A 57671-nucleotide genomic window follows, 5' to 3' on the forward strand; every position below is an offset into this window, starting at 1 on the left:
TATGGAGCCGCTCGGCAATATCTGCGACAGTATGTTTTTCCAGCTGTTCCGAGAAAGCGAATCCGGGAAGCGAGGGAACAACAACGTTATACTCCGCCTCAACAAGAGGATGAATCACCGGAATATACCGTAAGAAAGAATCGGGCCAGCCGTGAATCAGCAGAACTGTACCAAGATTTTGTGGACTTTGCTCATGAAGAGCGTGCAGCTCTTTGCCCTGTATTGTATAGATGCCATGACGATACGAGTTCAATATTTTCTGTTGCGCCGCCCAGTTATACTCGGTAAGCCAATAGTCCACGAGATTTTTCATAAACTCGACCGAGATTCCTGCGCTACTTTCCTGTTCATCTAGAACAACAGGAAAACGTGCACCCCGCAAACGGACCTTCAGGTCTTCAAGTACTTCGTGCGATACGTCAATATATAGGTCTCGCATAAGCTTCTTTCCTCCCCCAGCCTTCTCTCTATGAATACTCCTTACCGCATTACATGCCACCATATAACAAATCCCGCAGGGACACAGACGTTTTCGTCATCAGACACGAGAACGTCTACGCGCTGCGGGGTTTTCGGGAATAATAAAGGGTGTTAGCGCACAATCGTAGTGATCATCTGCTGCTCCCCCAGATACCTGGCAAGGTCGTGCACATCGTCAAGGGTAACCGCACGAATTTTTTCCAATAGCTCATCGGTGCTCGTGAATTTCCCTGAGTCCAGCTCGGCACGCCCCAGTCGGGACATCCGAGAACCCGAGTCCTCACTGCCCAAAACAGTTGAACCGGCCAGCTGCCCACGTACTTTACTGAGCTCTTCCTCAGTAATTCCTGCGGACACCAACTTATCAAACTCATACTGCAAGAGTTCACACACCTGCTCGGTTTTAGCGGGCAAGCACCCTGCGTACATGCCGAAATACCCCGCATCGGAGTAGGCGCCCGAGAACGCAAACGTACTGTACGCCAGCCCGCGTTTTTCACGAATCTCTTGGAAAAGCCGCGAAGACATGCCCGACCCAAAAGCACTCGACAGCACACTCATCGCGTAGCGGCGCTCATCCCCAGCGATAATACTCGGGCACCCCATCACAATATTGGTCTGTTCAAAGCCCTTCTGCACCTCGTGCAGTTTGGAAAACGGGACAATACCGCTCTCAGTACGCACACGGCGCGGTACCGGAACCACACCCTCAAGAAGGTTCCAGCCGTAGCGGGTGAGCGCATCCAACACAAGGTTTACGATGTGCGAGTGCTCCAGCGACCCAGCCGCCGAGATGACGAGGCGATCCGGCGTGTAATACTTTTTGTAATGTTCCCACACAGCATCCCGCGGAACCTGCATAATCTCCTGCGGAGTACCACCAATCGGGCGACCCAGCGGGTTCTGGCCCATAAGCTGTTCTACAAAATTCTCGAAGGCAACGTCCGTAGGATCATCCTGGTCCATGGCAATCTCTTCCAGAATCACCCCGCGCTCCTGCTCCAGATGCTCTGGATCGAGCAAAGCGTTACTCACCATATCAGCCAGAACATCAACCGCCATCGGGGTATCATCGTCAAGTACACGCGCATAATAGCAGGTATGTTCCTTCGCAGTGAGGGCGTTTGATTCGCCTCCCACCGCGTCGAATGCCTGGGCAATATCAAAAGCAGTTCGAGACGGAGTTCCTTTAAAGAGCAGGTGCTCCAAAAAGTGGGTAGACCCCAACATACCGGGTGCTTCATCCCGGGAGCCGACCCCCACCCAGAATCCGAGGGAAACGCCGCGGGTGCCAGGCATCCGCTCCGTTATCACCCGAACACCACCGGGCAAAATCGATCGGCGAACTTCATTACCATTTACACCCTCGTAAACCAGGCGACCGCGTTCATAGTCGAGCTCAGCGGTAATCTCATCGCGCGCAACGGGAAGAGCAATAGGCATCAGTGAATAATCCTTAGCAAACCAAATGTATATAGCGAGCCGTATAAGTCAGAGTAAACGCCAGCCCATCATGAGAACAACCCTCAGGAGTCTCAGGACGAGCTGGCGCTGCTTATCCGACAGAAAAACCAGCAAGTTCCTTAGTCAAGGTGCGGTTTATATCGGGGAGAGTTTCTACTAGGCATCCTCAGCATCAATCACCGGGGAGAGCGAAAGCTTGCCGCGATCGTCAATCTTAGTGATCTCAACCTGCACCTTCTGCCCCACCGAAACAACGTCATCGGCATCCACCACACGCTTACCACCGTTGAGCTTGCGCATCTCAGAAATATGAAGCAGACCGTCCTTACCGGGGGTAAGCGAAATGAACGCACCGAAATCGGTCACCTTCACAACGGTACCCAGGTAGCGCTCGCCGATCTCGGGAACCTGCGGGTTCGCGATCGCGTTGATAGCGGTGCGTGCAGCCTCAGCCGAAGGACCGTCGGTTGCACCGATAAAGACAGTACCATCGTCTTCAATCGAAATATCGGCACCGGTATCTTCCTGGATCTGGTTAATCATCTTGCCCTTCGGGCCGATAACCTCGCCAATCTTAGCGACCGGAACCTTCACCGAGATGATGCGCGGCGCAAATTCGCTCATCTCATCGGGGGCATCAATAGCTGCGGTGATCACATCCAGAATGTGCAGACGAGCCTCACGTGCCTGGGTCAGTGCACCCGCCAGCACAGATGCAGGAATGCCGTCGAGCTTGGTGTCCAGCTGAATAGCAGTCACAAATTCGCTGGTACCGGCAACCTTGAAGTCCATATCGCCTAGGGCATCTTCGGCACCCAGAATATCGGTCAGTGCGGCGTAACGGGTTTCGCCATCAACCTCATCAGAGACAAGACCCATTGCGATACCTGCAACGGGCGCGCGCAGAGGCACACCGGCATTGAGCAGCGACAGGGTCGAAGCGCAGACCGAGCCCATCGACGTGGAGCCGTTCGAGCCCAGAGCCTCAGAGACCTGGCGGATCGCGTAGGGGAACTCCTCGCGCGAGGGCAGCACCGGGGTAAGCGCACGTTCCGCAAGTGCACCGTGACCGATTTCGCGGCGCTTGGGCGAACCAACACGGCCGGTCTCGCCGGTAGAGTACGGCGGGAAGTTGTAGTGGTGAATGTAACGCTTGGACGTGACCGGGTACAACGAATCGAGCTGCTGCTCCAGCTTGAGCATATTCAAGGTGGTCACGCCCATAATCTGGGTTTCGCCACGCTCAAAAATCGCCGAACCGTGCACGCGCGGCAGTACTTCAACCTCGGCGGTCAACTGACGAATATCGGTGAGTCCGCGACCATCAATGCGCACCTGTTCAGTGAGGATGCGCTGGCGCACGGTGTGCTTGGTAAGAGCCGCAAACGCCACTGAAACTTCATTAGCGCGCTCCTCAAACTCTTTACCTTCCCCGGTGAGGGCTTCCATCAGCTCGGCTTCAAGCTCAGCGGCAGCAGCTTCACGGTCCTGTTTACCCGCGATGGAGTAAACTTCCACGAGGCGCTCGCCCGCGAAGTCCTTCACGGCGGCGTCAACATCTTCACCATGCCCGCCGAAGTAGGGAAGCTCCAGATCGGGTTTACCGGCACGCTCAACAAGATCAGCCTGCGCCTTGCACAGAGCAGCAATAAAGGGCTTCGCAGCCTCCAAACCTTCAGCCACGATCTCTTCGGTGGGAGCAGCGTGTCCGTCTTCCTTGATGAGCTTCCAAGAATTATCGGTTGCCTCTGCCTCTACCATCATGATCGCAACGTCTTCGCTGCCATCCGCCTTGGTCACGATGCGACCGGCCACAGCCATATCGAATACGGCGTTTTCCAGCTGAGAGTATTTGGGGAAGCACACCCATTGCCCATCGATAAGAGCCATACGCACACCGCCGATAGGCCCGCTAAAGGGCGCACCCGATAGAGCAGTTGATGCGGATGCCGCGTTAATCGCAAAGGTATTGTAAATTTCGTCTGGCTCGATGGTCAGAACGGTTACGACAACCTGCACTTCGTTACGAATGCCCTTGGTAAAAGCGGGGCGCAGCGGACGGTCAATTAGACGTGCCGCAAGAATCGCCTCGGTCGGGGGCCGTCCCTCGCGGCGGAAGAACGAACCGGGAATTTTACCGGCAGCGTACATGCGCTCTTCAACGTCTACGGTCAGCGGGAAGAAGTCAAAGCCCTCGCGGGGAGATTTACCAATTGCGGTTGCTGAAAGCAGCGTTGTTTCGTCATCGATCGTGACGAGCACGGATCCTGCCGCTTGCTTGGCGAGGCGGCCAGTTTCAAAACGTACATGGCGTTTGCCATGAATACCATTGTCAATTTCTACTTCAGAGAATTGGATTTCGGGACCTTCCACGATTCCTTCTTTCTGTGTTCGTGTGCCCGTCGCCGTTTCCACCCAATCTATCGGCCTTCGATAGGAAACCACGGACGTCGTACCCTGAACCTCTGTTGTGCACAGGAGTATTCCGTAATTCGCTACCGAGGACCGCGCCGGGGCGTGTCTGGAACGAGCACTTTTTATAAACTGTTTATCTGAAAAATGGACGGGTTTCCGTACATGATAACGCGGGCGCATCCCCCGCCGTGCGACGGAGGATGCGCCCGCTTAGCGTTACCTGCAAGGTACGAAAACCTTAGCGACGCAGACCAAGACGCTCAATGAGCGAACGGTAGCGTTCAATATCAATATCCTTGAGGTAGCCTAGCATATTGCGACGACGACCCACGAGGATCATCAGACCACGACGGGAGTGGTGATCGTGCTTGTGGAACTTCAAGTGCTCAGTCAGGTCGGAGATTCGACGAGACAGAACTGCAATCTGCACCTCGGGAGAACCAGTGTCACCCTCGTGAGTTGCGTATTCCTTGATGATTTCCTGCTTGATAGCGGGATCCAATGCCACTGTATAACTCCTAGAGTTAGTGCCGCGTAGCTGCCCGCACGACCGTATGTCGCCGGGGTTTTGGGCGTATGCCCCTCACGTCTTCTGCCGCGGACCGCAGACACGCGTTTAACATATTCTACGCTACTTTTACAGGTTTTGAAAGATTACCGCCGCAGCACATTCCGTATTTAGGCATAGTATTTCCGCCCGCAATACCGCATTTATCCATCCTGAGCATCAGGTGCGATCGTCAGTTTTGCGTTCTTTGCCAACCGTGGCGCTACCGCTAGGCGATAGTACGCGAGAAGGAAAACACACCATATAGCGCCAACAACAAGAGCCAAACGAGTGTCATCAAAGAACCCGAAGAGCACGACGATGAACGCCATAAATGCAAGCGTTATATAGCTGACGACAAGAGGAAGCCGCACGGGCTGCACTTCGTCTTCGTATCCCCCACGTTTATAGGCGATGTGCGCCAGCAGAATCATAACCCACACGAAAACGGTCGCGAATGTTGCCAGCGAAGCGACTACTTCAAAAGCATTCTCGAACGCGATATTCACGATCACGCCCACCGCCATAACCACGATCATCAGAAGAGTTGTCATCCAGGGCGCACCGTTTTTTGCAACCTTGCCGAATGATTTCGGGGCCAGCCCCTGCTTTGCCAGCCCGTACATCATACGCCCGGCACCGTAAACATCGGCGTTCATCGCAGACACGGCGGCGGTAATAATAACCACGTTGAGGATTGATCCTGCCGCCGGAATTCCCAGGTTCTCGAAGATCTGCACAAAAGGCGAGTTCTCTTTAGTGACAGAGTACCAAGGGTAGAGCGACATAATGACGGAGAGAGTCAGCACATAGAAGATCAGGATGCGGAACGGCACAGTACGAATAGCCTTAGGAATCGACGTGCGTGGGTTTTCCGCCTCCCCCGCCGCGATACCGATATTCTCAATACCGCCAAAGGCAAACATCACCACGGTAAAACATGCCAGGAAACCGGTAAACCCTTCGGGCATAAAACCGCCATCGAGAGCCCACAAGTTTGTGACGGACGGCTCCACCGAGGTGTGTGCCTGCACGCCGACGAAAAGCAGAATAATTCCGCCCACAATCATGGCGATAATAGCGCTTACCTTGACAATAGTGAACCAAAATTCTGTCTCGCCAAAGGCTTTCACCTTGGCAAGGTTAATGGCGAGCAGAATGAGCAGCACCGATACGATCCAGATCCACGAGGGCGACTGGGGGAACCAGAACTTCATATATACAGCAAATGCTGTCACATCCGCGATGGCAACGAGCGCCATTTCCAGAGCATAGCTCCAGCCGGTGACGAACCCAGCCCAAGGTCCCAGATACCGGGTTGCGTATTCCGAGAACGCGCCAGATACGGGGTGTGCCAGCGCGAGCTCCCCCATAGCACGCATCACCATGAAAACGGCAGCTCCGCCAATCACATAGGCGAGTAGCACAGCGGGGCCTGCCAGCTGGATGGCGGAGGCGGAGCCGTAAAAGAGTCCGGTGCCAATTGCTGAGCCAAGCGCAATGAACATGATGTGACGCAGGGAGAGTCCGCGCGATAGCTGGGGCGCATCCTCGGTGGAGATAGCGCCGTTTGCGGTGGTTGCCGCAGAGTTAGCGTTATTCTTCATTTTTCCTTACCTCGCGGGTTAGCGGTGTAACCTCTTGAAAATCTTATGTTCTGGTTGCTTCTGCGGTGTGGCTTTTGTTGCCGTATGCCGTGCACCTCCCCGTCGAGGTTGTGGGATGCGCCCGGCGTACTCCCCCGTGCATCCTTGCGATTTTTGGTTACGGTGAACCATAACGCAAAAAGACGGCGGGTTTGGCAACGAAGCCAACCCGCCGTCTTGTTGAAGACTATTTCTGTTTACGCTTACGTCCTACGATGAGCGACAACAGAGCGGTTACGCCAGTCACGGTATAGACTGCCGGCCACGCGCCAATTTTCTTGGCGAGTGGATGGGAGTAACCGAAGGCAGAAAGGTAAACGCCGGTGAGGAACGTAGCACGCCCAACTCCAGCTTTACGCTTCCAGTTCTTGAAAGCAATAAAACCCGCAAGACCCAGCACGGCACCACCAAGAGGCCGGTTGCCGGTTGTAGATGCGACCTTGTAACCGCCAAGAAGACCAGCCGCAGAGGCTAAGGTCGGGCAGATTTTCATGGTGCTCTCCTGAGTCACGAGTACGTTATTGCTGTGTTAACCATACGCTATGACGGCTTAAATGTGAATTCTCTCGGAATTTTTCTTGTAATGAGTGTTTCTGTGCAACCGTCTGAACGCTTGGGGCCTGAAGCATCATGGTCTTCTTAAGCAGATCCGTCCACTTAGTCTTCAAGGTTCAACTCAAGAGCGGGTAATTCCTGCTGTGTCCAGAGCTCAGCGGCAATCTGCAGCGCATATCGTGCCGAGCGGGGAGCCACCACATCGACCGAAAGATGAAATTCCTGATCTGCTGCTGGGCCGCATAAATCAGAGATGCAGCGTACCGCCATAAAAGAAACATCATAGTTACCGCAGATCTGCGCGATCGCTGTGGTCTCCATATCGGTGCTGAGTGCCGTATCGAAGGCCTCTCGGGTGTCCTTCACGTTGTGCTCGGTCACGAATGAGTTGCCCGCAAGCATCCGTCCTTGGTGCACCGCCCAGGAACCTTCCTCCTGTGCCGATTTAAGAGCTGAAAGCGCCGCTTCAATCGCCTCTTCCCACTCCGAGTCACGATCGCCATAGGATACGGGCATCCCGGGAATTTGCCCGCGTTCGTATCCAAAAATGGTTGCGTCGGCATCGGTGTACAGGTAATTTGACCCCAGTACTATATCTCCAACATTGATGTGCTGCGCAAGACCGCCGGCGGTTCCTGCACTGATCACCCCTAAACAGTTAGTCGCGTAGTTGATAGCTTCCGTGACGGCGGATGCGGCATTGACTAACCCAATTTTGGAACGAACCAGTAGAAGTGGAACCTGGTCTTCTTCAAGCATGAGATAACGTGGGTAGAATTTTGCTACGCCTTCGGTGAAGGAGGGCTGTGCCTGCTCGGTCGCTGCGAGGAACGGGGCTAGCTCTTCATCCATCGCAACCTGAATGACGATCGCGTTTGAGAAGCTCATCATGAGGTCGTTCAGGTTCTCCAGGTCGGCATACATTTCGTTAAAAATATCCGCCGGCGTAAAGTCTGTGGGGAACATCTGCGCAGCTTCTTCGGAGTGCCCCTGTTCGCCAGAGTGATGCTGTTCGCTCACGCCGCCATCACCTGCTCCCAGTCAGCACGTGCGGCGAGGAATTCACGTGCAGCATTCTGCGCCCCTTCAAGGGTGTGGTTAGCGCCCCAACCGCACTGTATTTCATTCGCGGCGGGTACCTCGGTAGCCGTGAGAATATCGCGTAGAGTCGCTTCCAGGATGGGCAAGAACTCCTGCGGCTCTAGCCCCAGGGTGAGGGCGTAAAACCCAGTCTGGCATCCCATCGGTGAAAAATCGATGAGCTTATCGGTGTGGTTGCGCATGTGCTCTGCGCTCATATGCTCGATCGAATGTACGACGGGCATTTCAAGATGGCTCTTGTTAGGCTGAGTGAAGCGGACATCATATTTGATGAGGGTATCTCCACCGGGCAATTCCTTGCGGTCTGCAATCCGCACATAGGGGGCCACAACGGCACGATGATCAAGGTTGAAAGACTCGACGTTCATTTTTTTCATGCTTATATTCTCTCTTAAGCACCCGCTTCGTCGGAACCCTTCATAAGATGCTCTCCCTAAGAGAGTTCCTGTATTCTCATTTATTCTCATTGCATAAAATGCCGCTGCGCTCGGTCTCATGACGCAAGAATACGGCGGCATCGCGTTATTGCAATACCGCCGTATTCCATGTACAGAATGCACTGCTGCACTAGCCTTCTTCATGTAAGTGCCAAACAGCTTGATGGTGCATAGCTTTGCTGGAGGATATTATTCTCGGGTCCAGTTACCGCCGAAAGCCCAGTATCCGCTGATCGGCACCGCATGCTTATTGGCAGAACTGCTGCACTCTGCAACACGGGGGTCTTTGAGTGCGTACGAGTATGCGCCCACCACGCCAACCTGGTCGTTATCTCCAGCCCAACGTTTGGGTCCACCGTTATAGGTTGAATCACAGTTGTTGTTGTAGTAGCGCTGGTTAATGTACGAGGCGGACATTTCTTGAAGCGAGTACACACGAATAGTTACCGTAATAACCGTTCCTGCACTTACCGGTCCGAAGTCAAGGTACACCTGTCCGCGCCAGCGGCTACCTTCTACTACGGAACGTGCCTGAGAGCGGGAGAAAGGGTAAAACTTGCGGTCCTCATAGCAGCCGTAAGACCCTGTAGTTTTTGACGGCATACCATCAATATTTCTGTAGTTGAAACTTCCCCACCCAAAGGTTCCCTGCTTGATAGGTTCGGCGCCAGTGACTTTATACCCAACACCGTTAAATTGGGTATCGAGTACTGCATTATTCTTTGCATTTTGTTCGCCCACTGGAGTTGCCTGATTAACCCAGGGGGTCGCCTTAAAGCTCCGCAAATCTTCTGTAATGCGGTACGTAAAGGTGAAATCATGGTAAGGGTTTCTCTCAATGGGTGTATTAACAGCATAAGGATTACGACCGTTGTCATATGTATCAGCAAACTTATAAGATACACCAGAACCCCCTTGGTTCCCCCAGTCCGCGACGGTAATATTCGGATTACCGTTGTCCGAGAATTCATTAGAAACACTCGTCTCCACAACATTTTGAGTCGCAAGCCATGAACAATCCGGCACACTGGACGCATATGCGGGTATAGCGGAGGAGGCTAGTACAACAGGGGCAGCCCAGGCTGTGCCTTTTGCCAAGGTACGCCGGGACAGTGTTTTCGAGGTATTCACAATATTCCTTTGTGTTGAGTAGGTGATTGCCATCCCTGATTTACGCAATAAGTCAGGGATATATTCTCCAGGTAGATTACTCTCTAATATATCTTATGTCATCAAAGACCCAAGATATATTGCATGCATCAATAAGCTATCGGGAATTTGTAATTTTTAGTGTATCTCATGCACACATCAGCAAGAGACGAAATTAGATATTTCTCTCGAAGTAAACAAAAATATTACAATTAAATTCTCAGGGTGCGGTTTATCTATACATTTATACAATTAATATAAAAAATATTTTAAACCTTCACGATAAACATGAAAGTTGCAGAATCAGTTATATTTTATTTTGGTCTTCATAAGATTACAGACGGCAGAAAACGCCAGAGTCTTATTACCTAAGCGTAAGACCCTTCGGCAAGCACATCGCGCGCCTGCGCAACGTCCTGATTAATCTGTTCGATCAAAGCATCAATGCCATGATACGCAACCATAGGGCGCAGGTGCTTCACAAATTCCACGACCACATGCTGCCCATACAGGTCAAAGTCCTCAACACGTTCTTGAGGACGGTTAATAACATGCGCCTCAACCTGACGATTTTCAATGCCGTCAAAGGTTGGGTTTGTACCCACGGATATAGCCGCCGGATGCTTTTCACCAGATTCATCGGTCAACCATCCGGCATACACACCATCAACCGGGATAAAGCCGCGCGCCTCCAACTCCAAATTTGCTGTAGGGAACCCCAGTTCACGCCCACGCGCCAAGCCGTGCACGACTTCCCCGTACATCAGGTGCGGACGACCAAGCAGCCGAGCCGCACCTTCCATGTCTCCCGCGTTCAAATATTCGCGGATGCGGGTTGAAGAGCATCGGGTTTTTTCATCGGCCATCAAATCATCAACCACGATGACCTCAAACCCGTATTTCTTGCCCAGTTCGCGCATTGTGTTTAAATCGCCCGAATTCTTGTGCCCAAAACGCACATCATCGCCGATCACAACATAACGTGCACGCAGGGCATCAACAAAGACGGACTTCACAAATTCCTCGGGGCTCTGCTTCGCAAACTCTAAATCGTAATGCAGCAGTAGGTAGTTCTGCAGGCCAAGCTGGCACATGAAATAACGTCTTGACCCCTGACCCATAATTTCCTGATGCTTCAGTTCAGGATGATGCACCTGCATAGGGTGCGGATCAAACGAAACAGCAACCGAAACGAGCCCGTGCTCATTCGCTACCTCGACAACACGTGAAATAACGCGAGCGTGACCAATATGCACGCCATCAAAATTGCCGATAGTCACTACGGACGGACCGAAATCCGCTGGAATATCGCTCAACTCGGTATAGAGGGTCACGGGCTCTCCTGGTAAGAAATAATGTACCTATACATCCTAAACCAGTCTGAAGACGTATGTAGAATTACCACCCCGATAAACCTGAAGGATTTTCGAGACCCAACGCTAACGAGAGGATTTTCCCTGTTGCGAAGCCTGAAGCATATCCTGCCGAATCTTATTGGACTTATTAATCCAGGCGTACCAAATCAACAGGCATGGAGGAATGACCAGCTCAGTCACCATCAGCACGATCAGCGACCAATGCGGGGTACCGTGAGTAGCCCACGACATAATACGTCCCACGCCGCCTAAGAAAACCACCAGACAGGATATTGCCAGCATATTGACCCACTTGAACTTCACAGCGATAACAAGGAATGAGAGCCCCAAGCCGAAGTATATTGCGGCGAAAAACGCATAATTTGATTCCAGAGAAGCATTTGCCGCCAGACCATCATTCTCTGGCACAGCACGGGCGCCTGAGAAGATCTGCCACCCCGCATAGAGCATAACCAAAGCACCGTAAAGTGCGGTCACAGCGCGAAAAACCCCTTGGTTCTGAGGCTTGGCGACGTCCTCCACCGTACGCACGGCCGTCGTTTTCTGCGATCCTGCAGGGGCAGTATTTTTTGATCCGCGAGCAGATTTCTGAGCACTGGATTCAGATCCGATTTTCTGTGCAGGCTGTTGGGCCGACGCAGTGCGCGCTTTCTGCGGATACTCCGACTGCGCTGAAATCACCGGCTGCGGCTGAGTTACCGGTTCAGAGGTTGAATGCGATTTTTTCTCGGCCTTCTGCGAGTTCTTATCACGAGTCATAGTTCTCTCCTTTTAGTTTTCGCTATCCTCACCGAGAATTCTGCGACCTGTTCGTAGTGCGATGCGCTGCCCGGTACAGCCACCACAACCCCACCACCGGCAGTACCAAGGGGATATACCCATATCCTTGCCCGAAATGCGACCACACGGATGCTAAGGGGAAAAACTGCGGAGCGGCATACGAGAAAACTCCTATGCCAAGGACGCCAAGAAGCTCCACTACGATGGTGATAACCGCAAGCTGCCTAGCACGTTCTCCACGCTTTGCTAAAGAAACAGCAGCAATAGCATAAATAATTGCGGAAAGAAGCGAAAGCAGAATCGCCAAGGGCGCCTCATCAAATTTACGAATCAGCTGATAACACGCGCGAGCGCCCGCCGACAGTGTAAAAATCCCGTACACCACAGCGATAACTTTACCCGGACCGGAGGCATGGCCAGCTGAGGAAACAGCATCGGATTTAGAATTGCCTTTTGTAGTGCGGGAACCCCAAGGGTTCAAAGTATTATTCACATCGTGTCCTTCCCAAGGTGTGTGCGCAGAAGGTGTCTCTAGATGCTTGCGTACTTGCTCTATAATTCAGGCTCTGTGCCCCAGCTATGTGGAGTAAAACCTGTGTCTAATAGTAATACCACAGCATATTCATTCGATGAACCATCACGATGAGCACGGGCCCTGGAACCGCCAGTAGCAGAGTCGCCCATCGCGTACGCTCGCTGAGAGAATAGAAGAACGCGCCGGCGGGAATAAGCATGGCAGTAACGAGATACCCGTAATACTCTAGCCAATCACCACGAGGTCCCGGTCCCACGGCCTGCATGATGATCGACCCTACCAGGTATACCACTAAAAATGCTTCAAGAATGAGCATCGGGCCTTGTGAATAGTCATCGGGTTCATAACCACGGAAATACTGTACCAAAGAGGCCAGGCACGATAACGTACCGAGTACCACAGTAATCCAAAACCACCAGTCCAAACCAGCGATCATAACCGCTCCCCCGCTTCCCGCGAGAAGTCAATTCCTGCTTCAAATACGAGCACGGGCGCCGCACATCGGGTTCCCCGAAACTTCACATTCTCTATAAGAGCCACCAGTGTTCCGTCCGGCGCAAATGCGGCAGTTATCCCCTCGGTACTGGCATGCTGAGACTCCGGGCTTTGTGTACCTAAAGCAAAAACATCTGAGCCCTCCTCACCGGCTGTAATGCACCGACCAAATGAAATATCGGTCGCCTCTTGCGTCGAAAGCTGCCGAACGTTGAACAGACGCCGTGCCGCCTCCTCAAGAGAAAGTACGGGTAAGTCTAGCGGCCCATCAGCGTTCTCGCGCTCCTTCATGAGTTCAGCTAAATCAAGCGCCTCACGCTGATACACATTCCCTACACGAATACGGTTCAAAGCACTCAAATGGCCCCCAACGCCCAGGGCTTTACCCACATCACGAGCAAAAGCACGAATATAGGTTCCAGAAGAGCAGGAAACCGTAATATCTACCTCAACAACTGGTACACACGCAGGAATATCAAGCCCCTCGGCAACAGTATATAGTCGAGTATCAAGTTCGCTATCGCGCACCTCATGAACAGCGGCCTCATGAATCGTGACCTTTCGGGCGGCAAGTTCAATATCCTCGCCGTCACGAACCCGAGCATAAGAACGCACACCCTTAACCTTAATCGCCGAAACGGCGGAGGGAACCTGCATAATATTACCCGTCAAAGATCGTACAGCGTTTTCAATCTTCTCCCGAGTCAGAGCCCTCACAGCCTCCGCGCGAGCAATCCCGGTGAGCTCTCCCTCAGCGTCCTCTGTCAGAGTTGCGGCCCCTAACACCAGGCGAGCCTCATAAGTTTTATCCTGACCAACTAAATACGTCAAAAGCTTTGTCGCTTTATTCAAGCCCAAAACCAACACACCGGTCGCCGCCGGATCAAGAGTACCTGCATGACCAACACGCCGCGTACCGGCAATCCAGCGGATCTTCGAGACTACATCATGGCTCGTCATGCCAGCAGGTTTATTCACCACCAGCAAACCTGACGGTCCACGCTCCCGAGCTTTTGCCACTGTATTAGTCTTCCTCTACTTCGGCCTGCTCAGGTTTCTTGTAAGGGTCAGCGTCACCCGCATATTGGGCGCCCGTGGATGCTGCGGCAAGTTCGGCGTCGCGTTCACGGGTTTTCTTCAAGAGGTCTTCGAGATGATACGCATTGACCGGCACTTCGTCTGGCACGAAGGTGAGGGTTGGCGTCAGACGCGCGGTAATATTTTTTCCCACCTCAGAGCGCAAAATGCCCTTAGCGGATTCCAACGCCTTTTTTGTGTTTTCTTGTTCTTCTTCAGAACCGTATACGGTGTAGTACAGGGTTGCGTGCTGCAGGTCATTCGTGACCCGGGCATCGGTAACCGTCACAAAACCGAGGCGGGGGTCTTTGACTCGGCGTTCAAGCGCCTGCGCCACAATCACCTTAATACGATCGGCGAGACGGGCTGCACGTGCTGCATCAGCCATAGTTTTCTCCTTGTGGTCAAGTACAGATAGTGGAAACGCCCGCCCCGCATCCCGCATCTTCCGGTACAAAACCGGAACGAAGCGAGATACGGGGAGCGGGCGCGTTTCTGCGGGTCTTAGACGCGCGGCTTCTCGCGCATCTCCCAGGTTTCGATGACGTCGCCTTCCTTGATGTCGTTGAAGGAACCGAGTCCAATACCGCACTCGAAGCCTTCACGTACTTCGGTAGCATCGTCCTTGAAACGACGCAGCGACTCGATGGTGAGGTCTTCTGACACCACAACACCGTCACGTACCAGGCGTGCCTTGGAATTACGCTTGATAATGCCGTTCTTGACCATCGAACCTGCGATGTTCCCCCACTTGGAGGAACGGAACACTTCGCGGATCTCCGCCGAGCCGAGTTCGACCTCTTCGTATTCAGGTTTAAGCATGCCTTTGACAGCCTGCTCAATTTCCTCAATCGCGCGGTAGATGACCGAGTAGAACTTCATCTCGACGCCCTCGCGGTCTGCAAGCTCAGAGACACGCTCTGCAGGACGAACGTTGAAGCCAATGATCACCGCGTTGTCCACGGTTGCCAAGTTCACATCGTTCTGAGTAATAGCACCCACACCGCGGTGGATTACGCGCAGCTGAACTTCGTCGCCGCCCACATCAATCTTCATGAGCGACTCTTCCAGAGCTTCAACAGCACCGGAGACGTCACCCTTAATAATCAGGTTGAGGGTATCCATCTTGCCCTCAGCCACAGCGGCATCGAAGGATTCAAGGGTTACGCGCTTACGACGCTTCGCGAGCTGTGCGTTACGGTCTGCGGCCTCACGCTTCTCAGCAATCTGGCGTGCGGTGCGCTCTTCTTCGGTCGAGAGGAAGGTATCTCCCGCACGGGGCACGGTCGAAAGACCCAGAACCTGAACGGGACGGGACGGACCGGCTTCTTTCACTGCATGACCGTTCTCGTCGAACATTGCGCGCACGCGACCGTGTGCCACACCGGCGACAATCGCATCACCCACATGCAGAGTACCGGACTGCACCAAGACGGTGGAGACCGCACCGCGACCCTTATCCAGGTTCGCTTCAATAGCAACGCCACGAGCTTCCTTATTCGGGTTAGCACGCAGTTCCAGAACGTCGGCAGTCAAGGTTACGGCTTCAAGCAGTTCGGTAATGTTCGTGCCATTCCGAGCCGAAACGTTCACGAACATGGTGTCTCCACCGTAATCTTCAGGTACCAGACCGTACTCGGTCAGCTGACCCTTGACCTTATCGGGCGACGCGCCTTCCTTATCGATCTTGTTGATAGCCACGACGATCGGCACATCAGCTGCCTGAGCGTGGTTCAGGGCCTCAACGGTCTGCGGCATCACGCCGTCATCCGCAGCGACCACCAGAATGGCAACGTCGGTAACCTTCGCGCCGCGGGCACGCATAGCGGTAAACGCCTCGTGACCGGGGGTATCGATAAAGGTAATCGCACGGTCTTCACCTTCGACGGTAGTGTGTACCTGATACGCACCGATGTGCTGGGTAATACCGCCAGCTTCACCCTCAATGACGTTGGTATTCCGAATAGCGTCCAACAGTCGAGTTTTACCATGGTCAACGTGACCCATCACAGTCACAACCGGAGGACGCACTTCAAGAACGTCATCGCCTTCCGCCTCTGCTTCGGCTTCAAGGTCGATGTCAAAGGATTCCAAGAGCTCGCGTTCTTCGTCCTCGGGAGACACAATCTTTACGACGTACCCCAACTCGGCACCCAATAGCTCGAAGGTTTCTTCATCGAGCGACTGGGTCTGAGTAGCCATTTCGCCCAAGTGGAAGAGCACGGTAATTAGCGAAGCCGGGTTAGCGCCAATCTTCTCGGCAAAATCCATAATGGACGCGCCGCGACGCAGGCGTACCTCGGTCGAACCATCGCCGCGAGGTACTACCACACCACCGGGTGCGGGTGCATTCATCTGCTCGATTTCATTGCGGCGAGCTGCCTTCGACTTACGGTTCTTACGCTTGGATCCGCCGCGGCCGAAAGCGCCCTGTGCATTTCCACGGCCACCGGGCCCCGGACGCGAAGGACCGCGGTTATAGCCGCCTCCGCCACGACGGTTACCGCCTCCGCCACCACCACCGGGTGCTCCGGGACCGGAACCGACGTTCGAGACCTTGGACGGCATAATGGACGGGCTAGGACGGTTGCCGCCGCCGGAACGAGGCGCGTGCGAGCGCGACCCCGATGCGGAACGGGGACCGTTGCCCCCACCGCCGGGACGAGGGGCATTATTGCCTGAACGCTGACCGCGGGGTGGACGAGGACCGCCAGAACGTTGTTCGCCGCGTTCGGGTCGTTTCATTCCCTGCTGTGAGGAGAAGGGGTTGTTGCCCGGACGAGGACCAGGCTTCGGGCCCGGTTTTGGAGCCGATGCACCAGGTTTCGGTGCGGGCTTTGGAGCAGCAGGCTTCGGAGCCTCTGGACGAGCCATTCCCTGCTGTGAGGAGAAGGGGTTGTTGCCCGGACGAGGACCCGAAGAAGATTTAGCGGCGCCCTTGGCACCGGGCTTAGGAGCCGCAGATTTAGCTGCAGGTTTTGCACCCGGTTTAGGGGCAGGTTTCGGTGCCGCAGGTTTAGCGGCAGATTTCGCGTCCGCCGACTTCTTTGGAGCGGCGGGCTTAGCACTAGCAGTTTTAGCTGTGGAAGCTGCAGATTTCCCTGACGCTTTAGTTGGTTTTTCAGGTGCCTGAGCGGGGGCGGGGAACGCTTCACGCAGTTTCTTAACCACGAGCGGGTTAAGGGTCGAGGATGCGCCCTTTACGAATTCGCCTTGTTCGGCTAGTTTTGCAATAACTTCTTTTGACGTTACACCAAGTTCTTTAGCAATCTCGTGTACGCGAGGCTTAGCCAAATTTTCTCCTGTCCTGGCTCGCACCAGGACGGTGCGAACACTAATGATGTGTGTATGCGCGCACTAGGCTCTCGGTTACGCCTAACACACGCGTGGGCATAAACTTGCCGGGGTGTGAGCACAGATGGGTACTCATGTCGCGGCACTCATTAGATATCCATCAGTTTTCTGACTCGCTTTCGTAATCTGCAAGAAGTCGTCAAACTCGTTGACTTATGGGGATGTGAGTTTCACTCATAGCCCGTAGTTTCGGGCTTGCGCTGAGCGAAGTATTCGGTCAAAACCATAAGGTCTGCGCGAGCAATTGAAACTTTAAAGGCGCGGGCGAAAGCATTTTTACGAAAAGCCTGTTGCTGGCAGGATTCACGCATATGTAGCCACGCACCGCGACCGGGCAAGGTGCGGTGCACATCCGGAAGGATGCGCATCCGTTCTCCGTCGCCGCCGAAACGGACGATACGGAGCATATTCCGCGGACTATCGCGGAGGCGACAGCCAATACAGGTACGGAGAGGTTCACTCATTGCTCTCCCCTCTTCCCCATCAAAACTGTCACAGTCGTTTAGGCACACCACTGAGGTGCACGCACCAAACGCACATCTTAAGTGTAGCCCCTCATCTGGGTCACGTCCGTATTCGGTTTCACGAATGCGGAAGACCCTTCAGGGGCTACAGGGTACTCCTACTAGAATACCGGTTACTACTCGTTTTCGTCTAAATCAAGGCTGCGGGCTACTCGCTCAGCCACCTCTTCTTCGGCACGAATCTGAGCATATTTTGACTCTGCCAAAATGTCGATACGCCAGCCGGTTAGTTTCGCGGCAAGGCGCGCGTTCTGGCCTTCCCGCCCGATTGCCAGCGAAAGCTGCTCATCGGGGACAATCGCACGAGCAGAATATTCGCGGGGGTCCGCAATAATAACTTCGGTCACCTTAGCGGGCGAGAGCGCAGCCGTAATAAACTCTGCAGGGTCCGTCGAGTAATCAACAATGTCGATCTTCTCGTCATTAAGTTCAGCGGCAACAGCACGCACGCGAGCGCCCATATCACCGATGCAGGCACCCTTAGCGTTGATACTGGGGTTCGTTGCGCTTACCGCTATCTTCGAGCGATGTCCTGCCTCGCGAGCAATGGAGTTAATCTTGACCGATCCGTCGGCGATCTCTGGAACCTCATGCTCAAATAGGCGAAGCACCAAGTTCGGATGCGACCGCGAGAGCACAATCGAGGGCCCTTTCTGCCCGCGGCGCGCCTCTAAGAGATATGCACGAATACGGGTTCCGTGGGGATATTGTTCTCCGGGAACCTGCTCGTTCGCGGGAAGTACAGCCTCAATAGTTCCCAAATCGACTTGAACCATACGGGGGTTATTCCCCTGCTGAATAACGCCGGATGCTAAGGTTCCTTCTCGGTCTTTAAATTCACCAAGCACGGATGCATCTTCGGCATCGCGCAGACGCTGCGATAAAACCTGACGCACCGTCGCCGCAGCAATGCGCCCAAAGTTATTGGGCGTATCATCGAACTCATCGATTTTCTGGTTGTCATCGTCAAGTTCCGGCGCAAGAATAGCGAAGTCGCCGGTGGTTCGATCGATGACGGCTCGGGAGCCTTTAATGGCGCCGGGCTGCTTCATATAGGCAAGCACCAGAGCATTTTCAACCAGCGAGAACAGTTCCTCCAAAACGAGACCTCGTTGCTTTGCAAGTGCATGCAGAACGCCTAAGTCGATCGTCATATTGTTGTCCACGCTCTTCAGCCTTTCCCTGTAGCACGGCGCCGGGACGCTTTTTCTGCGCCCCGGCTCCCGAACGGTTTGCTTTATGTTTGTTGAGTGTGAAAAAACAAACAGAAAGCCTATTTTGTACCTATTCTACAGTCTCTTGAGTAGAATTGAAATCAATTTCAACATTAGCGTGCCCAATATTTTCCCAGGGCACAATCACAGCGTCATGGTATGTCTGCTTCTGCCCTTTCTTAGTCTGTTTCTTACGCCGAAGTACAGGGCCTTCGTCCGTAATCTCGTCAAGACGAGCCACGTATTCCGTGCCATCTGTCTGTGTCACCGCCACAAGTCGAGTGCGAGCACGTTTCCAATGGCGGCGCTCAGTAAGTTCTCGGGTAGCTCCAGGAGAGGAAACCTCCAACATGTAGGGGAAGAACTCATCATGCTCATCAGCTTTATCCAGAGCCTGTGAGATAGCCCCCGAGATTTCCGCAAGGCTGTCCAGAGAAAGAGAATCTGTCCGATCTTCCATATAGTCCACGGTAATTTCTACCGTTCGGTTAGCTGCCGGACCGCTGATCTTAATCCTTTCAAGCACGAGCGAAAACTCGCTGAGCACAGGTTTGATAGCTTCGCCTACCTCGTCCTCATGTAGAGAGCGTGTCCCAATTTTTGCCGGTACCGATTTTTCTGCCCCTGCGGATTCGAAGGGACGAGTTACACCCCTGGCGGTTCGTGATGCGGCACGCCGAGAGCGAGCATTGGGGGCGCCGTCTTTCTTACCGGACCGTTTAGGTTTATACGCCATATCTTCCTTCTCTTCTCGATAATCTTGTCGAGGATGATGAACGCGTCTATGCCTGGGAATAGGACCTAAGACCGGATCTCGGCGAGGATTTCGCGCACCGCATCCGATACAGCAATATCGCGTGCCTCTCCGTTTCGCCGGTCTTTGAGCTCCAAAGTACCGTCTTTGAACCCGCGACCAATCACTAAGATGGTGGGTACGCCCAGAAGCTCGGCATCGCCGAATTTAACGCCCGGGCTGGTTTTCAGACGGTCGTCCAAAAGCACCTGCACCCCGGCACCTTCAAGTTCGGCGCTCAAGGTTTCTGCGTACTCGTGGGATTGAGCGTCTTTATTCGTGATGACGATGTGCACATCGGCGGGTGCCAAGTTACGCGGCCAGATCAGACCCTTCTCGTCATGATTGCCCTCAGCGATTGCGGCAAGCGCACGGGTAACGCCAATACCGTAAGATCCCATCGTCACGGTCTGGAGTTTACCGTTCTGATCGAGTACTTTCAGCCCCAGTGCCTCGGCGTATTTACGACCAAGCTGGAAGATATGTCCCATCTCAATGCCGCGTGCGGCAATAAGCGGTCCGGAACCATCCGGTGCTGGGTCGCCTTCGCGTACTTCACACGCTTCCAAAGTACCGTCTGCGCTAAAGTCCCGCCCGTAAACGAGATTTGCCACGTGTTTGCCGTGCTCGTTAGCACCAGTAACCCACGAGGTACCGCGAACCACGCGCGGATCAACGAAAAACGGAATACCGGTAGCAGTTTGACGCTCTTCGGTATTCTCACCCAACATGGGCTGATCGAGAGTAAGACCCGGGCCAATATAGCCCTTGACGAGCTGCGGGAATTTCTTTAGATCCTCCTCAGAAGCTGCCTCAACCTCGACTTCGCCGCCGATACCCATGAGCGCACCAATGTTAACCTCGACGCGTCCCAGATCAACTTCGCGGTCACCGGGTACGCCCACGGCAAAGAGTTTACGCTCCCCGGCGGGGGTAATGACTGCGCCCACAAAACATTTAAGCGTCTGCTCTGCGGTGAGTTCACCACCGGTCACCTGAGGGTGCAAGTCATTCATCTGGGTTACAAGAGTTTCAATCGTGGGAGATTCGGGGGTATCGAGCACGATAGCTGCGGGCGTATCCGTGAAATCAATGTCTGCAGGCACAACAGTAGTGACTGCCTCCACATTTGCGGCGTAGCCACCAGCTGAACGCACAAAGGTGTCTTCACCTACAGGGGTCGGATGCAGGAACTCTTCACTGCGTGAACCGCCCATAGCACCCGATTGCGCGGTCACGATGACTGTGTCTAATCCCAAGCGGTTAAAAATACGCTGGTAAGCGGCTCGGTGAGCCTCGTAAGCTTCATTCAAGCCTTCGTCGTCCACAGTAAAAGAGTAGGAATCCTTCATGACGAATTCGCGCCCACGCAACAAACCGGCGCGGGGTCGCGCCTCGTCACGGTACTTATTCTGGATCTGGTAAATATACAGCGGCAGATCCTTGTAGGAGGAATAAAGGTCTTTCACCAACAGAGTGAACATTTCCTCATGGGTGGGCGCCAGAAGCATATCGGCACCCTTGCGGTCCTGCAGGCGGAAGAGATTATCACCGTATTCTTCCCACCGGTTAGTCGCCTCATAGGGTTCTCGCGGCAACAATGCCGGGAAGAGAACTTCTTGGGCTCCAATTGCGTTCATTTCTTCACGCACGATATTTTCTACCTTGCGCAGAACTTTCAAACCCAAGGGCAGCCAGGTATACACGCCAGGAGCGGCACGACGAATATAACCTGCGCGCACTAAAAGCTTATGGCTTGCTACCTCAGCGTCTACAGGATCTTCACGCAGGGTCCGCACGAAGAGGTTGGACAAGCGAAGTACCATGTGTGTTCTCCTTGGATTTGATGCTAGACCTTCACCGCATCCCACATTCCTTAACCCGAAAGCGGCGGCGAACGGCGATGAATAATATAACAAGTCTATAGGTTTCCGCGCTCACAGGCGAAGCATAGTTGGTATAAAAAACCAACGTGTATATTTTCAGACGCTAACGAGTAAGGATAATGGTCGAATATTGCCCAATATCTTCCCATCCGGTGCGCTGATAGAGAGAAAGTGCCCGATCGTTGTAGTTATTAACGTAGAGGCTCAGATGCGGGTACCTCTCTCGGAAAAGCTCACAGGCCGCAGCAAGAAACGGAGCCGCAAGCCCCAGACCGCGATAGTCGGGGTGCACCCAAACGCCCTGTATCTGCGCAGCGTCCAGATGCGATATACCCAGATCAGCTTTGAAGACCACCGCGCCGAGATCGTTAGTGACAATCACGTTTTTGCCTTCGGATACCATCGACCGTACACGGTTTCTGTAGTTGCTGCCGTACCGTGCGATGGGTTCAATACCGACTTCCTCATGGAACATAGCGGCTGCGGCGGGCAGAACATCATCGTAATCTGACAGAACAGTACAGCGCACATATCCTCCAGGACTCTCTGGAACCGACTGTAACGAGGGTAGATAGCCGGGCAGTTCAGGCAGAGAGGCCGAATAGAGTGAGAATAGATTTGTTTCTGGGGGCAGGTACAGTAGCGGCTGTATCGTTCGAACAGAGAAAGGACTCGCGAGGCGTTTCCTCAAGTGCTCCCAGATTGGAAGCACACATTCACTGGGCCCAAAAAGAGACTCAATGCTGCCCCGAGAACGGTAAATGAGGTGAGCAAAAACCTCGGCATGTGAGCGCATTCGATCGTCGTCAGGTAACCAGATGGGAACGGTATTGCTACCTAGCAACAGCGCGCTCAGCAAGATGCCATCTTCGTAAATCCCCACGAATCCGCGATACTGTGCTGGCAGCTTATTCCCCGTCAGGCGTGCTCCGGATGCTGATGCTGGCGGCAGCCCGTAAATATCGTAATGCTCAATAGCGTAGAGGTTCCCCAGCGTATCCGCATAGAGAAGCTCTTCGAGGGCATCTGCATCGCGCCGATCGAGAGCTACCACTTGGGGGGCGGATGAGGAGAAAAACTTTTTGAGCACGCTTTCGATTCTATCTAACGAGAGAGCTATCGCGGTTTTGAATGTGTCATAGCAAAGCGCCCCGCGTCCGTTGAAGGCGAGGCGCTTAGAGATTTCAGACTCGTCGCGTTTATATTCAACGCTACGGACGAGGTACAGCCGTACTATTTGACGGTAACAGCGGGGGCGCCTTCGGGCACATACTCCCCCGAAGCTTCCATCTCGGCGGCAATACGGGTTGCCTCTTCAAGAAGGGTTTCCACGATCTGATCTTCCGGAACGGTTTTAATGACTTCCCCTTTCACAAAAATCTGTCCCTTACCGTTACCGGACGCCACTCCTAAGTCTGCTTCACGTGCCTCGCCTGGACCGTTCACCACGCATCCCATCACGGCGACGCGAAGCGGAACCTTCATATGCTCCAAGCCCTTGGTCACGTTTTCGGCGAGTTCCCACACATTCACCTGGGCGCGACCGCATGAGGGGCACGAAACAATGTCGAGCTTGCGCGGGCGCAGGTTAAGGGATTCCAGAATCTTGGTTCCCACCTTGACTTCTTCCACCGGAGGGGCCGAAAGAGAAACACGGATCGTATCGCCAATCCCCTGAGAGAGGAGGGTACCGAATGCTACCGAACTCTTGATGGTTCCCTGGAATGCGGGACCTGCTTCGGTTACGCCTAGGTGCAAAGGCCAATCGCCGCGTGCGGCAAGCTGCCGGTATGCCTCAACCATAACCACCGGATCGTTATGTTTAACGGAAATCTTGAAGTCGCGGAACCCGTGCTCTTCAAAAAGAGAGGCTTCCCATACAGCGGACTCAACCAGCGCCTCCGGGGTGGCGTGGCCATATTTTTCGAGCAGACGTTTATCGAGCGAACCAGCATTCACGCCGATACGGATAGAGGTACCGTGATCTGAAGCCATCTCGGCGATCTCTTTTACCTGGTCATCAAATTTACGAATGTTACCGGGATTCACACGCACCGCGCCGCATCCGGCTTTAATAGCCGCATACACGTACTTGGGCTGAAAGTGAATATCCGCGATCACCGGAATATTAGACTGCTTTGCGATGATGGGTAGTGCCTCAGCGTCTTTATCGGTCGGGCATGCCACGCGCACAATATCGCATCCGGCGGCGGTTAGCTCGGCAATCTGCTGCAGGGTCGAACCGATATCGTGGGTCTTGGTGGTCGTCATAGACTGTACCGAAATGGGAGATTCGGAACCGATACCCACGGCACCTACCTTGAATTGACGGGTCTTGCGGCGGGGCGCAAGAACCGCAGGGGCAGGCTTCGGCATACCAAGGCTAACCGACAAGGCAATCCTCCAAATGTCATAAAAATTGGGGCGCGGGATGCGCCGCTCAGCTTCCTATTGTGCCACCGTCGCGCGCAGAACCACTAATACGGATACCCTAACCGCGAGCAATATCACGATGAGATGAAAAAGCGGTAGTCCCGCTCACAATTCGTTTGCGTACACGATCCTCACTAGACGCTATGCGGTGCATAGCTTGCTCCGCCATTTAGAACAGTCGCAGGGGTTTAATAAAGTCGGCGGCAATAATCACAATGGACATCAGAATGAAAGCACCTGCTACAACATAGGTAAGCGGCAGAAGCTTGACCGGGTCAAACGGACCGGGATCGGCACGGCGGGTAAGCTTGGCGAAGCCACGTCGAATTGCCTCCCACAGGGCACCAAAAACATGCCCTCCGTCCAGGGGAAGAAGCGGAAGTAGGTTGAAGGCGAAAAGCATCAGGTTCATTCCGGCTATCAGCGAGACTAAGGTCGCAGTTTTTGCTTTCAGATCGATACGGTCTGTCGAGGCCACTTCACCAGCAATCCGGCTTACCCCCACTACGGATACCGGGGAGTTCGCATCGCGTTCCTGATTAGAGAAGAGATTTACTCCCAGCTCCCATACGCGCTGCGGCAGCGACCACATGGAATGTGCAATACGTCCCAGAGTGTCGCCCACATTGGGCATAACATCGCCCAACGAGCCTGGAACCATCTCCGAAGTTGGTGAGATACCGATAAAGCCGCCGGTCATCATCTTGAATGACCCATCGTCGTTACGCACATATTCTCGGGTCTTTTCATCCACGACCGGACGCTCCAAAAGCGCCGGGGTCATGGTGAGCTGCTGCTCAGAACCATCGCGTTCAATAGTGACGGTTACGGTATTATTCCCTGCCTGACGAATGTTAGAAGAAACCTGTTCCCAGGTGCTCGTACGGTTGCCGTTGATAGCAACTATACGGTCATCTTTACGCAGTCCTGCCGCTTTCGCGGGAGATGGTGCCGAAGAGTCAGTACATTCGGAATATGAGATACGGTCTTCGGTGATCGTTGCTTTTGGCACGCAATCGGAAACCGATGCCACTTTATTAGTTGCAGACAGGGTTCCAAAACCGCAGATAAGAATGGCGGTGCATACGATCCCGATGAGCAAGTTCATGCTAGGCCCGCCCAGCATGATAATCATGCGTTTATACACGGGAAGTTTATAAAACAGACGATTTTCATCTCCGGGTTTCAGGCGCTCTAAGTCAGCCTCACGGGCCGCATTCGCCAAAGACCCAAAAGGACTGGTAGTTCCGGCGCGAAGAGTTTCGAGCTCGGGTTCGTGTTCTTCCTCCATGCCAGTGGTACCCTCGGCGTTCCCCTCTGCGGGATGCTCCATCGCCCGTTTCGCGCGTTCCTCATGCTCGGGCGCAGGCGGATACATGCCGATCATCGAAATATATCCGCCTAAAGGAATGACTTTAAACCCGTACTCAGTTTCACCGCGGCGGAACGAAAAAATAGTTTTTCCGAAACCGATCATATATTGCGGTACACGCACCTTAAAGAGTTTCGCAGGTACCAGGTGTCCCACCTCATGCAGAGCAATAGACAATGCAATAGCTATCGCCATAATGATGACGCCTGCGGCGTAGAGCAGAATCTCCACGTTTCTCCTTCGCAACAAAAGGTACGGGTTCTCAAGCGGTTTCCCGCGAAGTTTCTAGGGTACTCCCCTAAGCTGTGAAATTATAGGGTACGTGGCGCTCAGGTTATGCGCCGCGTGGGGAAAACCTTCGTGATGGTTATGACGGCATTTTCGTGGTGCAGAGCTCACGAGCGTATGCGCGTGCCCAAGCTTCGGCGTTCAGAACAGCCTCTAAGCTCATGTCGGCTTCAGCCGTAACCTCGCTACTGGCGGCGTGCGCCTCCAAAACACGCGCCACGGAATCCACAATATCGGTAAACCGAATTTTACCGGCGTGGAAAGCGCTAACCGCTTCCTCATTAGCAGCGTTAAAAACGGTGGGAAAGGTTCCGCCCCGCTTGCCCGCCTCTTTAATCATCTGCACAGCAGGGAAAGCCGTCGAATCAAGCGGCTCAAAAGTCCATGTTTGCGCCTGAGTCCAATCACAGGGAGCCGCTACCTGCGGAATGCGATGCGGCCACGTCAGCCCCAAAGCAATAGGCAGAAGCATGGTCGGCGGGGATGCCTGGGCAATAGTCGCGCCGTCTACGAACTGAACCATCGAATGCACAATCGACTGCGGGTGTACCGCAACATCAATGCGGTCAAGATCAACCCCAAAAAGATGGTGTGCCTCTAATACCTCAAGGGCCTTATTCACCATAGTTGCCGAATTGGTTGTGACCACCAGCCCCATATCCCAGGTAGGATGCGCCAGCGCCTGCCGTGGGGTAACGTCATAAAGCATGTCACGGGTATATCCTCGAAAAGGTCCACCTGAGGCCGTGAGAATCAGCCGGTCTATCTCGGCGTCGGTGCCGCTGGCTAACGCTTGGGCAAGAGCCGAATGTTCCGAATCCACGGGAACCATCGGGGTTTCTAACGGTGAGGCATCGACGGCAGCACGCACAAGCGGTCCACCCGCGATCAAAGATTCTTTATTCGCAAGGGCAACCCGGTGTCCCGTTTTGAGGGCGGTCAGTGTGGGTTCTAAACCGATAGATCCGGTAATACCGTTGAGCACCACATCCGCCGGATGCGCCGCCGCCTCAACGCTGGCACGTTCTCCCCAGACGATGCGCGGGCTGTACCCGCTAATGCCCACACTGCGGGCGACCGAATCGAGGTATTCTCGCAACCGTTGTGCATCTTGCGCCGTGCCGCTGGTGGCAACAAGCTCGGCGCGTACCTGAACCGCCTGCTGTGCTAATAATTCCAGAGAGCGTGAACCGGCGCTGAGAGCTGCAACCTTCAGCGGTGCATCCTCAGCATCGACGGTAGTGCCCGCAAGACGCGCAAGATGCTCGATAACCTGTATTGCTTGGGTGCCGATAGACCCGGTGGAACCGAGTAAAGTAACCCTTCGAGCATCACAAAGTCCGTGTTTAAGAGCTTCGGTAAGGCTTTCGCGGGAGCCCCCAACCCGGGTAGAGGAACCAAACTTCATGTTTACTAGTATCGCATGCTGTCGGTACGGTCTCAGAAAGCTCTGCGGCTGCCAGCAACGTCTTAGGTCAGATCTTGGATAAGCTCGATACAGCGATCCATAAAGGCATCGACCTGGGTTTCTTCATAGCTCACCGAGCCGGTCGCAGACCTAAAGACGGCGTTACGAATAACGGATGTATCAAGCGGTTCTTCGCTATTGAGTTGAGCATAGATATGATGGCATACCTTATCAACATCACCCACAAAATACCCAGCGTGTTTGCGTTTAGAGGGGCGGCGAAAACGTTCACCATCCGGCCGCTCTAGTCGCTGTGCCAGAAGCTCACCCGCGTCTACGAGGGACAGCTCCCAATTGCTTAAACCGTACTGTTCGATATAACGGCTGCGTTCCAGCTTGGCAAAACGTTCTTCTATACGCTCTAGGGCGCGATCGACGTCCCCTACCGCATAGCCGCCGGGCTCGGTACGAAAAACAACCTGGCGAATAAGCCGCGACGTGTAGATATTAGCGTGCTGCTGTACGGCGCCGCTTAGCTGTTCGTAATCCTCGGCTAGTCGAGCAAAGAGACGATCGACCTCGGTTCGTTTATAACCAGGTTCGAGTTCTGCCGCACGGCCGAAGCCGTTATCTGTACGACTAGTATTCGTTGCCAAGGATTCTCCTTATCATCAGGCAGGGCACACGACGTGAGCAGCTCGTGTGCGTACCCTACGCATAAAGTTTTCGCTATCCTGTGTTCCGCTCTAGAGAGGAAGCACAAAGGTAAAAATCAAACACCCAACCGCGGCCGCAAAAAGTACCGAGTCCAGACGATCCATCATGCCGCCGTGCCCAGGCAGGATATTTGACATATCCTTGATGCCTATTCGACGTTTAAAAACAGATTCTACAAGATCACCCGCCGTAGAGGCGATAACCATGACCGCAGCGAGCGGTATTCCCCAGTACCATTTCTGCCCCAAAATACTTAGAGCGATACACGCTACCACGGCAGACCCAAGATAGGAACCGGCAAAGCCCTCCCAGCTCTTCTTTGGAGAAATGGTAGGTGCTATAGGATGTTTACCCCATATAACACCGGCAATATACCCGAAAGTATCGTTGCTGACTGCCATGAGAAGGATCATCAGGATGCCTGCCCAACCGCGCTCGGTGCTAAAGTACACCATCGAAATTCCGAGGGTCAAGGGTACCCATCCCAAAATTAGAATGAGACCCCTCAAAACTTTATACCGTGAGGCTGTACGTTTCCTGGGTACCACCAAGGTGACACAAGCAAGTACTAGGGCGACAGCAACGCAGGAGATCCCCAAACCAGTGAACCCCCAAATATACGCTGAGACTGTGGGGATCGGAGCCAGCACCGTCACCAGGGTTAGGGGTAAATTGTAGTCGCGTTTTTTGTTGAGTGCGGAGGCAAGCTCCCAGCTTCCCAGCCCGGTAGAGATCGCGCAGAGAAGCACAAGAAACGGAGGAAAGAAAAGCCCTGTAGTCAGCACCGCGCCGAATGCTACGCCTACGCCGATAGCGGCGGGTAAGTTGCGCCCCGCTCGGGATGCTGTTTTCCCTGGGGCGGGGGCTGTTTCGCTCTTCTTATCCCCCGTATCTTCTCGTGTGTTCATCTCTGAGCCTTAAACCTCAAGCAGCTCAGATTCCTTGTGCTTGTAGAGCTCATCGATAGTATCTACATGTTTCTTAGTGAGGGCATCAAGCTCTTTTTCGGCACGGGCACCGTCGTCCTCACCGATCTCGCCGTCTTTCACAAGCTTATCAATGACGGTTTTAGCATGGCGGCGCACATTACGTACCGAAACGCGAGCTTCCTCGGCTTTGTGGTTGACCAATTTTATGTATTCTTTACGACGCTCAGAGGTCATCTCGGGCATAACCACGCGGATAGCGGCACCGTCGTTGCTGGGATTTACACCCAAGTCAGAGTCACGCACTGCTTTTTCGATAGCAGCTAAAGCGCTCACATCAAATGGAACAATCTTAACCGTACGGGCATCTTCAACGTTGAACGACACCAGCTGCTGCAATGGAGTCGGCGCGCCGTAGTAGTCTGCGGTAATAGAGCTAAAAATCGCAGGGTTCACACGTCCGGTGCGGACCTTGGCGAATTCTGTTTTGACAGCTTCAATGGTCTTATCCATCTTCTCGCCGGCTTCGGCAAGGGTTTCTTCGATCACGACGGAATCTCCTTTATAGGGGAAGTCGGCTCATGCCGATTTTGGTAGCTACGGCTACGGGAAACACCAAACGGTGCAAACCGCGACCTAGTTATAGTTTAGTCGCCCGAGACTATCTCGGGCGACTTCTCACCGTTTTTTCCTTATGGCTAAGCTGTTGAACGACTTCTAATGCGAGGAGTATAACGGCATAACGTTTCTTTAGCGGGTTACAAGAGTACCCATCTTCTCCCCCAGAATAGCGCGGGTTACGTTACCTTCGCCCTGCATGCCGAAGACGCGCATCGTCACGTTATTATCGCGACATAGGGAGAATGCGGTCTGATCCAACACGCGAATATTGCGTTGCATAGCTTCATCGTAGGTGAGGTTATACAGGCGCTCAGCCTGAGGGTCTTTATTCGGATCGGCAGTGTAGATGCCGTCCACACCATTTTTTGCTACCAAAACTTCGTCAGCGTGAATTTCCAAGGCTCGCTGGGCAGCTACGGTATCGGTCGAAAAATAGGGCAGACCAGCACCGGCGCCGAAAATAACCACACGGTCTTTCTGCATATGGCGAATAGCGCGGCGAGGAATATAGGTTTCTGCAACCTGCGGCATAGTAATAGCAGACTGTACGCGGGTATCAATACCTTCTTGCTCCAAAAAATCCTGAAGAGCCAGAGAGTTCATCACGGTACCGAGCATGCCCATATAGTCTGCGCGGGAACGATCCATACCTGCCTGTGAAAGCTCGGCGCCACGGAAGAAGTTACCGCCGCCAATCACGATGGAGGTCTCTACCTTACCCACAGTTGCTGCAATCTGCTGTGCAATATTACGCACAACCCCGGTCGAAATACCAACTTCTCCCCCACCGAAAACTTCGCCTGAGAGCTTGAGTAGAACACGGCGACGACCGGTGTCGTCTCGATGGATTGGGTGCGTGTGCGAGTCGGTCATAAATACCCTCCAACGGATAAAACTTATGCTGATAACGGGGTGAACACTCAATAGTCCTTATCAAGGATACGCTACGGGAACACTGTCTGTGGTACACCCTTCGATATTTTTCTCCCTCATTCGGCATACCAGAAGGCGTAGAGATTGAGAGACTCAATGCTCCGGGCATATAAAACCCTATAAAACCTCAAGTCAACACTGTATCTGCAAGATGATCTATACAGAAAATAGGCTCTGGAACTTTCTTTTCGCTAGGTGCGCGACCTGCACAATATTTATGCAAAAAAGTCGGATGCTCACCCTTCACAGGGCAAGCATCCGGCTTTAGCGTATAGCCTCAGATAAAGGCTGGCTGCTTGAGGAAAGCTCCTAGAAACTAGGCACCAACACGGAAACGTGCGAAACCGGTAGCAGTTGCGCCAGCCTCAGAGAGAGCCTGTGCCACAGACTTCTTGGTGTCTTTTGCGAAGTCCTGGTCAAGCAGGGTGTTCTCTTTGAAGAAGCCCTTGAGACGACCCTCAACGATCTTATCCAGAATCTTCTCGGGCTTGCCCTCAGCGATTGCGGTCTCACGTGCAACACGCTTCTCAGCTTCAACCTGGTCAGCCGGGATAGACTCAGAATCCAGGTACTTGGGGCTCATCGCTGCGATGTGGACTGCTACGTCGTGCGCAATTTCATCAACGTTATTGCCGGAAACAGCAAGCAGAACACCAACCTGTGCGGGCAGGTCCTTAGAGGTCTTGTGCAGGTAAACTGCCACATTCTCGCCTTCAACGCGTGCTACGCGGCGCACCACGACCTTCTCACCCAGCAGGGCGGCAGCATCGGTGGTGAGCTCTTCAACGGTCTTACCCTCGAAGGATGCAGCCTGTAGCTCTTCCAGAGTGGATGCGTTAGCCGCGATAGCAGCCTCCAACACGTTACGCCCGAAGGTAATGAAGGGTTCGGACTTAGCCACGAAGTCGGTTTCAGAGTTGACCTCAACCATGTAGCCAACACCGTTTTCTACGCGAGCGGCAACCAGACCTTCAGCGGTTGCACGACCTTCACGCTTGGTGACGCCCTTCAGACCCTTCACACGGATAATCTCCATTGCCTTCTGCTGGTCGCCGTTAGCCTCATCGAGAGCCTTCTTGACGTCGAGCATACCTGCGCCGGTTTTCTCACGCAGTGCCTTGATGTCTGCTGCAGTGTAGTTCGCCATGTGAACTCCTCTTTTTCCTTAATTTAAGATGTGAACGTGATAACGCCCATGAGCTATGAGCGGACGGCACCTTACCCGCCACAGGGTAGGTACCGTCCGTACTGCTTTTCCCATCGTGGAAAAGCTAAAGATTACTTAGCTTCAGCCGCCTGAGCTGCCTCGTGCTGCTCTAGCAGTTCGCGCTCCCACGCAGCCATAGGCTCTTCAGCAGCCTCTGCCTTACCGGTCTTCTTAGCATTACGCTCAATGAGACCTGCAGCGACAGCGTCTGCCACCACACGGGTGAGCAGGTTGACGGAACGGATCGCATCGTCGTTACCAGGGATGGGGAATGCGACTTCGTCAGGGTCACAGTTGGTGTCAAGAATAGCTACCACGGGGATGCCCAGCTTCTGAGCCTCGTTAACCGCCAGGTGCTCCTTCTTGGTATCAACAACCCATACGAGGGAGGGAACCTTGCTCAGGTTACGGATACCACCCAAAGTCTTTTCGAGCTTCTCAAACTCGCGGCGCATCAAGAGCAGTTCCTTCTTGGTGTAACGTGAACCTGCGACATCGTCAAAGTCGATCTGCTCAAGTTCCTTCATACGCTCAATGCTCTTAGCAATGGTGGAGAAGTTGGTGAGCATACCACCAAGCCAGCGGTGGTTAACGTAAGGCATATTCACGCGGGTAGCCTGCTCAGCAATAACTTCCTGTGCCTGCTTCTTGGTACCCACAAACAGAATGTTGCCGCCGTGTGCAACGGTGGATTTAACAGCCTCAAAAGCCTTATCGATGAATTCGAGGGACTGCTGCAGGTCGATGATGTAAATGCCGTTGCGTTCGGTGAGGATGAAACGCTTCATCTTGGGGTTCCAACGGCGGGTCTGGTGACCGAAGTGAACGCCGGAATCCAGCATCTCACGCATAGTTACGACGGGCATGTCGTCTCCTTTATATCAGGGTGCCGCGCTGACCTCCCATCTCGGGCTAGCCACACGCGCGCATAGTAGTTATCGGTTTATCCTAGTGGCGATTAGACATTCGGGTTGCCCCGTGTCTCAAGCCCTGACCGCTTGTTCTAAGCGGACCGAAGGTCTTTTATCACCTGGTATTTAGGTTCCAGGTGCTCACGCCACGCGTCGTCAGCGGGCCTTTCCGTTACCAGGCTAGGCACACTGCAATAGAAGATTATACCTGATATTTGGGTCTTAAGTCTTTAGTACCGTGAGCTTTTCTCCCGGATAAGCGTGGTTTTTTATAAAAATTTTTGCTACTACCTCACTTGAATCCGTAGAATCACGAGTCTTCATATTTTGGAGGTTTGTGAAAAACGCTGAACCGTCTCACCTGTTTTTCACGAAAACGCTAAATACCGTCTGTGGATATCGAATAAAAATGTCCCGAAAGGGTAAGTTTTCCACAGTACAGCCTTGTACATATCTTTATGCGTCTTCGACTGTGGTGTGCTCGAAGAATGATATGTGATTGGTTAGGGGCGTGGATGCACCGCGCGGGTCTGGCGGCACAGGCACGTATTTTTACGATGTCCAGACAACACTTTGTATCTGCGCTGCGGCGTACTCCCCTGTTTCTTCAAGCATGCTGGCGCTCAGGGCATCCTATAAAAGTCTGGGTGCCTTCTCCAATATTCTTGCGGGTTTTAACGATCCAGATCATAGTCCTTACCGTGGCATTATCTTTAGGCTTCGGGCCATACGTCAGCGGTATAAAGTACCGACACGGTCCCCTACAGATCATGCACACTTCTGCGCGTTCATGGATTTCACCTATATCTGGAAAACCTCATGTCATTCATGCCTTTATCAAGCCCAGTCAGCGGTGGTCGGCAGGGCATCGCGGAGTCGATCTTGAGGCAACAGAACAGGACCAAGTACGCGCTCCAGCGCCTGGAACCATAGTTTTCTCGGGAACTGTCGTCGATCGACAGGTAGTAGTCATTGAGCATCCGAACGGGTATAGGTCGAGTTTCGAGCCTGTCACCGATCCTCTGCCAGTCGGTACTCACGTTCAGGCGGGGCAGATTATCGCTCGGGTGGATGCGCATCCCGCAAAACCTCGGTGCTCTACCACATGCCTTTACTGGAGCGTTCGGCGCGGCGGCGACCACAAGAACGGAAGCGGCAAAAACGCAGAATATATTAACCCTATGCTTCTGTTGGGACCAGCAGAACCGACTATACTACTTCCCATTGACGAGAGTTTCAAAGCCTGAAATATTACCTATATGTCGTGAGCCCCGCATCGTGCACGATGCGGGGCTCACTGTGTGCCTGACCAACAGGTCTCTGCTTTGCTATACGTTATGGCACGGCACTACTGCAAAAAGTCCTGATCACTATCACCCGAAATGGGTTTCTGCTGTGACTTTGCATCATGCTTCGGGATAGGAGCCTGTTGGGCGGGCAGCGGAATAGTACCGTCCATTTCAGCCGCATAGGAGCTTCCGGACGAGAACGCAACGGTCGGCGAATCGTCGCCGTAATTGAGAACATCCGAGTCTGAAGCTGTGTAGGCTGCTGTCGGCTGCGCCGCTTGCTGTGCAGCTCGGCGTTCGCGTGCCTTCTGGCTTGCGCGACGAATGCGCTTGCGGAAGATGAAGAGCACCAACAGAATCAGCAGAAGCAGACCGAGCAAAATAGCATCCACCACAAAGTCCGTCATGGTAAACCCATGCGCTGGAATGGTGAGGGATGAGGTATTGACATAACCCTCTGAGCTATTAACCCTAACGTTACGCCCGTCGCCAGAGAGATGTGAATCTTGGCGACCAAACATAGAGTTGCTTCCCTGCAGAGCATCGGTTTTAACCGAGCTCATGATGGGGAGCTCAAACTTGAAATCGTAGTTTTTGGGCTGTAGCTGACCAAAACGCTCCTGCAGGTTAAACTTGGGCGAAACCGTATAGTCTGCCCCGAAAAGATTAACCCCGCCAGGATGATGAATCGTCATTTCAGAACCGGGTAGGTAATTACCAATACGGGTATTGAATTCCGCAGAATCTTTGCCTCGTATCTTTGCTGAATATATCGTATTATCGCCGTCAGTACGTTCCTCGAATGTCGCTTGAGCCTCATCAGACCCTTGAACGAAAGATTTAAGGGCATCCCCAGCCTGCGCGACATCAGAACTCTTAAAAGCAAGTTCAAACTTCGCTTCAACAGAACCGTCCATACCCAGCGCAGAATTCACGTTTAGGCTTTCAGGCTGAATCGTGCGCGAATTCTTTAGGTTGACTTTTATTACCCTATCCGACGCGGATGCGCTTGAGCTTGAGCTATTCGACGAGCCGTAGTCCTGGTCAAAATTTTTACCGTCGTCAGAGAAGCTAAACTTCACCCCGTAGTTGGTTCCCGGTGAACACACACGGCTGCAATCAACTGAACCTGTTACATGCTCAATGATCTTCGCCCCAGAAGAATCAGTTTTAACTTCTTGGGAACTTTCTAACGCGGTCTCTTGAGTACCCAGAATTTTTTGAAGTTTAGCATTGAGATCCTCGAAAGAATCGGCAGTAAATTTTAAGTTGCGACCGCTTTCATCTTTACCAGATTGCGTGGACGGTAAGCTCCGGTAAGACTTTTTGGCGATTTCTTCGTCAATACCCTTGGTAAGCTCAGCTCCCTCAGGTTTCACCGAGTTAAGATAAGTGTCTACAGCACTTACCCGGTCAGGTACCATGATCTCTTTTGCGAGAAAGACAATCTTGGCGTTATATTTACCGTCCTTCTTATCGACTGCAATCACAACTTCATCAAACCCATTATCTTTGAGGTCTTTAGCTTGAACCTCGCTAGAGGACTCTGTTGTTTTAATTTCGCGACCTTCAAAGGTAACGCTGTTTTTCCCACTTGACTGCAGGACGTTGTCTTTGCGTTTTGCTTCGACCAAGCCGTCTGTTACAAGTGCTTCGGGAAGCCACTTGATAAGGTCCTGCGAGGTGAAGTTTTCGGAAACTTCAACGCCCTGAACCAAGCCGTCTTTGCTGTTGCTAATCAGAATCTGAGGTTCTTTGTCAAAACTCGAAGCTCTCAAAATAGCAGAGACTTTAGTGCGGTACTCATCTACGCTATTAAAATTCACTTTGAAGGTGGCCTGAGCGTTATCACCTTCGGTTCGAATGCCCTCGTAATCAAGTTCTTGAGGTTTGTGTTTCCTAATCGAAGCGTCAAGAGCGTTAACGTCGCCTTTGAGGTAATCTTTATTATCTTTCAAGCTGAAAGACACTGTAATGGTGCGGGAGCCCTTCTCTGAATTTTCAAGCCCGAGATTTGTCTCAACTTTTGCACCACAGGCAGACATAATGAGCGCTAGAATCGTCAGAAAGACGGCAAGGAACCCAAGTCTTCCTTGCCGTCTTGACGAGCGCTGCTGTAGTAGCTGGCTCATCTTACAATGCTCCTAGAGGCTTGATGCCATGGGGTTAGGCATCATCTGGAACGCAATGTTGTATACGATGATGGCCACAATAACCCATGCAGTTGTAAGAAGAGCGTGCATTAACACAGGCGATTTCTCAAAACGGCCCAGGCGATTCAGCCCCAGGTAGATAAGAGACTCACCGATCACAATCGAAAACGCAAAGATTGCTACCAGAAGATATATCGTCAGGATGGGGTTCTCTGCAAAGTTCTTCCCATTTGTACCCACCGTGAGAAGAACAAAGAGGTAGAGCAGAAGATAGGAGCCAGCCAAAGGAAGAGCCGCAACACCTGCCGCGCTCATGCAGTCGTTGAAACTCGACTGAACTTTTCCGATACGAGCGGTCAGCATGAGCTGCAAGCCGCGCAGAACGTGAATCGCAAAAATTGCGACAAAGAAAATTAGGAAAATCATGACGGTCTGCCCGAAGTTTCCTCCCTGAGAGGAGCTCCCCCGGCTGCCGTAGAATGAACCGCGGAACATGTAGAAAAGCCCAAGAAGACCGCTGACCAGCTGCGTAATGACCAAAGAGCCTGCGAAGGACTGTGCTGCTACAGCGATAATCCATCCCCAAGGTTGGCTGTCCTGCAGTCTTTTATGTGCGTCGCCCGGTTGGCTCTTAAAGACATCAAGGAAGCTGCCCCAAACATTCTTGAGAGCTTCAGCGAAAGGGTTTGGCGCTGCCGGTGCTGCTGGCTGGGCGAAACCAGCATGTGGGTCTCCCTGAGGCTGTGCAGGGTTTTGCGGGTTAAACCCGTTCGGCTGGGGAATCTGCTGGTTCGGAGCACCCGGAACCGGGTTTCCAAACTGATTAGGATCCTGCTGGTATTGTCCGCCCTGCTCCTGGGGAGGTACAGACTGGTGCATATTAGGGTTCCCATACGGTTGAGCGGGGTTGGGGTTCTGGTACCCGTCATTGCCATAACCTTGAGGATGTTGTGGCTGACCTTGACCGGACTGCGGAATATTCTCACTCATCATCTGATCCTTATCTCGGATTTTCCTATGCAACAAGCCGATATACACTCGGGACGTTGCTTCAAGAAACCAGATAAGTCTGAAGATCTCGTGGCTAAGCCTTATTCCAGGAAGAAGGCGCTGGAGCAACAGTACTCCGTGTGTTTATCGGCGATGTCTCGCGTGTGCATGCGAGGTTACTTTTTACCCTACCTTAAATCTCGCCTCTACTCACGATAATTCGTCATATCTTCAGAAAATAAGGTATTTATTCTTCTTCTAATTTCTTCACGCGACGAGTCACCACGATGGGAATAGAGATCAGCACTACGATGAGCAGGGATGCTACGACAATCCCAGCAATCATAATTGGCCTATAGTTGCGGGGGGCCTTCTGCATATGAATTTCCATTGTGGCGGTGTTAATACCCTTGGCGCGCACATGAATTGCCCCATCGGACTGATCTACAACAGTATTAGCAGGAGGATTTACAACCGCCATACCGTCCGGCGCCACCACAATATATTCACTGTCGCCACTGAATCTATCGGTGACTTTAGCATCCGCAACAAGCTTGGCACGCAACGTCAGCTGGTCGTTCTCACCTTTCTCAAGACTTACCTCGCTGCCGGGCATATAGTTGTTGAGCAAACGTTGGAAATCTTGAACTTTGATATTGCTGATCCGGGTAGTAAAGGTACGCCCTATGCCCTGCTCATTACGCTCCATATTCTGCTCGCCGGTCTTTGTATTAGAGGCACCAAAGATCTCATTAATACTCCGGCTAAAAAGCATTGCGTCGAGCGGGCTAAAGGTATATTGGAAGCTCGCACTCAAAGAAGACTCGGAGCTGATGTAGAAAGTGCTTGAAAATTTCTCAGGAACCACTCGGCGGCTCATCGTATAGCTAACAACCGAAGATGTACCAGAATCGTATTTTGCTGCCTCGTTGACGCTGTACAGAGCTTCGTCGCCGCTCTTACCCCAGGATGCGGGCGCTGCCACAAGCCCCAATGGCGGGGATGACATGCTCGCATCACAAATACCGGCACAATCAATATGCACATTCGCGGTTGATAAAAGCTCTTGATTTTCTCCTGTGGACTCACTGAAAGAGATGGAATTATTCTTGGTTCCGAGAAGCTGTTCGAGGTCTCTATTAACCTGGTCGATGCTATTCGCAGTAAATGCTACGTGCCGACCCTGCGCTTCTTTCGGGATAAGAGCATCTTTACCCACAAAATACGGCTGATACGAATGAATATCGGACTCTACCTTTTGGTTATCAACTTTGACGGCCTCCAGATAGGTATCTAGGTCTTGAAGCTCGCTTTGCCCAATCTCACCTTTAAAATCTCCGAGAAGCAAGTGCCCCTCAAAGGTGCCGTCTTCCTTGAGCTGAAGCACAAAAATAAGATTGCGAACATGGGGCGAAGGAATATCCTGCTGATCTGCGCGAGCCGCTGTCAGAAAGGCCGAGCCGTGATCGTATGTAGGCACCGGCGCAAGAACGGGTGCCGCCACGCCAAGAACAGAGGCGAGGGTAAACGCGGTGGCAAAACGCAGAAAGCGGCGCTCATATAAACCGTGTAGCGTTCTCATGCAGGATTTATCGGTGGTCATTATTCCTCTTTTGAGTGAGCCGGAGTCTCTAACAGGGTTCCGAGAGAAAATGGTGCTTTTCAAAAGTAGCTGGCAAACACTTTATCTCTCAAATGTTCGTATCTAATGTAGCGTGTTTATGCTCTCTGTTCTAACTCGCGTAACTCGAACCCCGATATAAAGCGAAAAGACCCCGCTCGGCGACATGTAATAAATGAGTCATACCGAGCGGGGTCTGTAGGGAGTGTGGGACTTGAACCCACGACCAAAGGATTATGAGTCCTCTGCTCTAACCGGCTGAGCTAACTCCCCTAGAGGCTTAGCGCGTAAGCCACGTCTCTAGAGTACCTGAGGGGTACAGTTTTGGCGAATCTTAGACACACCTTATTTTTTAGAACGTTGAGCAAGAAAACGCTCATAGGGGGCATCCGATACATATAATTCCTCAAAAGTGCGCCAGGTATTCTCCGCACTATGGAATTCCACAATACGGCGGCTCTCACGCCCCATCTGCTCGCGTTCAGCGGCAGGTAGACGAAGAATTGCTGTAAGTTTATCCGCCAAATCCTGCGGATTATTAGGCTCAAAGAGGTATCCGTTAACGCCTTCTTCCACGAGATGTGGAAGCGCTAGAGCGTTTGCCAAGACTACGGGGGTGGAGGCGCTCATAGCCTCCAAGGAGACAAGCGACTGCAGCTCTGCGGTCCCAGGCTGACAGAAAATATCCGCCCTCTGGTAAACACCCGGCAGTTCTTCGTCCGGAACAAACCCACGGAACGTTACTCGGTTTTCAACACCGCATTCGCGTGCCTTCTGTTCGAGGGTTTCACGAAGCTCGCCGCCTCCGGCGATATCAAGGCGAACGTGGTCAAGGTCTTCGGGGAGAAGAGAGAGCGCCTCAATAAGCACATCCACGTGCTTCTCTTCAGCAAGACGACCCACGAAGGTTACACGCAGTTCGCCGGGTGCTTTGCCCAAATCTGCACCCTCAGCAAGTTCGTAGTCGCTGATTTCAATGCCGTTAGAAACGGGCATGACGGGGCGAGTAAATCTTCCAAGATCTCGCATCGCATCGGCGCCGATCTGAGTCGGAGTTGTCACCACCGCCGCATATTTGAAAAGACGGCGCATATCCGCCCAGGTAATGTGCGCATATACCTTTTTGATGGGTTCCGGGAACGGCAGGAATGGATCTAAATTTGCGGGCATAAAGTGGTTGGTGGCGATAACTCGAATTCCACGCTTATGTGCCTGCTTCAGTAATGCGCGCCCGATAATGTAGTGGCACTGCACATGAATAACATCCGGCTTAACTTCGTCAAGGATACGACCCACCTCGGCGTGGATTTCCCAGGGAATACAGATGCGGTTGGTTTCATGAGTGGGGGGCAGATGCGAACGCAGACGGTGCTCGACGATGCCGCCCTCTACAACGGTTCGGTAGCTAGGTCCACGGCTGGGATTTGCGGCAACCACGTGTACTTCGTGCCCGCGCTTGAGCATAGAGGTCGCTAGGCGGTGCCCAAATTGTGCCGCGCCGTTCACATCGGGGGGATAGGTCTCAGCACCGATCAGGATCTTCTTTGCCTGCTGCATCGCCTGTTCTCCTTGGTCTGACTTCTCAGGTGTATGGGGTGTTCTTCATTATTTTATCGGGTGTTATCGCGTTCCTCAGCATAAATAGGCCTTGGAGTTCTCTGAGAGTCTCTCCAAAAACCCTCAAAAAATGGCCCGCCACCGCAGAGGTGACGGGCCAATATACGGAGTTTGTGGTGCAGGTACTTGCGTTAGCGTCGCACAATCTTTCGGAGGAAGAGTACGACTGCGGAGAGCGATGCGCCCAGAGTTGCGAAGGACTTCCACCGAGCCTTAACAACCTCAGGCTTGGATGCGTTGCTGACCATGTTGCGCCCAACGGTAGCCGCGCTGCTGGGCGCGTTCTGCACACCGGTCTTTGCGGAGTCTACGGTTGATTGGGTGAAGGATTGAGCATTCTGTGCGTACTTCTGCATATCATCGCGCAAAGCTGCAAGGTGTGCGCGACGTTCTTTAGTGCGCTGCTGAATCTGCTCAATGGTGAGCGGCTTGGGTTCTTCTTCGCCGCGTGCCTTACGCTCCTCAGCTTCTTGGCGTGCCTTCTCTGCTGCGGCCTCACGCTCTGCCTGCTTGCGCGCTGCCCGTTCAGCCTGCTCTTGTTTCAAACGGGAGGCTGTCATTGCGCTGCCTTCACGAAGCACGCCGAGATCAAAGAGAACGCCGAAGATTGCCGATTCGGGAGCAAAGGGCAGCTGGGCTTTAACTTTTTTATATCCGATAAGCCCTAAAATGGCGAGAATAATGAGGAAGACGCCTGCCCAAATCAGCGCTGAGGCCCATAAAGGTACAAGCTGTCCAAGGAGGAAGATAAGCAGACCGATAATAGCGATGACCATGAAGCACGCAAAAACAGCTGCGACGGCGAGGAACGCTGCACCTTTGCCAAGAGCGATGCCTTTGGTCTTAAGCTCGTGCTTTGCAATCTGGACTTCGTCTTTGACCTGGTTAATACCTAGGGTTTTAAGTACCTTAGCGGCATCAAAGAGACCCGCGATACTTGACTTAATCCCTGCAATGCCTGCTCGTATGCCTTGGGGATTAGTGTTTGTGGTCATGCCCACCTCTCCGTGATTGTTCTGTGTGGAGCTTCTGTTTAGCACCCCACGGTTATTATTCTAGCTCTATTCTTACCGCAGGTGTGTTGTTACACAGCCGCCCCAGCGATCACACCAACCAAACCGTATGGTTTTTCTGCTCCCATCAAATCTTCAGAAGGCGGCAGTACACGGTTTTATGGTGCGTAGGGTATCTTTCGCATTTTACCGTGTGCTGTGTAATTTCTCGAAAACTTTTATGCGTATGCATTCATATAGTGTTCGAAACAGAGATGTTTGATGCGCGAGAGGGTTCTTGTGCGAAGGTATTTAGAGCCCTCCAGCGTTGAGAAAACATGGAGCGGGTTACTGGCAAAATCCAGTCACCATACAAAAAAGCCTCGGAGCTTTGCTCTGAGGCTTTTAAATGCTCCCCCGACTGGACTCGAAATAGACGAAGCCCGATAGGAAGCGCCCCAGCGCTTTCGCAGGGCGAAGTGGGTTACTGGTTCCAGTCAACATATAGAGAAAGGACCTCTGGTGTAACCTGAGGCCCTTTAATAAGCTCCCCCGACTGGACTCGAACCAGTAACCCTTCGATTAACAGTCGAATGCTCTGCCAATTGAGCTACGGGGGATTATCCCGTTACGGCGTTTGTCCGCAACGAGTAATAACTATACCGGCTGTTTGTTGCCTCCGCAACTTAGGGTATAGTGATGTACCTTACTAGTTTTTTGTGAGTGTTCTGCGGCGCATTTCAAGCTCTAAAAGCTCTCGTTGCACGTGCGCATACTCTTCACCGTCAGAGGCCGAACTGAGCTGCTCCAGACGCATCATGAGGTCGGATTTCTGTCGGGTGATCTGGTGGATAAAGAGGCTGTTGAGAGTACCCTCAATAAACCTGGGGAGGTGCTCTTCGTGGGCTATGGGCAGCGCCGCTACACTCAGTTCGGCGATCGCGGGGTGTACCTCGGCGATAGTACCAGAACGCACTACGTTGAGCCATTCAACCCCGGCGGCAGGCGCTACCGTGGAGGCCGCGTGTATGATGCCTCGAGAAATTTCACGGTGCATACGGTAGCGGAATTCTACGCGGGCGAATTCCTGCCACTGGGATACGCTCATCAAGTGAGGATGCTGCAGGGCGATTTCGAGCGCGGCCTTTTCGAGACGAGCCACGGGGTCGGCGGGGTCGGGGGCGAGTATTGGCTCTCCCCCGGCGGTATTTGCCACGCTAGCATCACCGTGAGTGTCTGGCATAGTATTTCCGGGGTTCGCGGACCCTTCTGGCTGAGGCGCAGGGTTTCCAGCAGATGCGTTCCACGGCTGAGCTGAGTAGTTCTGCGGAACCTGCTGACCGTATCCAGATACCTGCTCGTACCGGGGCGTTTGGGGCTGCTGAGCCACCGGTTCGTAACGTTTTTTCTGCTGCGGGTGGCGCTGGGCGTAGGCAACCGCACGCTGTATTTCCTCAAGTTCCATACCAAGCTGTCCGGAGACTTTACGCATATAGGCCGGGCGCAGGTCGCGGTCCCTGATTCCGGCGATAATGGGCGCGATGGCGCGCATCGCCAGCACACGCCCCTCTAGGGTCGTCAGGTCGAAGCGTTTGAGGGTTGTGTCGATGACGAATTCGAAGAGCGGACGGCGAGAGGCGATGAGGGATCGTACCGCCGCATCGCCCCTGTGCAGGCGAAGATCGCACGGGTCCATACCTTCTTGGGCGACCGCCACGTATGTTTGTGCCACGAAACGCTGATCCTCTTCAAACGCTGCGAGCGCGGCTTTCTGCCCCGCGGCGTCGCCATCGAAGGTAAAGATAATTTCTCCGCCGGAGCCGTCATCGGTGATCATGCGGCGTACCACTTTGATGTGCCCCGCACCGAAGGCGGTGCCGCAGGTTGCTACGGCGGTTTTGATGCCTGCTAGGTGTGCCGCCATAACATCGGTATAGCCTTCGACGATGACGACCTGTTTGGTTTTGGTCATCTCACGTTTGGCGAGGTCGATGCCGTAGAGCACTTGCGATTTTTTGTATAGCGGTGTTTCGGGGGTGTTGAGGTATTTGGGTCCTTGGTCGTCGTCGAAGAGACGGCGTGCCCCGAATCCGATGGTTTCGCCCGCTACGGTGCGGATGGGCCAGATGATGCGCCCACGAAAACGGTCGTAGAGGCCGCGGTTTCCCTCAGAAAACATACCGGTAGCGCGCAGTTCCTCGTCGGTAAATCCTTGGGAACGCAGATGTTTGAGCAGATTGTCCCAGCCACGGGGGGCGTATCCGACCCCGAAGGTTTTGGTGGCGGCTGGGTCGAACCCGCGAGCTCCGAGAAAGCGTTGTGCTTCCCCTGCGTTCGCTGAGTAGAGGCTGCGTTCAAAGAACTCTGCGGCGATTTTGTGTGCGTCGAGAAGTCGACGGCGCAAGCTTGCTTCGTACCTGTCTCGCGGGTTTCCACCTTCATAGTGCAGGGTGTATCCGATACGCGCCGCTAAGCGTTCAACGGTTTCGGTAAACCCGGTGTGTTCCATCGCCATGACGAAGGAGTAGACGTCACCGGATTCTCCGCATCCGAAGCAGTGGTAGGTGCCCATTTGCGGGCGCACATTGAAGGAGGGCGTGCGTTCGTCGTGGAACGGGCACAGCCCTTTGTACGCGCCGATACCTGCACCTTTGAGGGTTACGTATCCCTCAACGATTTCGCGGATATCAGTACGGGCGCGTACTTCATCAATGTCTTCTTTGCGGATTAGTCCAGCCATCGTCTCATTTCTGCTGCACCGTGCTGTAATAGCAGTTTTAGAAGGTATTTCATGCCCGTCTATGCACGGGGTCTCTGTCTTGTCTTTGCCGCGTGGAAGGCTGCGGCTACCACAAGGGCTTCTCTCCCAGCATCCAGGGGGTTCCGTTGATGCGGGTGTAAAGCGCAACCGCCGACCTGTCGGTTAGGGATGCCACTTGATCAATGACGAGGCGCAGGCGTGCGTCGTCGTCATGAGTCCCCAGCTGCGCGTAGTCCGTTCTGAAGATGCTGTCGATGTACTGAGGGTATGCACGCTGGGAATCTTCGTATAGTGCTTCGACTAGGATACCCAGTATTTCGTGCTGGTGTTCGTAATGGGGTTGGGCGTCGCGCACCGTCATAACGAATGCGGTTGCGATCCCCTTCATGACAGCGATTTCATCTCGGGTATCTTCCGGTACGATCAGTTCGGCGCTATAGCGGGTTAGCGGGGCGTTTCGCCCGTAACGTTCGCGGGTCGCCTCCACGGCGCTCCAGGCGAAACGACCGATAAGTTTACTGGTAAGTCCCTTGAACTGTGCCAGGGAGGCGCGCGAACCGGTCATGCACGGAACCCACCGGTTCAGGGTCTCTAGGCGGCAAAGCGCTGAGTCCAGCTGTTCGTCGGTGGCATCTGGAAGATACCATTGGCGGGTCATGTCGAAGACGGCCTGCCGATGCTTCGCCTCACGCAGCTGTTCTAACTGCACATGCCCGCCGAAGACTGCATCTTCAACGTCGTGCACCGAGTATGAAATATCGTCGGCAAGGTCCATAACCTGCGCTTCCAGGCATTTGCGCTGGGACTCTACCCCGGCGTCACGCGCGCCCTCGCGGAACCATTCGAAGACCGGCAGGTCATCCTCGTAGACACCGAATTTGTGGGTTTGGGTGCCGTCTGCGCGACGTGGTGCGTCTGTGCGTGTCCACGGGTATTTGCAGGTGGCGTCCAGGGATGCTCGTGTCAGGTTCAGCCCCGCAGATACGTCATGTTCGGCGATCACTTTCGGTTCAAGGCGGCTGAGCAGCCTAAGGGTTTGGGCGTTGCCCTCGAACCCGCCCATATGGGCGGCGATCTTGTTCAGGGCACGTTCACCGTTATGTCCAAAGGGCGGATGCCCCAGGTCATGAGAGAGGCAAGCAGTATCAACTACGTCTGGATCGCATCCGAGCATCCGGCCCACTTCGCGCCCGACCTGGGCAACTTCAAGGGAATGGGTGAGACGGGTACGCACGAAATCATCAGTATCCGGGTTCATGACCTGAGTTTTAGCGCCTAGACGCCGCAGCGCAGAGGAGTGAAGCACACGGGCACGATCACGTTCAAAGGGGGTACGATCCCGAAACGGATGTATTTCGGGCACCCAGCGTTCCGAATCGTCAGGGGTGTACCCTGCGGGCAGGTTCCATTCCCAACGTTCCTGCCCTTCTTCGGCAATGCGAGTCATCGCTCCTCCGTTTCTTCATCTCGGTGTTCACACCGCCCTTTTCTACCATCTATCTAAACACTATTTTGTGCAGAAGCAAGACCTTTGCCCCTCTCATCTTTTCCAGCCCAGCCCGCTTCCCACGGATTAGCCGCCTGAAATATCAAGCTCCGCCTCCACAAGCCCAAGCCTTTCAGCATCCCCCAGAATACGAGAATTAAGCCACCCATCCGGCAGATGCGGTTTCTTCGGACTCCCGGCTCGGCCGCGCGAACCTTCAACCGCAGCCCCCGGATACCCAATACTGTGATCAAGCTGCCCCAGCAGTTCACGGAAAGTCTCTAAATCAGGTACGGTCGCCATCTTGGCACGCAGCTCGCCGCCCACCGGGTAACCTTTGAAATACCAGGCAACATGTTTACGGATCTCACGCAGTCCCTTGTACTCATCCGCAAAAGTCTCAACAAGCAGCTCGGCATGCCGGTAAATCATTGCGGCAACCTCACTCAGAGTAGGTCGGATACGCTCGGTGCTACCCTCAAAAGCATTCTGCAGATCACCGAAAAGCCACGGGCGCCCTTGGCAGCCGCGCCCAATCACCACGCCGTCCACACCGGTCTGTTCGACCATGCGCACGGCATCTTCGGCGGCGAAAATATCGCCGTTGCCTAAGATGGGAACGTCTGGAATTGCCTCGCGAAGCTGTGCGATGGAGTCCCAGTCCGCTGTTCCCGAATAGTGTTGGGCAGCGGTGCGCCCGTGCAGGGCTATGGCAGCGACACCCGCATCCCGGGCGATCTTAGCGGATTCAAGGAACGTGATGTGGTCATCATCAATACCTTTACGCATCTTGATGGTCAGGGGAATATCGTTGCGCGATGCTTCTTTGACCGCTGTGTGCACAATCGCGGTGAAGAGATCGGTTTTCCATGGAAGCGCCGCGCCGCCGCCGCGTTTTGTGACTTTCGGCGCCGGGCACCCAAAGTTCAAGTCGATATGATCCGCACGATCTTCTTCTACGACCAGCCGAATAGCCTTACCCACGTTAACCGCGTCTACCCCGTAGATCTGGATGGAGCGAATCTGCTCATCCGCATCGTGTTCGATAATACGCATCGACTCGGGTTTGCGCTCCACGAGGGCACGCGCCGTCACCATCTCGGTCACATATAATCCACCGCCGTACTCGCGGCACAGACGACGGAACGCCTTATTCGTCACACCCGCCATCGGGGCGAGCACCACGGGCGTTTCAACGGTCAGTTTACCGAGTTTCAGCGGCGGTAATTTCAGGTGGGAGGCTTCAGAATTCACCTCTATATTGTGGCATACACACGCAAATCGGCACGGATGCACCTACCCCGGTTCACGACAGGCGCACCGGTCAGCGTTCGGCAAGGTTGTCAAGCCCTCACGCTGCGAGTTTTCTGGGGCCTCTTCTGGGCACTTTGTTCTTTAGGAAGCGGCACCCGGATAATCGCTTGCGTAAATATAGGTTGGGTCACCTTCCACGCTCGCGGTTCCGGCACGCAGAAGAACATCGGTTACCTCCACGAGAGCGGTCATCGAATCGTCTACCTCAACCAACACCGGGTACTGCGCCGTCAACAGCGAAAGAAGCTGCATAATAGCCTCGACCGCGCCTTCGTTCTGCATGTCATATCCGAGCAAAACCTCAGTCGCAGTATTCTCATCGACCAGCGCGGCGGCAGGGTCGGTCTCAAAGGGGTGATAACTCACCGCAAAGGCAATGATTTCGCCTTTCTTCCCCTCTTTCTCAGCCTGCTGAATGTTATCGCGCAGTACCAGCGCCCCGAAGGCGCGTGCCTCATCCGAGAGGAAATACCGGTTTACGGTCCCTAACCCGACCTCGGCAGGAACATCCCAATCATGCGAATCGCGGTAGAACTCCCAGAGCTTCGAGGTCAGCTCAACCGAGCCGGTCGCCAAATCCTCAATCGCCTGAGTGGGTTTGCCGTTCTCATCCTCACGCAGGGGCACTGGCGGAATCGCGCCCGCATCAATATGAACCAGACGCGAGCGTTGAATCATTTTCATGTCCTTTGCCTGGGCAAATTCCTCACCGGTGCTAAATGGTGCCAGCTTCACGCGGAGGTTCGGAACCTGCCCGTTTTCGACGGCGATCTCACGCAGCCGGTCTAAAAGCTCGGTACCTAACCCGGCGCGGCGGTGCCCTTCGGCAACATCAAGATAAGCCCACAGGCGTTGTGGGTGCAGAAGTGACGCAGTCACCACGCCAGCGGCGATAGGCACACCCGAATCGGTGACCACAAGGGTTCGGCTAAAAGGGGCGTCTGAGGCCTCTCCGAACGATGCGCGCTGCTGCGCCTCCTGCTCGCTTCGCGGATCCCCCCACACCTGCAGAAGCTCTAAATCGTCGCCTTCGCGCCAGGGACGAAATTCGTAGGTGTTCATGGGGTGCCTTTCTTCCGCAGAATGCGCGGGTTTTACCGCGAGGATAGGGTTCTCACTATTGTACGTATCGGCTAGGTTCTGCACCAGATCCTAGTGACTGAGTGAAAATACCGGTGGGGCTCTCCGTTGCAGAGAACCCCGCCCATGTACATATTGAAAAGAATCTATATGGCCAGACGCGCCGCCAGGTATGCCTTCACCTGATCGAGTGCCACGCGCTCCTGGCTCATGGTGTCACGCTCACGGATGGTGACCGCCTGATCCTCTAAAGTATCGAAGTCTACGGTAATGCAGAACGGGGTGCCGATTTCGTCTTGACGGCGGTAGCGGCGGCCGATAGCCCCCGCCTCGTCATAGTCGATATTCCATGCACCGCACAGGTCGGCTGCCAGCTTGTGGGCGGGCTCGGAGAGTTCGGGTTTCTTCGACAGGGGCAGAACGGCAGCCTTCACGGGCGCCAGGCGCGGATCAAGTTTGAGAACCACGCGCTTATCGACGCCGCCCTTAGTGTTCGGTGCTTCATCCTCAACGTAAGCATCGACAAGGAACGCCATCATAGAGCGTGTCAGGCCGAAGGAAGGTTCGATGACGTAGGGCACGTAGCGTTCGCCGCTGGCCTGGTCAAAGTATTCGAGCTTCGCGTTCGAGTGCTCATTGTGCACGCCCAGGTCGTAGTCGGTGCGGTTTGCCACACCCATGAGCTCGCCCCATTCGCCGCCTTGGAAACCAAAACGGTACTCAATGTCGATGGTGCCCGCCGAGTAGTGCGCGCGGTCGTCCTCAGGAACATCGAACCGGCGCATGTTCTCGGGGTTAATACCCAAGTCAACAAACCAGTTCCAGCAGTCTTCAACCCATGCGTCAAAGTGTTTATCTGCTTCGTCGGGGTGAACGAAGTATTCGATCTCCATCTGCTCGAATTCGCGGGTGCGGAAGATGAAGTTGCCGGGGGTGATCTCGTTGCGGAACGCCTTACCGATCTGCCCGATACCGAAGGGCGGACGTTTACGGGCCGCGGTCACCACATTGTTGAAGTTTACGAAGATGCCCTGCGCGGTTTCGGGGCGCAGAAAGTGCAGCCCTTCTTCGTTATCGACAGGCCCCAGGTAGGTTTTCAGCAGCCCCGAAAAGTTCTGCGGCTCGGTCCATTCGCCGCGGGTGCCGCAGTTCGGGCAGACAACCTCACCCATATTTTCAGGTGCACGCCCCTTTTTAGCCTCGAATGCCTCAATCAGGTGGTCTTGGCGCTGGCGCCTGTGGCACGAGAGGCATTCCACCAGCGGGTCCATAAAGGTTGCCACGTGTCCGGATGCTTCCCACACCGGGCGAGGCAGGATTACCGAAGAGTCCAGCCCGACCATGTCTGCGCGTGAGCGCACGAAACGCTGCCACCACTGCTGACGGATGTTTTCTTTCAGTTCCACGCCGAGGGGACCGTAATCCCATGCAGAGCGGGAACCGCCGTAGATTTCACCCGCCTGGAAGACGAAGCCGCGGCGCTTAGCGAGCGCAATAACGTTGTCGAGAGTGGACTTTTCTGCCATGTTTACTCCTTTATGCCCCGCCACCGGCTGTGGCGTGCGTGAGTTCAGTGTTCTTCCGCGCGCGGTAAGCGCCGGGATATACGGTCACAAGTACAAGATACTAGGGTATCATTGCGTACCCGTCTTGCCGTGTAGTTTCTGGGTAACGGTAGACAGTGTTTAGTTAGAGCGTGTACATGAGGGACACATGGCGGGTTAGTATGACTGCCGCACATGGCACCCTCCCGCCGATACACTGGTGACATGGAGAAAATCTATATTCGTGACGAAATGATTCGTCTGGGACAGTTTTTGAAGCTGGCCAATCTGGTCGAAGACGGTGCGCAGGCACGCGAAGTAATCCAGCATGGGCTGGTAAAGGTCAATGGGCAGATTGAGGAGGCGCGGGGCAAGCAGCTGCATCCGGGCGATACGGTGAGCTTCAACGGGGTAAGTGTGCAGGTGGCTCGGGACTAGGTTTTCTGTCCTTTCCCCTCCCGCAATAACGCATCTTGGGTTGTATAACGCACCGCCAGATGGTGCGTTATACAACCCAAGATGCGTTATTCAGGTTCTTTTAGTCGGCAGATTCTTGCTCTGACACCCCAGCATTATCTGCGGCATCCGCAACCTTCTCGGCACGGATGCGCGGCGCGTTTCCCAGCACCTTCACGTCGATGAACTCGCCCACATGGCGAATTTCCAGGGCGCTTACCCCGTGCCCGGCACCCGCATACAGAACTTTGATGCCGTCGGTGTACGCGCGAATCCACTCGTAGGTGTAATCCACGAAGGGCTGCGGAATAATAGGGTCTTCCTGATCCCTGCCGTAGAAAACGGGCAGCTCGGTGGCTTTGAGCTCGTCGTCCTTGAAATAAGGAGAGTCCGATTCGACCGCGTATCCGGAGAGCCCCACCAGTGCAGCAAATTTTCCTGGGCGATGCCGCGCCATAGAAGTCGCCACCGCCATGCCTTGCGAGAACCCCACCAGCGCGACCGAAGCATAGTGTGATTCGTGCTGCTCGACCCACTCCAGGACGTAGTCGCTGGCCTGTTCTATGGTCCGCACATCCGCATTGAGCTGTTGATCCAGTGGGTACCACTGGTAACCTGTGGCCTCGGCGGGAATGTGGGCACCGGTTGTGTCCGCCGAAAACTGGGTGCCTACCGGCTGCGGGGCGCGCATTCCCGCATAGGTGATATCCTCCTGCGGCAGATGTTCAGCTAGCGACAGCAGGTCTTTCTCATGCGAACCGTACCCATGCAGCAGAAGCACCAGGTGGGTTCCGGCGCGTTCATCCTCGGGTCGGGAATATTCGACAATGTACGTATTTTCACTCATATCTTCATCTTACCGAGGAGCCTGCCATAAACAACCGAAATAGATTTCCGCTCAAGGCTTGACCCTCACCCAACGTCAGGATCTACAGTAAAAACATGGACGCGAACACTACACCAGATGGCGGGCAGCACGAGTACACCGTAGGAGAGGCTGCATCCCTGCACGGGCTGACCGTGCGCACGCTTCACCACTGGGAACAGCGGGGTCTGATCAGCCCCGCGCACGATGAGCTCAACGGATACCGCTACTACAGTGATGCCGATCTTGAGCGCATCACCGTCATTATGGGGTATCGCGCCATTGGCATGAGCCTTGAAGCCATTCGCAGCGTACTGCAGGACGAAGCGAACAGCACCGAGCATCTACTCGCCCAGCGAGATATGCTCCAGCGCAAAATGGCCGCCTATGAGCGCATGCTAACAACACTAGATCAACTTTTGGAGGATGCAATGGCACCTAAGAACGAACAGCTCACCGCTGCAGAAAAAGCAGAAATTATGGGAGACGGGTTCAGCCCCGCACGTGAGCAAGAAGCGCAGGAACGTTACGGGCACACCGACGATTGGGCTGAATACCAACGCCGTACTGCGGCCATGAGCCGCACCGACTGGGTGAAGGGCAAGCAGGAGCTTGACGCAGTTGAGCAAGCCCTCGTCGAGGCTTTCACTCGTGGCGTGCAGCCGGGCAGTGAGGAAGCGAATGCGCTTGCCGAGCGGCACCGCGCCTCACTTTTCTTCTTCGAGGTAACCCCCGCCAAGCACGCAATTCTGGCACGCGGTTATGTTGAGGACGCCCGTTTCAACGAGCACTACGAGAAGCTCGCTGCGGGACTGGCTGTCTGGTTACGGGACATCATCTACGAGAATGCCCGCGCCCACGGCCTTGACCCCGAGAATGTGACCTGGTGCTAACCTCGTCCATTCACAATTATCGGTACCGTACAAAAAGCCTTGTGGGGACTTATTTCACGCCGAAATATAGTCCTCACAAGGCTTTTATGTACGGTTTCTATGTTCGGATATATAAAAACGAAAGCTAGTTCTGTTTTTGTGTTTCAAGAGGCGAACCGAAAAGAGCAGCTATATCTTGAAAGGATTTTTCTTCATCGACAGCGCGCTCTCGCTCGGGAACCGGGACTCCGAGAGCCTTAGCGAGAATCGCCTCCAACTGGCGGGATTCGACTAAGAAACCGTCATGACCGTGGTCGGATTCGATAATATCGACTTTCACGGGAACCGGCAGCGCCTCCGCCAGACGGTACGATTCGTGCGGAAAAAACAGGCGATCGGTGCTTACGGCGGCGATAGTCCACTTGCAGTCGCTGAGCGCAAGCGCATGCGAGAGGCTGCCGCGCCCGCGTGCAACATCATGTGAAATTAGCGCCTCATTCACGGCAAGGTAGCTATTGGCGTCAAAACGCTCAACGAGCTTATCGCCGTGGTGGTCTAGGTAGCTTTCGACCGCATATCGTCCGCGGTTCTCACCGATGGACCCGCCGTCGGTGGATTCTCCGCGGTTTGCCTGCCGCCCAAAGCGGTGCTCCAACTCTGCTGGGCTGCGGTAGGTGGTGTGGGCTATGCGCCGCGCCAGCGCGAGCCCGGCCGTGGGCGCCGCTCCCCCATAATAATCGCCGGAAGCAAAATTGGCATCAGCACGGATGGCGAGGTTCTGGGTGTGCGCCCAGGAAATCTGTTCGGCGGTAGCAGCGGGACCGGCGGCAATAACTGCGCATCCGCGTACCAGCTCGGGGAAGGTTGCCGCCCATTCGATAGCGCGTGCCCCGCCGAGCGATCCGCCGATTACGTGGTGAAAACTCTTAATCCCCAACCGGGCGATAAGTTCGGCTTCGGCTCGTACCGAGTCGCGAATAGTGACGTAAGGGAAGCGTGATCCCCAGGGTTTTCCGGCGCCCGGGTACCCCTCGGGTACGATGCTTGCCGGACCAGTCGAACCGTAGCATCCGCCCAAGATATTGGGAGCTATCACAAAATACTTGGTAGTATCGACCACCGCGCCCGGCCCCACAATACCTTCCCACCAACCATCACTTTCGACTGCGCGAATACTGGGTGCAGGCATATCCGATGTGGGAATCCCGCGCGAAACATGGGTGTCGCCGGTGAGGGCGTGCAGAATAAGAATCGCGTTGTCCCCAGCTTCATTAAGAGTTCCCCACGTTTCGTACCCAATGTTTACCTGTGGAAGCACGGTACCGTTTTCGAGGGTGAAATCACCGATCGCCATCTGCCGCAGGTACCCCTGAGCGCTGGGATACTGCAGTTGCGACAGATAGGTGGCGTGTACGATATTTTCCGTCATGTTTTCTCCTCGATAACCAGTAGTTGGTAATGGCAGGCGAGAAACCGATACCGCGACCGGGCATTTACTGTGCAGCCCGGTCGCGGCGGTGCAGGTTAGGCGTTCAGAGTTGCAAAGCCCAATTCAAGGTCTGCGATAATGTCGTCAATATTTTCGATACCTACCGAGAGGCGCACAAAGTTTTTGCTCACACCGATTGCCTCTAGCTCTTCTTCAGAAAGCTGCGAGTGAGTGGTGGATGCGGGATGAATCACGAGCGAGCGTACATCGCCGATATTCGCTACATTGGAGTGCAGCTGCAGGGCGTCCACAAAGGTGCGGGTCTGTTCCAAGTCGGCGTCTTTGAGGGTGAATCCCACAACAGCGCCCGGCCCCTTCGGCAGGTACTTCTGGGCTCGCTCGTACCAGGGCGAGGAAGGCAGACCGGCCCAGATCACCTGATCGACCAGCGGGTGCTCCTCCAGCCAGTTTGCGACTTTAGTAGCGTTCTCGATATGGCGTTCGATGCGCAACGAAAGGGTCTCTAGACCGATACCAATGTTGAAGGCGTTGGTTGGAGAGATCGCCGCCCCGGTGTCGCGCAGAAGCGAAACTCGCGCCTTGAGAATATAGGAAAGGTTCGCACCGAAGGCGGAGTCTTTGCCCAAGTCACGGGCATAAACTAGACCATGGTAGCCAGGTGCTGGCTCGTTGAACTTGGGGAACTTTTCGGGATTGGCTCCGTAGTCAAAATTCCCGGAGTCCACGATAACGCCGCCGATTGAGGTGCCGTGCCCACCCAGATATTTCGTGGCGGAATGGATTACCACATCCGCACCAAATTCGATGGGGCGCACAAGGTAAGGAGTGGGAACAGTGTTATCGACGATTAGGGGAACGCCATTGTCGTGGGCGATCTGGGCGATAGGCTCGATGTCGAGCACATCGTTCCGGGGGTTAGGTACGGTTTCTCCGTAGAAGAGTTTCGTGTTGGGGCGAACCGCATCGCGCCATTGCTGCAGGTCGTCCGGGTTTTCAACAAACGTAGTTTCAACGCCGAGGTCGGCAAGCGTGTATTTAAGTAGGTTGTAGGTTCCCCCATAAATCGATGGGGAAGCCACGATATGGTCGCCCGCACCCGCAATGTTGAGAATCGCATAGGTAATAGCCGCTTGGCCTGAGGCCAGCAAAAGCGCCCCTACTCCCCCTTCAAGGGATGCGATGCGGTTTTCAATAACCTCTTGGGTGGGGTTGTTCAAACGGGTATAGATAGGCCCAAGCTCAGCTAGAGCGAAACGGTTAGCGGCCTGTTCTGCGTTCTCGAAAACGAACGAGGTGGTCTGGTAGATAGGTAACGCCCGAGCTCCCGTTGCGGCATCCGGTGCCTGCCCCGCGTGAATCTGGCGGGTTTCAAATTTCCAACCGGCGGGGTTGGCGGGAGTCGGGACTGTAGTGTTGCTCATGCGAAGCTCCTTGTGATAGTTCAGGGGGCCGCATGCCGATTTCGGTACAGAGTTCTTGGGTTTTCTTCTCTGCAAACGAAAAAACGATGTACCAGAATCGGGCACATCGGTCCCGCGCTTGCGTTGTACTTTGTGTTCAACGCCTGGTCCTCACCCAGGGCACCCCACCGCGGAGGAGGGTTGCCGGCCAGCTAGCTGGGGCTTATCACTGGCTCTCATGACCTGCATCTAGAGTTTCATAGGAAGCGCACATGGTCAAGCGGGATGCGTGTTTTCGGCGCATTGTTGCAAAGATGACGTTTTATGAACTGTTTTCGCGACAGCCTATTGTTTGGGAGAAGCACCAATACTTATGCGCTTGTGACTGTACGTATGTTATACCCTAACCGCTAAAGCCATGTGATCTGCAGTTAGCCGCCGCTAAATTACCATCAGTGTAGACAACCGTGAGCCATGCTACACTGATGGAAACCTTGAATCTAGGAGTGATGAGGTATGACCTCCCGCTAAAGTCGCACCGGCTCGCGGAATGCCCGCCCAGATGGTGGGCTTTAAAAATTTCAGAAATAACCCTGCTTTGGTTCGATACATTCCAGGAGCGCATAGTGAGCACCTTGAACACCAAAGTTCTGAGGGTTTCATTGTTATACCTTCCGCATCTGCAGTCGGTGACTTGGGATTATTCAGGCACTACGAAGTGCCTCTCTCACGACTATTCATCTCACCCGTCCCACATATTGCAGGCGTGCGAACACCGTGCTCAAGAGGCTTCGGGTGACTAAGCACCGCAAGATTTTATCACAATGTCTACAATTCTTGACGCGGCACAGCTATGCCGCACCTTTGGCAAAGGTGAACACGTTTTCACCGCTGTCGATAATGTTTCGCTCAGTATAAGCTCCGGCGAAATTCATGCTCTGCTCGGTCCCAACGGAGCTGGGAAAACAACAATTGTACAGATGTGCGCAACACTGTTGACTCCCACAAGCGGTACCGTTCGCATCGACGGGGTGGATGCGCTTGCACACCCCCAGCGTGCGCGTGCATCCCTGGGACTTGCGCTCGGCGGGGATACCGGGTTCTATCCGCGAGCATCCGCCCGCGATAATCTTCTCTTCTTCGCCGACCTTGCCGGGGTTAGCGCGCGCAAACGCCGCACCCAGGTGGCGAGCGCTTTGGAACGGGTCGATCTTGCAGATGTCGCCGCGAAGAAAGTACAAGAGTTTTCCCGCGGCATGAAACAACGTCTGCACATCGCGCGGGCACTGCTGGGCGAGCCAAAACTGCTGCTTTTGGATGAGCCGACGAACGGGCTTGACCCAGATATTTCGCTGACAATACGCCAGCTAATTCGCTCCCTCGCTGACGACGGCACCGCCATTTTACTCACGAGCCATCTGCTGGGCGAGATTGAGGAGTTAGCGCATCGGGTCACGGTCATCGGTGCCGGTCGCATGGCGGTTTCGGGCACGGTAGCGGATATTACTACGCACGCCGGAATCTCCGCTAGCACTGTCGGGCGTGTGGGTGCGAATGCCGGGGCGGTGCTTCAAGAACTTGCCCGATCTTTGAGCGATGCGGGAACACTGTTGCTAACCCCGCACGGTAGCGAGTGGGAGATCACCGTGTACTGGAATGAACGTTCTGTTTCGGAAGAGCCGCACCCCTTCAGTAACGAACGCGCCGAGGCTCTGCTGACCCGTATTCTCACTGAGCGTGAGGTTCAGATGCTCACACCGCTGTATACTCGCCCAGCCACCCTCGAAGAGGCATATCTGGCTATGGCGGAAGGATTGAAACGATGAACCGGCAGCTTCGCCTAATGTCCTTTTCCCTGCGCCAATTCCTCACGGTTCCCTACTTCCTGCAGTTACTGCTGCTGAGCACCTTTGGAGCAACGGCCCTGCAAGCACTCGCCGCCGGTGCCTGGCCAGTAGATGCGACCCTCGCCTGGACTCGCGCAGGTATTATCGGTACCTGGAACATGTGCATTGTTGCCGCCGGAATCCTCAACTTCGAGCGCTACCGGGGAACGTTCGTGTATCTGCTCAATGGTGCCGTGAACCCGCTGCGTGCGCTCGCAGCGGTGGTCTCAACTGCCTCCATTTTTGGACTTGCCGCCCTGCCATTGGCCTGGGCTTTCTGGGCGCTGTGCACCTTCTCGGTAAATTTCACGGACTTTACTCAGGTGGGTGCACGCTATCTGGTGGGCCTTCCGCTGCTGTGGATCTCGTGTCTGGCGGTGACCTTCGTGATTGCAGGGTTCTTTGTGGCAACCCCGAACGCTATCGCCTATGAGGAGCTGCTGCTCGTGCCGGTTTTCGTGGCTGCCGGGGTGCTTTTTACCGAGAGTTCCGCGCCTGCATGGCTTGATGAGCTCGGCACGCTGATTCCGATTCAGGCACCCGTGAAGGTTCTGCTTGGGCAAATGCCTATGAACTCATTCGGTGATTTTCTGAGCGTTGTACTGCAAACCTGTGCGGTCACAGCCCTCTGGATGCTTGCGGCATATCTGTTGGGTAGGCGAGCCCTGCGCGCGGCAACGGCGCATGGCACTCTGGGCGCAATCTAGGAGGCTGCGATGTTTAAACGAACGAACTTTCTCTATCGCCTGAACAGTACCGCCAAAGTTGGATGGTCTTCATCCATTACCTTCGCCACAGTTGGCACGGCACTCAGCACCCTCGTGGTCGTACCGGGGATGAGCGTGCTGTTCAGCGTTCTACTAGGACGCGATCTTTCCGCACCTGATCCTGTGCGGATCGCATGTGCCTCTGCCCTGGCAAGCGTGGTACTCGGAGTGGCGGCCGGCGTTGTGGCACGCGCGGCGACCGACCGCTGGCTAGGAGTGTTCGAGCAGGTGTGCACCGCTCGACGGTTTGATGCGGCTTATTGGCTGGGAGTCTCTGCAATGCCCGCGCTTTTAGCTCTGATCACTGGCATCACGAACCTGGGTGTTGCCACTGCCTATGCCGGTTTCGGTGGTTCCCTTGAAGGCAGCCTGTCCATGCTTGTGCGTTCTGTGACACTCTTACCTCTGGCTCTTATGGCGGGCGTATGTCTGGGTGTTTTCGCCGCTGGGCTGGGGCTTTATCTCTCCGACCCATACCTGGGAG

The 57671-nt window shown here is 54.2% G+C and carries 49 protein-coding genes, 2 tRNA genes and 1 riboswitch (2 of these 52 cut by a window edge); of the genes, 6 read left to right on the top strand and 45 right to left on the bottom strand.

What is annotated here, in order from left to right:
* From HMPREF2554_RS01255 to rpsB, 30 genes are all read right to left on the bottom strand, one after another.
* On the bottom strand, window positions 1–439 hold the 5' portion of the coding sequence (locus tag HMPREF2554_RS01255; protein ID WP_041321719.1) for an epoxide hydrolase family protein. 635 nt of this gene lie to the left of the window's left edge; the window shows 439 of its 1074 coding nt (coding positions 1–439); its start codon is at window positions 437–439; the stop codon falls past the left edge of the window.
* 152 nt (window positions 440–591) lie between these two features.
* Window positions 592–1923, bottom strand: coding sequence for a M16 family metallopeptidase (locus HMPREF2554_RS01260; RefSeq protein ID WP_070553647.1), 1332 nt, complete (start codon window positions 1921–1923; stop codon window positions 592–594).
* 177 nt (window positions 1924–2100) lie between these two features.
* Entirely contained in the window at window positions 2101–4317 is a 2217-nt protein-coding gene (locus HMPREF2554_RS01265; protein ID WP_070553650.1) for a polyribonucleotide nucleotidyltransferase, read from the bottom strand.
* Window positions 4318–4597: 280 nt separating this feature from the next.
* Window positions 4598–4867, bottom strand: a complete 270-nt coding sequence (rpsO, locus tag HMPREF2554_RS01270; protein ID WP_004006251.1) for a 30S ribosomal protein S15 — start codon at window positions 4865–4867, stop codon at window positions 4598–4600.
* A gap of 203 nt (window positions 4868–5070) precedes the next feature.
* On the bottom strand, window positions 5071–6513 hold the full coding sequence (locus tag HMPREF2554_RS01275) for an amino acid permease (protein ID WP_070553652.1): 1443 nt from the start codon (window positions 6511–6513) through the stop codon (window positions 5071–5073).
* A gap of 226 nt (window positions 6514–6739) precedes the next feature.
* Window positions 6740–7045, bottom strand: a complete 306-nt coding sequence (locus tag HMPREF2554_RS01280) for a hypothetical protein (protein ID WP_013398741.1) — start codon at window positions 7043–7045, stop codon at window positions 6740–6742.
* Window positions 7046–7209: 164 nt separating this feature from the next.
* Entirely contained in the window at window positions 7210–8127 is a 918-nt protein-coding gene (mtnN, locus tag HMPREF2554_RS01285; RefSeq protein ID WP_210395999.1) for a 5'-methylthioadenosine/S-adenosylhomocysteine nucleosidase, read from the bottom strand.
* Window positions 8124–8585: an S-ribosylhomocysteine lyase gene (locus tag HMPREF2554_RS01290; RefSeq protein ID WP_070553654.1), complete on the bottom strand. Its 462-nt coding sequence runs from the start codon at window positions 8583–8585 to the stop codon at window positions 8124–8126. The genes mtnN and HMPREF2554_RS01290 overlap by 4 nt, the downstream gene beginning before the upstream one ends.
* Window positions 8586–8834: 249 nt before the next feature.
* Window positions 8835–9776, bottom strand: coding sequence for a hypothetical protein (locus HMPREF2554_RS01295; RefSeq protein WP_246825761.1), 942 nt, complete (start codon window positions 9774–9776; stop codon window positions 8835–8837).
* A gap of 386 nt (window positions 9777–10162) precedes the next feature.
* The gene (locus HMPREF2554_RS01300) at window positions 10163–11128 is read right to left on the bottom strand and encodes a bifunctional riboflavin kinase/FAD synthetase (protein WP_070553659.1); all 966 of its coding nucleotides are present in this window, start codon (window positions 11126–11128) and stop codon (window positions 10163–10165) included.
* A 105-nt stretch (window positions 11129–11233) separates the two neighbouring features.
* Window positions 11234–11929 (bottom strand): DUF4345 domain-containing protein, encoded by a 696-nt coding sequence (locus HMPREF2554_RS01305; RefSeq protein WP_013398738.1) that lies wholly within the window; start codon window positions 11927–11929, stop codon window positions 11234–11236.
* A 28-nt stretch (window positions 11930–11957) separates the two neighbouring features.
* Window positions 11958–12443: a hypothetical protein gene (locus HMPREF2554_RS01310; protein WP_013398737.1), complete on the bottom strand. Its 486-nt coding sequence runs from the start codon at window positions 12441–12443 to the stop codon at window positions 11958–11960.
* A gap of 106 nt (window positions 12444–12549) precedes the next feature.
* Window positions 12550–12921 (bottom strand): hypothetical protein, encoded by a 372-nt coding sequence (locus HMPREF2554_RS01315; RefSeq protein ID WP_013398736.1) that lies wholly within the window; start codon window positions 12919–12921, stop codon window positions 12550–12552.
* The gene (gene truB / locus HMPREF2554_RS01320) at window positions 12918–14000 is read right to left on the bottom strand and encodes a tRNA pseudouridine(55) synthase TruB (RefSeq protein WP_013398735.1); all 1083 of its coding nucleotides are present in this window, start codon (window positions 13998–14000) and stop codon (window positions 12918–12920) included. The genes HMPREF2554_RS01315 and truB overlap by 4 nt, the downstream gene beginning before the upstream one ends.
* Window positions 14001–14004: 4 nt before the next feature.
* Window positions 14005–14445, bottom strand: coding sequence for a 30S ribosome-binding factor RbfA (gene rbfA / locus HMPREF2554_RS01325; protein ID WP_172461384.1), 441 nt, complete (start codon window positions 14443–14445; stop codon window positions 14005–14007).
* 116 nt (window positions 14446–14561) lie between these two features.
* On the bottom strand, window positions 14562–17351 hold the full coding sequence (gene infB / locus HMPREF2554_RS01330; protein WP_070553662.1) for a translation initiation factor IF-2: 2790 nt from the start codon (window positions 17349–17351) through the stop codon (window positions 14562–14564).
* 230 nt (window positions 17352–17581) lie between these two features.
* Complete coding sequence (locus tag HMPREF2554_RS01335; RefSeq protein WP_080556871.1) at window positions 17582–17875, bottom strand: YlxR family protein; 294 nt, start codon at window positions 17873–17875, stop codon at window positions 17582–17584.
* A gap of 176 nt (window positions 17876–18051) precedes the next feature.
* Window positions 18052–19089 (bottom strand): transcription termination factor NusA, encoded by a 1038-nt coding sequence (gene nusA, locus HMPREF2554_RS01340; RefSeq protein WP_004006237.1) that lies wholly within the window; start codon window positions 19087–19089, stop codon window positions 18052–18054.
* 130 nt (window positions 19090–19219) lie between these two features.
* Window positions 19220–19885 (bottom strand): ribosome maturation factor RimP, encoded by a 666-nt coding sequence (gene rimP / locus HMPREF2554_RS01345; protein WP_013398731.1) that lies wholly within the window; start codon window positions 19883–19885, stop codon window positions 19220–19222.
* 65 nt (window positions 19886–19950) lie between these two features.
* Window positions 19951–21768, bottom strand: a complete 1818-nt coding sequence (locus HMPREF2554_RS01350) for a proline--tRNA ligase (RefSeq protein ID WP_013398730.1) — start codon at window positions 21766–21768, stop codon at window positions 19951–19953.
* A gap of 163 nt (window positions 21769–21931) precedes the next feature.
* On the bottom strand, window positions 21932–22918 hold the full coding sequence (locus HMPREF2554_RS01355) for a GNAT family N-acetyltransferase (protein WP_013398729.1): 987 nt from the start codon (window positions 22916–22918) through the stop codon (window positions 21932–21934).
* 143 nt (window positions 22919–23061) lie between these two features.
* The gene (gene ispG, locus HMPREF2554_RS01360; protein WP_080513870.1) at window positions 23062–24204 is read right to left on the bottom strand and encodes a flavodoxin-dependent (E)-4-hydroxy-3-methylbut-2-enyl-diphosphate synthase; all 1143 of its coding nucleotides are present in this window, start codon (window positions 24202–24204) and stop codon (window positions 23062–23064) included.
* A gap of 226 nt (window positions 24205–24430) precedes the next feature.
* Window positions 24431–25864 (bottom strand): M50 family metallopeptidase, encoded by a 1434-nt coding sequence (locus tag HMPREF2554_RS01365; RefSeq protein WP_070553664.1) that lies wholly within the window; start codon window positions 25862–25864, stop codon window positions 24431–24433.
* Window positions 25865–26000: 136 nt separating this feature from the next.
* Window positions 26001–27329, bottom strand: coding sequence for a 1-deoxy-D-xylulose-5-phosphate reductoisomerase (gene dxr, locus HMPREF2554_RS01370; protein WP_070553667.1), 1329 nt, complete (start codon window positions 27327–27329; stop codon window positions 26001–26003).
* Window positions 27330–27391: 62 nt separating this feature from the next.
* Window positions 27392–27985: a DivIVA domain-containing protein gene (locus tag HMPREF2554_RS01375; RefSeq protein WP_004006230.1), complete on the bottom strand. Its 594-nt coding sequence runs from the start codon at window positions 27983–27985 to the stop codon at window positions 27392–27394.
* 90 nt (window positions 27986–28075) lie between these two features.
* Window positions 28076–28954 (bottom strand): phosphatidate cytidylyltransferase, encoded by an 879-nt coding sequence (locus HMPREF2554_RS01380; RefSeq protein WP_048753052.1) that lies wholly within the window; start codon window positions 28952–28954, stop codon window positions 28076–28078.
* 9 nt (window positions 28955–28963) lie between these two features.
* Complete coding sequence (frr, locus tag HMPREF2554_RS01385; RefSeq protein ID WP_048778680.1) at window positions 28964–29521, bottom strand: ribosome recycling factor; 558 nt, start codon at window positions 29519–29521, stop codon at window positions 28964–28966.
* 201 nt (window positions 29522–29722) lie between these two features.
* Complete coding sequence (gene pyrH / locus HMPREF2554_RS01390) at window positions 29723–30466, bottom strand: UMP kinase (protein WP_004006227.1); 744 nt, start codon at window positions 30464–30466, stop codon at window positions 29723–29725.
* A 376-nt stretch (window positions 30467–30842) separates the two neighbouring features.
* Window positions 30843–31673, bottom strand: coding sequence for a translation elongation factor Ts (tsf, locus tag HMPREF2554_RS01395; protein WP_004006226.1), 831 nt, complete (start codon window positions 31671–31673; stop codon window positions 30843–30845).
* Window positions 31674–31804: 131 nt separating this feature from the next.
* Window positions 31805–32599 (bottom strand): 30S ribosomal protein S2, encoded by a 795-nt coding sequence (rpsB, locus tag HMPREF2554_RS01400; RefSeq protein ID WP_004006225.1) that lies wholly within the window; start codon window positions 32597–32599, stop codon window positions 31805–31807.
* Window positions 32600–33414: 815 nt separating this feature from the next.
* On the opposite strand from rpsB, the gene HMPREF2554_RS11145 reads away from it, so the two are divergent.
* Window positions 33415–33891: a murein hydrolase activator EnvC family protein gene (locus tag HMPREF2554_RS11145; RefSeq protein ID WP_246825962.1), complete on the top strand. Its 477-nt coding sequence runs from the start codon at window positions 33415–33417 to the stop codon at window positions 33889–33891.
* Window positions 33892–33992: 101 nt separating this feature from the next.
* On the opposite strand, the gene HMPREF2554_RS01405 is transcribed toward HMPREF2554_RS11145, so the two are convergent.
* From HMPREF2554_RS01405 to HMPREF2554_RS01460, 12 genes are all read right to left on the bottom strand, one after another.
* Window positions 33993–36065 carry a hypothetical protein gene (locus tag HMPREF2554_RS01405; protein WP_070553669.1) on the bottom strand — a complete coding sequence of 691 codons (2073 nt, stop codon included), beginning with the start codon at window positions 36063–36065 and terminating at the stop codon, window positions 33993–33995.
* Window positions 36066–36077: 12 nt separating this feature from the next.
* Entirely contained in the window at window positions 36078–37076 is a 999-nt protein-coding gene (locus tag HMPREF2554_RS01410; protein WP_246825963.1) for a Yip1 family protein, read from the bottom strand.
* 247 nt (window positions 37077–37323) lie between these two features.
* Window positions 37324–38679, bottom strand: a complete 1356-nt coding sequence (locus tag HMPREF2554_RS01415; RefSeq protein WP_070553674.1) for a hypothetical protein — start codon at window positions 38677–38679, stop codon at window positions 37324–37326.
* A 217-nt stretch (window positions 38680–38896) separates the two neighbouring features.
* Window positions 38897–38970 (bottom strand) — tRNA-Ile (locus HMPREF2554_RS01420).
* A gap of 72 nt (window positions 38971–39042) precedes the next feature.
* A complete protein-coding gene (locus tag HMPREF2554_RS01425; protein ID WP_070553676.1) occupies window positions 39043–40254 on the bottom strand; it encodes a glycosyltransferase in 1212 nt (403 codons plus the stop codon).
* 191 nt (window positions 40255–40445) lie between these two features.
* Window positions 40446–41309, bottom strand: coding sequence for a phage holin family protein (locus tag HMPREF2554_RS01430; protein ID WP_070553679.1), 864 nt, complete (start codon window positions 41307–41309; stop codon window positions 40446–40448).
* A gap of 544 nt (window positions 41310–41853) precedes the next feature.
* Window positions 41854–41926: transfer RNA gene (locus tag HMPREF2554_RS01435), tRNA-Asn, on the bottom strand.
* A gap of 89 nt (window positions 41927–42015) precedes the next feature.
* Window positions 42016–44046 (bottom strand): DNA primase, encoded by a 2031-nt coding sequence (dnaG, locus tag HMPREF2554_RS01440; RefSeq protein WP_070553681.1) that lies wholly within the window; start codon window positions 44044–44046, stop codon window positions 42016–42018.
* A gap of 106 nt (window positions 44047–44152) precedes the next feature.
* Window positions 44153–45514, bottom strand: coding sequence for a deoxyguanosinetriphosphate triphosphohydrolase (locus HMPREF2554_RS01445; protein ID WP_070553683.1), 1362 nt, complete (start codon window positions 45512–45514; stop codon window positions 44153–44155).
* A gap of 126 nt (window positions 45515–45640) precedes the next feature.
* Window positions 45641–46807, bottom strand: coding sequence for a tRNA dihydrouridine synthase DusB (gene dusB, locus HMPREF2554_RS01450; RefSeq protein WP_048778667.1), 1167 nt, complete (start codon window positions 46805–46807; stop codon window positions 45641–45643).
* A gap of 141 nt (window positions 46808–46948) precedes the next feature.
* Window positions 46949–48013, bottom strand: a complete 1065-nt coding sequence (locus HMPREF2554_RS01455; RefSeq protein ID WP_070553686.1) for a GNAT family N-acetyltransferase — start codon at window positions 48011–48013, stop codon at window positions 46949–46951.
* An 80-nt stretch (window positions 48014–48093) separates the two neighbouring features.
* Window positions 48094–49473: a glycine--tRNA ligase gene (locus HMPREF2554_RS01460; RefSeq protein ID WP_070553688.1), complete on the bottom strand. Its 1380-nt coding sequence runs from the start codon at window positions 49471–49473 to the stop codon at window positions 48094–48096.
* Between the two features lie 213 nt (window positions 49474–49686).
* Between HMPREF2554_RS01460 and HMPREF2554_RS01465 the strand changes: the two genes are divergently transcribed.
* Window positions 49687–49929 (top strand): RNA-binding S4 domain-containing protein, encoded by a 243-nt coding sequence (locus HMPREF2554_RS01465; RefSeq protein WP_239661872.1) that lies wholly within the window; start codon window positions 49687–49689, stop codon window positions 49927–49929.
* A 100-nt stretch (window positions 49930–50029) separates the two neighbouring features.
* Here HMPREF2554_RS01465 and HMPREF2554_RS01470 read toward each other — a convergent pair whose 3' ends face one another.
* Window positions 50030–50794 carry an alpha/beta hydrolase gene (locus HMPREF2554_RS01470; RefSeq protein WP_070553690.1) on the bottom strand — a complete coding sequence of 255 codons (765 nt, stop codon included), beginning with the start codon at window positions 50792–50794 and terminating at the stop codon, window positions 50030–50032.
* Between the two features lie 95 nt (window positions 50795–50889).
* Here HMPREF2554_RS01470 and HMPREF2554_RS01475 point away from each other — a divergent pair, with 95 nt between their 5' ends.
* Window positions 50890–51705: a MerR family transcriptional regulator gene (locus HMPREF2554_RS01475; protein WP_004006211.1), complete on the top strand. Its 816-nt coding sequence runs from the start codon at window positions 50890–50892 to the stop codon at window positions 51703–51705.
* Between the two features lie 124 nt (window positions 51706–51829).
* Here the strand turns inward: HMPREF2554_RS01475 and HMPREF2554_RS01480 are convergent, their stop codons facing one another.
* Entirely contained in the window at window positions 51830–53113 is a 1284-nt protein-coding gene (locus HMPREF2554_RS01480; RefSeq protein ID WP_013398708.1) for a homoserine O-acetyltransferase MetX, read from the bottom strand.
* Between the two features lie 95 nt (window positions 53114–53208).
* Window positions 53209–54555, bottom strand: a complete 1347-nt coding sequence (locus tag HMPREF2554_RS01485) for a bifunctional o-acetylhomoserine/o-acetylserine sulfhydrylase (RefSeq protein ID WP_013398707.1) — start codon at window positions 54553–54555, stop codon at window positions 53209–53211.
* Between the two features lie 109 nt (window positions 54556–54664).
* Window positions 54665–54778: riboswitch (SAM riboswitch) on the bottom strand.
* Window positions 54779–55358: 580 nt separating this feature from the next.
* On the opposite strand from HMPREF2554_RS01485, the gene HMPREF2554_RS01490 reads away from it, so the two are divergent.
* The 3 genes in view from HMPREF2554_RS01490 to HMPREF2554_RS01500 are tightly spaced (at most 9 nt apart) and all read left to right on the top strand, a layout consistent with a single transcriptional unit that may run on beyond the window.
* Window positions 55359–56360 carry an ABC transporter ATP-binding protein gene (locus HMPREF2554_RS01490; RefSeq protein ID WP_013398706.1) on the top strand — a complete coding sequence of 334 codons (1002 nt, stop codon included), beginning with the start codon at window positions 55359–55361 and terminating at the stop codon, window positions 56358–56360.
* Complete coding sequence (locus HMPREF2554_RS01495) at window positions 56357–57127, top strand: hypothetical protein (protein ID WP_013398705.1); 771 nt, start codon at window positions 56357–56359, stop codon at window positions 57125–57127. Before HMPREF2554_RS01490 ends, HMPREF2554_RS01495 begins: the two co-directional genes overlap by 4 nt.
* 9 nt (window positions 57128–57136) lie before the next feature.
* Window positions 57137–57671 carry the 5' portion of a hypothetical protein gene (locus HMPREF2554_RS01500; RefSeq protein WP_013398704.1) on the top strand. It continues 260 nt past the right edge of the window, so the window shows 535 of its 795 coding nt (coding positions 1–535); its start codon is at window positions 57137–57139; its stop codon lies beyond the right edge, outside the window.

Source organism: Rothia sp. HMSC071F11, from assembly GCF_001809115.1.
GTDB classification, from domain to species: domain Bacteria; phylum Actinomycetota; class Actinomycetes; order Actinomycetales; family Micrococcaceae; genus Rothia; species Rothia dentocariosa.

Bases quoted from the DNA above. Each gene is read 5' to 3' on its own strand.
- HMPREF2554_RS01260 (WP_070553647.1), bottom strand. From the start codon at position 1,923: ATGCCTATTGCTCTTCCCGTTGCGCGCGATGAGATTACCGCTGAGCTC.
- HMPREF2554_RS01275 (WP_070553652.1), bottom strand. From the start codon at position 6,513: ATGAAGAATAACGCTAACTCTGCGGCAACCACCGCAAACGGCGCTATC.
- HMPREF2554_RS01280 (WP_013398741.1), bottom strand. From the start codon at position 7,045: ATGAAAATCTGCCCGACCTTAGCCTCTGCGGCTGGTCTTCTTGGCGGT.
- HMPREF2554_RS01290 (WP_070553654.1), bottom strand. From the start codon at position 8,585: ATGAAAAAAATGAACGTCGAGTCTTTCAACCTTGATCATCGTGCCGTT.
- HMPREF2554_RS01305 (WP_013398738.1), bottom strand. From the start codon at position 11,929: ATGACTCGTGATAAGAACTCGCAGAAGGCCGAGAAAAAATCGCATTCA.
- HMPREF2554_RS01315 (WP_013398736.1), bottom strand. From the start codon at position 12,921: ATGATCGCTGGTTTGGACTGGTGGTTTTGGATTACTGTGGTACTCGGT.
- rbfA (WP_172461384.1), bottom strand. From the start codon at position 14,445: ATGGCTGATGCAGCACGTGCAGCCCGTCTCGCCGATCGTATTAAGGTG.
- HMPREF2554_RS01335 (WP_080556871.1), bottom strand. From the start codon at position 17,875: ATGAGTGAACCTCTCCGTACCTGTATTGGCTGTCGCCTCCGCGATAGT.
- nusA (WP_004006237.1), bottom strand. From the start codon at position 19,089: ATGACGATCGACTTAGGCGTTCTGCATGCACTTGCAAAGCAACGAGGT.
- rimP (WP_013398731.1), bottom strand. From the start codon at position 19,885: ATGGCGTATAAACCTAAACGGTCCGGTAAGAAAGACGGCGCCCCCAAT.
- HMPREF2554_RS01350 (WP_013398730.1), bottom strand. From the start codon at position 21,768: ATGGTACTTCGCTTGTCCAACCTCTTCGTGCGGACCCTGCGTGAAGAT.
- ispG (WP_080513870.1), bottom strand. From the start codon at position 24,204: ATGCCGAAGCCTGCCCCTGCGGTTCTTGCGCCCCGCCGCAAGACCCGT.
- dxr (WP_070553667.1), bottom strand. From the start codon at position 27,329: ATGAAGTTTGGTTCCTCTACCCGGGTTGGGGGCTCCCGCGAAAGCCTT.
- HMPREF2554_RS01380 (WP_048753052.1), bottom strand. From the start codon at position 28,954: ATGAACACACGAGAAGATACGGGGGATAAGAAGAGCGAAACAGCCCCC.
- pyrH (WP_004006227.1), bottom strand. From the start codon at position 30,466: ATGACCGACTCGCACACGCACCCAATCCATCGAGACGACACCGGTCGT.
- tsf (WP_004006226.1), bottom strand. From the start codon at position 31,673: ATGGCGAACTACACTGCAGCAGACATCAAGGCACTGCGTGAGAAAACC.
- rpsB (WP_004006225.1), bottom strand. From the start codon at position 32,599: ATGCCCGTCGTAACTATGCGTGAGATGCTGGATTCCGGCGTTCACTTC.
- HMPREF2554_RS11145 (WP_246825962.1), top strand. From the start codon at position 33,415: ATGCACACTTCTGCGCGTTCATGGATTTCACCTATATCTGGAAAACCT.
- HMPREF2554_RS01405 (WP_070553669.1), bottom strand. From the start codon at position 36,065: ATGAGCCAGCTACTACAGCAGCGCTCGTCAAGACGGCAAGGAAGACTT.
- HMPREF2554_RS01410 (WP_246825963.1), bottom strand. From the start codon at position 37,076: ATGAGTGAGAATATTCCGCAGTCCGGTCAAGGTCAGCCACAACATCCT.
- HMPREF2554_RS01415 (WP_070553674.1), bottom strand. From the start codon at position 38,679: ATGACCACCGATAAATCCTGCATGAGAACGCTACACGGTTTATATGAG.
- HMPREF2554_RS01425 (WP_070553676.1), bottom strand. From the start codon at position 40,254: ATGCAGCAGGCAAAGAAGATCCTGATCGGTGCTGAGACCTATCCCCCC.
- HMPREF2554_RS01430 (WP_070553679.1), bottom strand. From the start codon at position 41,309: ATGACCACAAACACTAATCCCCAAGGCATACGAGCAGGCATTGCAGGG.
- dnaG (WP_070553681.1), bottom strand. From the start codon at position 44,046: ATGGCTGGACTAATCCGCAAAGAAGACATTGATGAAGTACGCGCCCGT.
- HMPREF2554_RS01445 (WP_070553683.1), bottom strand. From the start codon at position 45,514: ATGACTCGCATTGCCGAAGAAGGGCAGGAACGTTGGGAATGGAACCTG.
- HMPREF2554_RS01460 (WP_070553688.1), bottom strand. From the start codon at position 49,473: ATGGCAGAAAAGTCCACTCTCGACAACGTTATTGCGCTCGCTAAGCGC.
- HMPREF2554_RS01465 (WP_239661872.1), top strand. From the start codon at position 49,687: ATGGCACCCTCCCGCCGATACACTGGTGACATGGAGAAAATCTATATT.
- HMPREF2554_RS01470 (WP_070553690.1), bottom strand. From the start codon at position 50,794: ATGAGTGAAAATACGTACATTGTCGAATATTCCCGACCCGAGGATGAA.
- HMPREF2554_RS01475 (WP_004006211.1), top strand. From the start codon at position 50,890: ATGGACGCGAACACTACACCAGATGGCGGGCAGCACGAGTACACCGTA.
- HMPREF2554_RS01480 (WP_013398708.1), bottom strand. From the start codon at position 53,113: ATGACGGAAAATATCGTACACGCCACCTATCTGTCGCAACTGCAGTAT.
- HMPREF2554_RS01485 (WP_013398707.1), bottom strand. From the start codon at position 54,555: ATGAGCAACACTACAGTCCCGACTCCCGCCAACCCCGCCGGTTGGAAA.
- HMPREF2554_RS01490 (WP_013398706.1), top strand. From the start codon at position 55,359: ATGTCTACAATTCTTGACGCGGCACAGCTATGCCGCACCTTTGGCAAA.
- HMPREF2554_RS01495 (WP_013398705.1), top strand. From the start codon at position 56,357: ATGAACCGGCAGCTTCGCCTAATGTCCTTTTCCCTGCGCCAATTCCTC.